This is a genomic window from Hymenobacter sp. M1-2, from assembly GCF_057808495.1.
In genome coordinates, this window is record NZ_JBTYZO010000007.1 from 56,550 (window position 1) to 114,220 (window position 57,671).

Below are 57,671 nucleotides of genomic sequence, written 5' to 3' on the forward strand. Positions count from 1 at the left end.
AATCCGTTGGAGCCGCCTCTTTAACACGATCACGGATTAGCACGGATTTTAGCGGATTTCACGGATTTTGTAGCTGGCGCGGACATCACCTTGCCTAATACAACACGACAAAGAAGGGTTTGCCAAATGGCAAGCCCTTCTGTTTTTCAATCGTCCACAAAATCCGTGAAATCCGCTAAAATCCGTGCTAATCCGTGATCCGTGCTTAATCCGTGACCTACCAAGTGATTGGTTCTAGACCTTGCTCCTGGAGGTAGGCGTTGGTTTTGCTGAAGGGGCGGGAGCCGAAGAAGCCTCGGTCGGCGGCGTAGGGCGAAGGGTGTGCCGATTTGATAATGAAGTGCTTGCTGGCGTCGATGAGCTCGGCTTTCTTCTGGGCGTAGGCGCCCCAGAGGATGAATACAACGTGCTCTTTCTGCTCCGATATTTTCTGGATAACTACGTCCGTAAACTCCTCCCAACCCTTTTTCTGGTGGCTGGCGGGCTCACTGGCGCGCACCGTGAGCGTGGCATTGAGCAGCAACACGCCTTGTTGCGCCCATCGGTCGAGGTTGCCGTTGGGAGCGGGTGGCGTGCCGGGAATGTCGTCTTGCAGCTCCTTGAAAATATTCTGGAGCGAAGGTGGTGTCCGGATGCCTTCGGCCACTGAAAAGCTCAGCCCGTGCGCCTGCCCCTTGCCGTGGTACGGGTCCTGCCCTAGAATCACCACCTTCACCTGATCGAACGGGCAGGCATCGAAGGCGTGAAAGATCTGCGGACCCGGCGGATACACCGTGGCGGTAGCATATTCGCCCTTCACGAAGGCAATAAGGTGCTGGAAATACGATTTTTCAAATTCCGGCTGCAATACCTTGCGCCAGCTCTCTTCTATCTTTACATTCATCCTTCGGAAAAATTATTTTGCGGTTTGGGCAGGCCTTACGGGTACCGGCTGCGTAAATAAACCAATTTCTGCCCACGTCTGTTAGTCTCTCCTACACCGCAAGCAGCTATGAACACGACCACCACGCAGGGCGTCACCGTGAGTGTCACGACGAACTACCTGCCCGATTATTCCAGTCCTGGACAGGAGCACTACGTATTTGCGTACAAGATTGATATTCGCAACAACGGCGAATACACCGTGAAGCTGCTGCGGCGCCACTGGTATATCTATGATGCCAACGGCGTGGTGCGCGAAGTGGAAGGCGAAGGCGTAGTAGGCCAGCAGCCCGTCCTGGAACCCGGCGACTCGCACCAGTACGTGTCGGGCTGCAACCTTAAGTCGGGGCTAGGCAAGATGCGCGGCTCCTACGAGATGGAGCGCCTAGCCGATGGCAGCACCTTCGCCGTGGAAATTCCCGAGTTCACGCTCGTCGTGCCCTACCGGTTGAATTGATTTTGATTGAATAGTTGAATGGCTGAATTGTTAAATGGTTGGTCGTTCAACGAATACTGAGGACGACCAACCATTTAACAATTCAGCCATTCAATCATCAAACCTTTGCTTTTCCAGGCGTTTAGTTACATCCGATTTTTGCTCCGCTCGGGGAATGCACACGGTCTGCATTCCCCGTTCGTTTTTGGGTTGTACACCCACGTTATCAACCACAACGGCGCCTTCGCGGCTTTTGCCGCCATTGAGCAGCGGCGGCAAGAGCTACTGCGCAACTCGGAAACTGTTCAGGTGCGCGACTTCGGAGCCGGTTCTCACACGGGTGCTGGCCGAGAACGGCAAATCAGTGACATTGCCCGCACAGCTGCCAAACCATCGAAACTGGCGCAGCTTCTGTTTCGGCTCGTCAACCACTTTCGGCCGCGCACTATTCTGGAGCTAGGTACCTCGCTTGGGCTCACCACGGCGTATCTGGCTGCTGCCGACTCGCGGGGCCGCGTGCTGACTTTTGAGGGCTGTCCAGCTACGGCAGCCGTAGCCCACGAAACATTCAGGAAGCTAGGATTGCAAAACGTAGAACTGGTAGAAGGCAACTTAGACGACACCCTCGCTCCTGCCCTAGCCGCACTTTCCGCCCCGCTCGACTTTGCTTTCTTCGACGGCAACCACCGCTACGAACCCACGCTACGCTACTTCGAGCTTTGCCTCGCCCACCGCACCGAGCGGAGCGTGTTTGTGCTAGATGACATTCATTGGTCGCGAGATATGGAACGCGCCTGGCACGCCATTCGGCAGCACCCGGAAGTGCGCCTCACCATCGACTTATTCTTTGTGGGCCTCGTGTTTTTTCGCCGCAACCAGCCCAAACAGCACTTCCGGCTGCGCTTCAACAACGCCGTGGACAAAGTGCTGGAACGCACACGTCGGCTGTCGGCTTAGGTTCGTTTTTCGTTGTTGGTTTCTCGTTTTTCGAAGTCTTTGTGAGGACCCCGAAAAACGAAAAACCAACAACGAAAAACGAGCAAGCTACTTCACGGCTTCCCGTACGCGGGTTAGCTTTATGAGCAAGTCTTCCAGCTTGTCCAAGGCCAGCATGTTCGCGCCGTCGGACTTGGCGGTGGCCGGAGTTGGGTGAGTTTCGATGAAGAGGCCATCGGCGCCGACGGCAATGGCGGCTTTGGCTATAGTTTCGATAAGAGCCGGCTGGCCGCCCGTAACGCCGCTGCTTTGATTGGGACGTTGCAAGGAGTGCGTCACGTCCATCACCACCGGCACGCCAAAATCGCGCATGGCGGGCAGATTGCGGAAGTCGACCACCAGATCAGAATAGCCAAACGAATTGCCCCGATCGGTCAGGATGACGTGGTTGTTGCCGGACTGGCGCACCTTATCCACGGCAAACTGCATGGCCTCGCCGTTGAGGAACTGGCCTTTCTTGATGTTCACAACTTTGCCCGTATTGGCCGCCGCAATCAGCAAATCGGTCTGCCGGCACAGGAAAGCCGGAATCTGGAGTACGTCCACGTACGCCGCCGCCAGCGCCGCTTCCTCCGATTCGTGAATATCGGTAACGGTGGGCACTCCCATTTCGCGGCCTACTTTCTGCAGAATGCGCAGCGCCGTTTCGTCGCCGATGCCGGTGAAGGAATCAAGGCGGCTGCGGTTGGCTTTGCGATACGAGCCTTTGAAGATGTAGGGAATCTGGAGCTTATCGGTGATGTGGCGCACTTTTTCAGCAATGCGTAGCGCCATGTCTTCGCCTTCTATTACGCAGGGCCCGGCCATCAGGAAAAACTGGCCGGAGTTGGTGTTGCGGAAATGCGGCAGGGCGTTAGCGAGAGTGTCGAGCATGGGATGAGGCTAAGCTTCGGGCGGCGCTAAGTGGCAACAGCCCTGGATAGCCGCAAAGGTAACGGATACCGCCGCTTCTGCTGGTTGGAGAGAATGAAGCGCGGGCTGAAGCTCAGGCTACATTTTCCGCTTCAAGCACATAAATAGCTCCCGCCCTTGCCGCGGCCGGAGCGAGTTGTAAGCGGTGTCGAAGTGCACGAAATCGAAATACGGCTCGAAGTAGGGCTGGTATTCTTCTCTTGTTCCACCGAAGGGCGGCTCTGTCACGGGGCCAAAATCGGTTTCGAACAGCAGGCCCACCAACGTACCACCGGGACGCAATAGGTGCGCGCACTGCTGGGCGTAAGCGGGGCGCTGGCTGGGATTTAGGGCACAAAAGAAAGTCTGCTCCACTATCAGATCATACGGTGGCGTGGCGGGCAGCGCGAAGAAATCTTGCAGCAACAGATGATCCGGCGGAAAGTCGGGGACGCGTTGCTGGAGAGCAGCCAATGCCTCGGGCGCAATGTCGACCACAAATACCTGAGAAAAACCCAATTCGTGTAAATACTCGGCTTCGTATGCCCGCCCAGCTCCCGGAATTAAGATGCGCCGAGCATCAAGCGGACCCAATTGCTGGAAATACTCGCGTAAAGGGGGCGTTATCGTGCCCGTATCCCAACCGGTGCGCCCAGTGGTATAACGGTCACGCCAATAGCTTTCATCAAATACCGCATTGGATTCCATGTAGCTTCAAACTTTTTTACTATTGTCGAATGACGGAAAAAAACAGTTTTGTTTTAATTTTTCGTTTGTTTGTGGACAAAGATAATGCACCTAGCCGACCTCCTGGTCTTCATTTAACCCCGTTCACAATGGAACAAAACGAAAGCGCCGAACCCCGGAACAACAGTCGTATCCTACTCATCGCCGCTCTTTTCTTGGTACTACTTGGTATCAATGGTGTGCTGTACTGGATGAACCGGGAGAAGAATGCGGAGAATGAACAGCTCACTTCTCAGGTGAAAGAAAAAGATGATTTGCTCAAGACGCAGATCACGGAGTACGAAAAGTTGAAGGCTGATTTCGAGCGCCAAAGCCAGGAGGTACAGGCCATGGGCCTCTCCAACGACTCGCTGGAAGCCAAAATCGCCTCCATCAATGCCGATCTGCTGAAGCTGCGTTCCTTCAAATCCAAGAGCTTCTCGGTGGCCGACCAGCAGCGCTTCAAACAACGGGCTCAGAACCTAGAAGCGCAGCTACGGAAGAAGGACGAAGAAATTGCCCAGCTCAAAGCCGACAACGAAGCGCTTTACACCGAAACTACCACCCTTAAAGAACGTCAAAACCGCCTCAGCGACACGATTACTACCATTGCGCGCACCAACCAAGAGCTGAGCGAGAAGGTGGCCGTAGCTTCGCGCCTGCAAGCGGAGAACATCCGGATAGGCGTGGTAAACTCCCGTAATAAGGAGAAAGACGACGACGACAACGAGTTCAAAGCCAAGCGTGTAGAAAAGGTGAAAGTTAGCTTCAACCTGGGCCGCAACGACGTATCGCCCAAGGAAACCAAGCAGATTATGCTGCGCCTAATCGAGCCCGATGGTGCTGCCTTGTACAACCTCAGCACCGGCGGCGGCACGTTTATGATTGATGGTTCGGAAGCTTTCTACACGGCCAAGCAGGACATCGTGTACGACAACACCCGCCAGCCCGTGCAGTTTTTGTACGCCAAAGGTGCCCCGTACAAAACTGGTCTGCACACAGTAGAACTCTACGAAGGAGGAGTGATGATTGGCAAAACGACGTTCACGCTCAAGTAGGATCACGGATTAGCGCGGATTTTAACGGATTTCACGGATTTTGTAGCTGGCGTGGATGTCGTTATACCGCCTGGCCTAATCCAACAAAACCAGAAGAGCTTGCCAAATGGCAAGCTCTTCTGGTTTTGAATCGTCCACAAAATCCGTGGAATCCGCTTAAATCCGCGCTAATCCGTGATCCGATTCGTAGTCGTCTAGTTTTTGGAGGGTGGCGCTGATGTTTTCGGTGAGCAGGACGATGACCGAGCCGGGCTGGGCGGTGGCTAGCACGTGGTCGATGGCGTCCATTTCGTTTTCGATGTAGGTGATGGGGACGTTGGGTGCGTCTAGGCGCAGGCCCCTGGTCATGAGTTCCTTGAGTTCCTGGGCTGTTTTGCCGCGCAGGTCCCGGTCCTGGCGCAGGATGATTTCGTCGAAGGTGCGGCCGGCCACGCGGGCGAAGCTGAGCGTGTCTTCTTCGCGCCGGTCGCCGAGGCCCGATACCACGCCTATTTTGCGCGTGGCTTCGGTGGCGTTCAGGAACTCCGCGAATTTCTCGATGCCATGCGTGTTGTGCGCGTAATCGACGATGACCTCGAAGTTGGGGAACTTGTACAGGTTCATACGGCCCGGCGACTTGGCCGCCGAAGGCACGAAAGTGCGCAAGGCCTGCCGGATGTCGTCCTTGTCGAAGCCGTAGCAATAGCAGGCCAGCGCCGCGGCCAGCGAGTTTTCGATGTTGAAGGTGGCACGGCCCCCAAACGTGACAGGAAACTCGGCGGCCCGGCCGATGCGCAGCTTGTAGCTGTTCTTGTAAATGGTAACGTAGCCGTCTTCGTACACGGCCACCAGCCCGCCATGCTCGGCGTGCTCCCGAATGCGGGGGCTGTGCTCGTTCATGCTGAACAGCGCGACGCAACACTCCAGCTTTTCGCGCATGGCGTACACCAGATCATCATCGGCGTTGAGCACAGCCCAGCCGGTTTTGCGCACCGTGCGGGGCAATACGCCCTTTACGGCCGCCATTTCTTCCACGGTGTAGATATCGCGCATGCCCAAGTGGTCGGCGGCTACGTTGGTCACCACGGCTACGTCGCAGGTGTGGAAGCCGAGGCCGGAGCGCAACATGCCCCCGCGGGCCGTTTCCAGCACCGCGAAGTTCACCGTCGGGTCTTTCAGCACAAACTCTGCGCTGACGCCGCCGGTACAGTCACCTTTTTCCAACTGCACGCCCTGAATGTAGATGCCATTGGTGGTGGTGTGGCCCACTTTATAGCCGAGGGAGGCTACGATATGCGCCAGCAGCAGCGTAGTAGTGGTTTTGCCGTTGGTGCCCGTCACGGCGAAGATGGGAATGCGGGCCGTACTGTCGCGCGGAAACAGCATGTCGATTACGGGGGCCGCTACGTTGCGGGGCAGGCCTTCGGTGGGCGAAATGTGCATGCGGAAGCCCGGCGCGGCATTCACCTCAATCACGGCACCCCGGGTTTCATTCAGCGGAATGGCAATGTCCGAAGTCAGCACGTCGATACCGCAGATATCGAGGCCCACGATGCCAGCTACCCGTTCGGCGAGCAGTAAGTTGTAGGGGTGCACGAGGTCGGTAACGTCGGTGGCGGTGCCGCCGGTGCTGATGTTGGCCGTGCTTTTCAGATACACTTCCTGCCCGGCCGGCAATACCGATTCCAAGCTAAGATCATGCGCCTTCAGCAACTCCAACGTATGCTGGTCGGCCGTGATGCTGGTGAGCTCCTTTTCGTGGCCGACGCCGCGGCGGGGGTCTTCGTTTACCTTGTCGATGAGTTGCTGAATGGTGCTGCTACCATTGCCCGTCACAGCGGCCGGAGTGCGCTTGGCGGCGGCAATGAGCTTGCCATTCACAACCAGTAGCCGGTAATCGTGGCCCTCAATAAACTGCTCGACAATAACGGCACGAGAATATTTCTGGGCGGCTTTCAGGCCTTCGGCGGCATCTTCCCAATTCATGATGCGAATGGTAGCGCCTTTGCCGTGGTTGCCATCGAGCGGCTTCGTCACGATGGGGAAGCCTAGCTCCTCTATTGCATCGCGCAGACCGGCTTCGGAGTACACCGTGGTACCGTTGGGCACGGGCACGCCCGAGTCGCGGAGCATGGCCTTGGTGCGGTTCTTATTGCCGGCCACTTCCACCCCGGCGTGCGAAGTGTAGCTGGTGGTAGTGGCCCAGATGCGCTTCTGATTTACGCCGTAGCCCAGCTGAATAATGTTGCTGTTCTTGAGCTGGATGTACGGAATGTTGCGCGAGGCCGCCTCCGATACGATGCTCCAGGTGCTGGGGCCAAAAAATTCGTCTTCCCGGATCTTGTGCAGCTTTTCAATAACGGGCTGCACATCCACTGCCCGGCCATGACATAGGTCGTCCACAAGCTCAACCGCCGCCTCGGCCGCCACTCGGCCTGCCCGCTCCTCCTGGTAGCAGAACACCACGAAATCTACGCCCTCCTGGTGAGCCGGGTATGATTTGCCCCAGTACACGGGCATGCCGGCCGTGCGCTGCAAGGCCAACGCCACGCACTGTATTACGTGGCTCAGCGGCTCGCCATCAATCAAATGCTCCCGCGTGAGGGGAGGATGCTTCGGGGCCGGCTTGCCGGATTCGGCCGGGTCCAAATGGCCCAGCTCTGGCAGTAGCGTCGGCAGTTGCTCGGCCAGCGCCGGCACACTACTCGACCAAGTTTCGGCCATATCCTGCATGTCCACCTTCATTACAATCAGCTTGTAATGCTTCACGGACCAGTAGCTAGGCCCGCGCATGGTGCGGAGGTCGATAATCTTCATACGTAAGGAGAGAGTGGAAACAAAATTGGGCTGCGTGTACGTCGGAGTTAAATGTAGGAATTTGAGGCTGCAAAGCCAGCGGCTACATTGCAGCGCCATCATCCGCCTCTGCTACTACGTGGAGCCGTTCAAATGTTTATTGTTCAGAATCCCTCTTTCCAGGGTCAGCGGAGCAATAGCCTACGATGTAGTACCAGTCTGGTACAGCGGCCGACGTCTTGCTTGAGCCGCTAGCGCCAAAAAAATTTGCCCTGGTTGGGGCTAATCAACCAGGGCACTCGGTAAGCTGAAAACAGGAAAACGAGCAGTTCTACTCGCCGGGCAAATATACTCTAAATCTATTCCCGTGAAAAAAGAAGCAGGCTGTCGATTTACATTGACTTTGCCCCTTGCGCTGGCCATAGCGCTGTATGGTTCCATACCTTCTCGCTCAGCCCCAAATCAACACCAGCGTGCCCGCCACGATGAGTCCGGCGCCCAGGCCCGTTTGCCAGGTAATGGTTTCGCCCAGAAACAGCACCGACAGCCCAATAGCCAGCGCCACGCTAAGCTTGTCTACCGGGGCCACCTGCGAAACTTTACCTAGCTGCAAGGCCCGGAAATAGAAAATCCACGACAAGCCCGTCGCCAGCCCCGACAAGGTCAGGAAAACCCAGTTGGTACGCGTGAGCGTGTTTACCTCGGCCAGTCCGCCCCGAAAGCACACGATGCCCCAGGCCAGCACGAGCACCACTACCGTCCGCACGGCCGTGGCCAGATTAGAGTCGACACCCTTGATGCCGATTTTGGCCAGCACGGCGGTTAGTGCCGCGAAAAGAGCTGCCAGCAACGCATAAATCCACCACATAACCGGAGACAGAAAAGTTTTTCAGCGCAACTGCCACATCATTCCAAGGCCCATGCCCCCGCCGGGCTGCCAGGTAGGCACGAAGCTCATGCCCTTCGGCAGCCGGGGCTTGCGGCCCCAGCGGTTACGGTGGGTAAGGTAGCCCACGTGCGCCGACAAGATACCAAACCCTGCTCCCGCTACCACGTCGCTCTGCCAGTGCTTGCTGTTGATCATGCGCAATGCCGCCACGCTCGTAGCAATAGTATACGCCCCGACTCCGTACCACTGGCTTTGGTCGCGCAGCTCGGTATGTACGATGCTGGCCGCCAGAAACGCCTGCGCCGTGTGCCCCGATGGAAACGACAGATTATCGGAACCATCGGGCCTGGTCTCGCGGGTGAGGTTCTTCACCGCGAATACCGTAGCCAGCATAAATAGCTCACTTTTGAGCACCACCAGCCCGGTATTTATCCGGTCGTCGCGCGACTCTACGCCGGCCAACGCCACGGCTCCGAGTTCCAGGTACGGCGCGAGAAGCAGCACGTTATCAAGCTTGGTGCGGTAAGTGGGAAATAGCTTGTGAATGTCGCGGTTGGCTTCCTGATTGGTATAGAATCCGCCGTCATTAAACGTGTAGGCCCCGTAGCCGATAAGCACTGCGGGTACGATGGTCGCCCGCACCAGCTTGCCCTTGTACCAGGGTTGCTTGTTTAGGGCCGGTATACCTCCTGGATTTTCAAACTTGTGCGTAGTGTCAGCGGGCACGGGCGCTACTTGCGCCTCGGCTTGAACAAAGACTGAAGCTGCCAGCGCCAGTGTCAGAATCACCTTATGCAGTGCCGATTTCATGCAAGACTGCTTTTGCTGAAAAATTAGATGTAATTGTAGCTCAGCATTTCAAAAATCAAAAGCCCCACCGTAAGCTATTAACTTTCAGCGGGGCTTTGAATACTAAAAGAGGTGACGAGCTTAAACGCCTTTGTCGGCATCGTCAATGTAGAGGGGAAGTTCTGGAATGGTCGTGAGCGAAGCTCATACACCGTCATAATTCAGCACGTAAAATTCACCGATGTTCAAGGGCACCTCTACTCCGCCAAGCGAGTGGCGAGAAGATGTTTCCGCGAAGAAAGACTTGTACTTCTTTTCAATCGCCCATGCCTCCTTCATAAAGGACTGCAACTTGTCGGCTATTCCATGACTGTACAAAGACTCATCTGTTGGATCCATGTTTATGGGGAAATGAGAATGTATAGAGGTCAGTCAGTAGGTAAGGGACCAAGATGGAAAAAGCCCCGACCTAATGGCTTGTCGTTACCCAAATCCTCGAAAGCGCCGACCAGTAGGTCGGCGCTTTTTTAATGCTCGTTTGGAGGCAGGTGGTTGGCCAGTTGTACGCCCTCGACGAGGTAGCGCAAGTGGACCATGCCCAACCAGAGCGTCTGCCAGCCCGGCGGCCCATCGCTGACACGTCCTAAGTGGCCACCCAACCCCGCCAGGGCATAGAATACGTCCCGCACGGTCTGGATAGGTCGGGCGCGCTGGCTGCGCAGTACCCGTAAATAAAGGGTGGATAAGCCCGCCGTTTCTGCGGGCCCACCGGGCTGCTGGCGGCTGTGTTCGCGCAGGTCCACCAAGGCCAGGGCTACCACGCTGAGCAGAGCCACGGCCGCAAACAGGCGCGAGGCCGTGTGCAGTTGCAGGCGTTCGGCCCCCAAACCGGTTTTGAGGGCCTTGTGAAAGTCCTCGATAAGCCAGCGACTGGCGTATTGCTGGGCCCGTTCCCGGGCTTGGGCATCGGTGGCCATGACGTCGTCGCAGAGCAGCAGCCATTCCAGCTTGCCGGCCGGCTCCCAAACCCGCACCACGCTGGCCGCCACCGGCGCACCCTTGCCCGCGCTGGCCCCGGGCCGTTGCGGGGCCCGCAAGGCCAGTAGTGGGCTGTAGCTCACCCGCAAGCAGGCCAAACGGGCGGCCTGGCCCGGCCGAGCACGCAAGGGCAACTCGATTTGCCCGGCACTGGGCTGGTCCCGGGCCACGGCAAAGAGCGTGGCTGCTGGTGCGCCGGCCGCCACCACCAGGCCCCGGTCTTGGGCCGCACGCACCACAAAGCCTAGCCCTTGCTGCCGGCACTGGCGCAGGTGCTCGTAGATGTCCGCCCCGCGGTCGGCGACCACCACCCAGCGCCCGCCCGCGGGCGGGGAGCCAACGGCCCGCAGGCTCTGGGCCCACAACGCGGACTCGCGGGCCCGCCCCTGCCGGGGCCGAATACCGCCGTGGGGGTGCGCCTTCTCGGCGGCGGAGCGTGCCTGGCGCACGTAAAATTGCTGGTCGAGCAGGCCCAGCAGCGGCAGCGGGGGGCGCGGCCCCTGCGCCGGGGCATGGTCGGCCGGCCAGTGGGCGGCCACCAGCGAGTGCAGCAACACGCCCTGCTCCCCGCTGGCCCCCGCCCCAACCGGCCCCAGGCCGGCCCGGCGAGCCGTGGCCGGGGCCCAGCGCAGCTGGGTCGTATCCTCCAGCAGCAAGTAGGTGCCCGCTGCCTGCAACTGCTGCTGAACCAATGCCCGGTGGGGGCCTTGCAACGTATCGGGGGTGGCCGACGCTCCGCCCAGCAACTGGTAGGCCGCTTTGCTGGCGTAAGCAGACCCCGCTCCGAGGCGGGGAATGCTGGCCCCGGGCTGGCGGGCCCAGCCGGCGGCCAGCGTGCACACGCGCCGGCGCACGTCACCGAGTTGCACGCTGCCAAAGTGCGTCTGCGCCCACTGGTGGGCATCACAGAAGTGCTGCGAAATGCTCATCCCTCAAGCTACGCGCAAAAAGCAAAAAAGCGCCGGCCTATCGGCCAGCGCTTTCGCAGTCAAGATTTGGGTAAGGACAAGCCTAGTGGTAAGGGCTTTTGGTTTAAGCTTCACTAGCAGCTAACGTGTCAGCAAATGGCACAAGCGGTTGGGCATCTGTTCGCTCTATTCTCTCAGCAACCTGGGTCACATCTTGCGAACCAATCACCTTAATCTGAGGATGTTCCCGCCAACTACGAAACTGCTTTATTTTCTCGGATTGCGCTGCAGCGGGTTCATCAGCTATTAAATAGAATGCATTCTCTTTTTCTTGGCGCTGGAACTTATGTATGAGTCTGTTAATAACATCCACATAATGCCCAAACTTTTTGTCAGTCGTAGTGGATGACTGTGAGAAGTCGATTGCAAAAGCCCCAACTAAAGCTCCATTAATTCCTATGCAATCCATCTCAAAAGGGAAGTGCAAGCTAGGCAGCACAAACTCTCGAACAGGAAGATTAACATTTACTTTGCTAGCAACCCTGTTCAATAAGCGCTTTTCCACTCTATCCTGAAATAGCTGAACTGCGATATCATTATTTGCATATACCGGTTCCTCGATGTGGGTTGACACAAAGGATTTATACAAAGTATCTAATACTTTGTCCGTTAGTTCAGTGGCAACAGGAGTCGGCGTACTGAACTGTAAGAGCCCGTTGTAATAACGGTGCATATAGTCTACCTCGCCAAATGAAAAAGCAAGTGGATCAAACGCATCACTATGCAGTGTGATTGATTGCTGCATCTGATGCTTCTGTAACTCTATCTTCTCGACTCTTTCATTCGCATCCTGAACTTTGCGTTGAAGCTGTTTCAAGGTGCTGTCCACCCAATGAGCTATATCTGAGTTGAAAAAATGGCGTGCTAGTCTGACCTTGAATGGAGATATACGCAGATGGAGCTTTGTGCCAGTATGAGCTAGAAGCCCTACCGTAATCACGTCGCTCCCTGAAGGGCCAGGTACTATGCGTACGAGCGTGTAAAACGGTTCCATATTAAGGAAGAAAGTGAGCAAAGTACTCGTTCAAAACTAACTGATTCCTCTGTCTATCGAACAGAAAATCAGCCATATTAGTTTGAAGCGCAGGAGTAAATCCAAGCTCTGAAGGTATTAACGCGCACATCGTAGGAAAGGCTGCTTGGCAAGCGTTGACCCTAAGATAAAAAGCGTTTGTAATTTCTGTGGTCCAGTTTGGAGCAAGGCGAGTCAACCGCTTCAGCCCAGCCATCATAGGTGTAAATAGAAGTGAGTCGTTAAATGACATGGATACACACCCATTCACCAATTGGTCATACGGCAAAGAGCTAAAACAGAAAGCATGATCAATAGCTGTCCACCTATAGCGGCGCTCGGAGGTAGGTACCAGTAGTAAATTAGGATTACTTGGTTTGCGGTCATCATTTTCAATCCAAATATCTAGCAGTGTAAGCAGCAACAGGTCGAAGAAATTCTCTGTACGCCGCCAGCTGCTACTTCGTGTGGTTTGTTGCAGAGGGCCAACCTCAACTGCATGTGATATAACACGAGACCCGAAGCATGGACGAGCAAAGTGAGATGTTATTTGTCTCCTAGAAAGTTTAGTGGGCTGGGCTACTTTGTAAGCATCAACATATGTAGCAGGTAGATCAATTACAGCTGCCTCTGGAGTCGGCAACCCCCAAACTTTCAGAAGAAAATGGCCTAGAAACTCACTTATCAGGAAACAAGGGGGTATATGTGACCCAGCGTTCTTAACAACATAAAACCGATCATCATCACACAAGACTTTCAATGGTGCATGGCCTCTGGTATCATATTCACCTTCTATGCTGATGACCGCAGGGCTCAATAGAGATTTGAATATAGGTGCTACCGGAGGAGCAAAACTTAAACCAGCCATTTGAATCGATCAAGATTACAGTCAATCTAGCTTTCATTAGGCGATGTTATACCTATGTTGTACTAAAAAGGAAAAACCCCACTGTAAGTAGTTGACGAACAGTGGGGTTTTTCTCCTTAAAAGAGGTGACGAGCGGATTCGAACCGCTGTAGGAGGTTTTGCAGACCTCTACCTAGCCACTCGGTCACGTCACCGTTGGTTTGGGGATGCAAACATACGCGTTAATCTGACTTTTGCCAATGCCAAGGCTTGGTTTTCGGCTGGCAGCAGGTAACTGACTGGCATTGTGTAGAAAATTTTCGGGGCCGATGAACCGTAGCTTCTTTTCGACGACGATGATAGCCGAGTACAACCACGCAAAAAAGGCCCCGACTTTCGCCGGGGCCTTGTCTGTTCCGAAGGCTACTAAGCTTACGCTTGCTCGTCTTCTTTCTTGTCAGCGTCGTTGCTGGTCAGGGCGTTTTTCACCGTGTCTACTACGTCGCCCGCTACTTCCTTGGCTTTCTCGAAAGCTTCCGTGTGGGTGGCAGCCTCTACGGCGTCGCCGACCACTTCTTTGGCTTTCTCGATGGCAGCCGAAGCGGCACCGGTTACGGCGGCTACGATACCACCGCCGGTAGCGGGAGCTTCGTCAGCATCAGCCGCCGGAGCAGCTTCTGCGGCGAGAGTTGGAGCGGCTTTGGTAGCCAGCTTCTGCTCGCCCGCCTGACGCTCGTTGCCCATCATCTTGTCGCGCAGGGCGCTCAGAGCATCCAAGTCGCCGAGGGTCGACTTCTCGGCCGTGGCCGGCTTCTTGAGGTCGCTCAGCTTGCCTTCGCCTTGGGCGGCAGCACCAGCGGCACCGCCAGCAGGCTTCTTCTTGGTGAACTTCGAAGCGCGGCCATCTTCTTCAGCTTGCTGGTTGTAAGCAGCCGTGTGCGAGAGCACGATGCGACGGTCATCTTTCGAGAACTCGGTTACGCGGAAGTCCAGCGACTCGCCGTTTTCGGCGGTGCTGCCATCTTCCTTCACCAGCGACTTCGGATAAGCGAAGCCTTCGATGCCGTAAGGTAGTTCGAGTACGGCGCCACGGTCGGTTTTCTCCGTGATGGTAGCCTTGTGTACCGAGCCGGGAGTAAATACCGTCTGGAACGTATCCCAGGGATTTTCTTCCAGCTGCTTGTGGCCCAGGGCCAGGCGGCGGTTAGCCACGTCCAGCTCCAGAACTACTACGTCCAGACGGTCGCCTACCTTCACAACTTCCGAAGGATGCTTCACCTTCTTGGTCCACGACAGGTCCGACACGTGCACGAGGCCATCAACACCTTCTTCCAGTTCAACGAACAGGCCGAAGTTGGTGAGGTTGCGCACCAGACCGTTGTGCTTGGTTCCTACGGCGTACTTGGCGCCGAAGTCGCCACGGGTCCACGGATCTTCGCTCAGTTGCTTGATGCCGAGGCTCATCTTGCGGTCTTCGCGGTCGAGCGTCAGAATCTGCGCTTCTACCACGTCGCCCTGCTTGATGAAGTCCTGCGGGTTACGCAGGTGCTGGCTCCAGCTCATTTCCGACACGTGGATGAGGCCTTCCACGCCGGGGATGATTTCCATGAACGCGCCATAGTCGGCTACGTTCACGATGCGGCCTTTCACTTTCGAGCCTACGCCCATGTCGGCGGGCAGCGAATCCCATGGGTGGGCAGTCAGCTGCTTCAGGCCGAGGCTGATCCGCTTCTTGGCTTCGTCGAAGTCCAGAACTACGATGTTCAGCTTTTGATCGAGCTGCAACACTTCGCTCGGGTGCGCGATGCGGCCCCACGAGATGTCGGTGATGTGCAGCAGGCCGTCTACGCCGCCAAGGTCGATGAACACGCCGAAGTTGGTCATGTTCTTGATAACGCCCTCGAGGATCTGGCCTTTTTCCAGGTTGTTGAGGATGGCTTCGCGCTGCTTCTCGAGGTCTTTCTCGATCAGGACTTTGTGCGAAACTACCACGTTGTCGAAAGCAGCGTTGATTTTCACCACCTTCACTTCCATGCGACGGCCCACGTAGATGTCGAAGTCACGGATAGGCTTCACGTCGATTTGTGAGCCGGGCAGGAAGGCTTCTACGCCATCCAGATCCATGATCAAACCACCTTTGGTCCGGCGCTTCACCACGCCTTCCAGCACGGTGTCGTTTTCCAAAGCGTCGTAGATAGCCTTCCACGCCTGCTTGATCTTCGCCTTCTTGCGCGACAGGATCAGTTGGCCATTGGCGTCTTCCTGGTCCTCAATGAACACCTCTACCTCGTCACCAACTTTGAGGTCGGTCAGGTCGCGGAATTCAGAGAGGGGCACCAGACCATCGGATTTGAAGCCGATGTTCAGAATTACGTCGCGGTCGGTGATACCAACTACAACGCCTTTAATTACTTCTTCTTCCTGGACAGTGGTCAGCGTGTCGCTGTACATCTGCTCCATCTCGGCGCGCTGCTCGGCGGTATAGTTACCCCCGAAGCTGTTGGCTCCGACATTGTCCCAGTCGAAGTTATCTACTACTTCTGCCATGATATGATGCAGTGGCCCTTCTGTACACGTCCGGCGCAGGGCCCGCCTCCGGAACGCGTTTTTGCTTGATACACAGCGCCGAAGCCCTGGCCCGCCACCCTGGCGGGGCGGCAAAGATACAGAGTTTGTTCTCAAGTAATTGAAATATGTTCCTAAGTTCACAAGCTGTCCCAATACTCCTGGTTCTGCTGGTTCATAGCAATGTCATCGTTATGAAAGTCAATGCGATCATGATAATCGTCTTGAAAATTGTAATTTGATTTTATTAATAATCGGCAATAAGAAGTGCATTGCTTGAAATTGGCCAGCAGCACATTAGTATCAAGAATTATTCTCACGAAGTCTCACGGCTAGAGGAACGCATTCTCTCCGTGAGCCACTGCTCCATTGTGGCGGCGGTCCAACCGTTCTGATCCCACAGCTCATCTACCATATTGGCTGCCTTCTCAGCATAGTATAGACCAATGATATGCTTTATTTCCGCTGCGTCGCTCGCTGGAACACGTAGATTCTCTGCTGGTGGCGTAGCCTCAATGAGACGGTTCGTTTCTGATAGCTTTTGCAACAGCATCTCTTGCAGTTCCTTTTCGCTTATCTCTACTGAATCTGGCAATTGCAGATGAACAACTACTTGTTTCATAGCAACAAAAATAGAAAAATCAGCAACAGAAAATCCTCCTAGCTCCGCCCCATTTGCCGCAGGAATGCCACGTGCGACACAACCGCGTAGCGCATCTTCGGATACTCGTTGTAGGGGATGTTGAACTCGGCACACGCCTGGCGCAGGATTTTGCTGATGGCCGGATAGTGGACGTGCGAGATTTTTGGGAACAGATGGTGCTCAATTTGGAAGTTGAGGCCGCCGACGAGCCAGCTGATGACGCGGTTTTCAGTGGCGAAATTGGCCGTGGTTTTTACCTGATGAATGGCCCACTCGTCTTCCAACTTACCGGTAGTTTCGTGGGGTACGGGGAAGGCCGTGGCTTCTACAGTGTGCGCCAATTGAAACACGAGGCTCAGCACCAGCCCGGCGAAGCAGGTGGTAACGGCAAAGCCGGCGAGCCAGCCGAGGAAACCAACGGTGTAAATGGGTAGTGCCACGTATAGAACTAAGTTCAAGACCTTAAAGCCCCAGAAGACCAGATGGTCGCTGGGGGCCATTTTCTTGAGCGGCATGTTCCCGATTTTGCGCGAGAAATACTTCTGGTAGTCCATCACGAAAATCCAGGAGATGTAGAGCATGCAGTACAGGAACCAGAAGTAGAGGTGCTGAAAGCGGTGCAGCTTGTAGCGCGGCTGGTCGGGCGTCATGCGCATGAAGGGCCGGATGTCGATGTCGTCGTCGTGGCCTTCAATGTTGGTGTAGGTGTGGTGCACGAGGTTGTGCTTGGCGTTCCACATGTAACTGCTGCCACCCAGTACGTTGAGGGTGAAAGCGGCGAAATGGTTGAGCCACTTGTAGCGGCTGAACGAACCGTGCGCGCCGTCGTGCATCACGTTGAAACCGATAGCGGCAATAGCGCCGCCTAGCAGCACACATTCTAACAGTGCCCAGGCAGTGGGTGGCGTGAAAAAAACGAGGTGCACATACAGACCCACGAAGCTGAGCGTGAGTAGTACAGCTTTGCTGAGCAAGCTAAAATTGCCAGTGGAAACGGTACCAGCTTCTTCAAAATACTCGTTGATGCGGCGTTTCAACTCAGAGTGGAAAGACCGCGGCGCGGCGAATTTGGGCAGGGACATAAGGAAGACCGATTTGTCGATTGTCGGATAACTCCGGGCAGCCAAGCGGCTCGAAGTATGCCGCAACTGCCTTGTGGCAGAAACGGCTAGCCTCGCACCTTGCGCAGCCATACGGTACTTGCAAAAACAGGCATCACGAACGGATATACATCTTATATAGATGCAACACATCCGCCCGCTACGCCTGACGAAGAAGACCTTGTAACGTGAGTTACGCTGATAAAGTGCAGCTCGCTTTGTCTATGCGCGGCCCAGAGTCCGCAAATGGGCCACGTGCGAAGCCACGGCGTAGCGCATTTTGGGGTATTCGTTGTACTCGATGCTAAACTCCTCACACACCTGCCGGATAATTTTATTCAGAGCCGGGTAGTGTACGTGCGAGATATTAGGGAACAGATGGTGCTCGACTTGGAAGTTGAGCCCCCCGACAAGCCAGCTGACAATCTTGTTATCGGTGGCGAAGTTGGCGGTGGTTTTGATCTGGTGAATGGCCCACTCGTCGTCAATCTTGTTGGTGGTGGCGTGGGGCACTACGAAGTTGGTGTGCTCCACGGTATGGGCCAATTGAAACACGATGCTGAGGCTGAAGCCTGCCACTGAGGCAAAAACCACAAAGCCAATCAACCAACCCCAGAAGCCTACTGTGTAGATGGGCAGTGCCATAAACAGGCCTAGGTGCAGCACCTTGAAGCCCCAGAATACTCCTTGGTCGGTGGCCGTCATTTTCTTGAGCGGCATCTCCCCTATTTTGCCCCGGAAATACTTCTGATAGTCCATGTAGAATATCCAGGCAATGAAGAGCAGGGCGTAGAAAAACCAGAAGTACAGGTGCTGAAACCGATGCAAGCGGCGGCGCGGCTGGGCGGCGCTGAGCCGCAGCCATGGCTGCGCGTCGAGGTCATCATCCACGCCTTCCACGTTGGTGTACATGTGGTGAATGAGGTTGTGCTTCATGTTCCACATGAAAGAGTTGCCACCCAGCACGTTCAGCGTGAAAGCCGCAAACTGATTCACCCACTTCGATTTGCTGAACGAGCCGTGGGCGCCATCGTGCATGACGTTGAAGCCAATAGCGGCCCCAATGCCACCGAGCAAGGCACATTCTAGCACGGCCAGCAGCGCTGGGGGCGTCCAGAACACGAGGTGCACATACACGGCGACGAACGAGGCCGTGAGAATAATGGCTTTAATAAAGAGGCTGGCATCGCCGGTGGTAGCCTTGCCAGCTTCCTGGAAATAGGCGTTGGTGCGGCGCTTCAGCTCCTGGTGGAAAGAGCGAGACGCGGCGAATTTGGGTGCTTGCATGTAAAAAGCTACGTGGTAATTCGGGTAAAGGTATCGTATCCAACGCTAGCCAACCCACGATTCACTCCCAGCAACCAGATTTTGCACATTTCCTGTTACGCTGGTCGATTGTTGGTTGCCTATCACATTGCTTCTGTCCATCGAATGCACGTGAGCTACAATAGCCAATCGAGCAAGAATTAAAGTTAATAAGCTCCGGCAGCTACTTGAAGCACATAAGATTGATACCCCAGTGCGATACGTGCAAAATAGTGTCTTGCCCCTATCTTTAGCTCAGCCAGCCGCGTATGCATAGCACAACAGTTCTTCTTCCACCAACCCAACTCTTCAGCGATGAGCTACATTAAAGTAGGCCAAGACGCCAATGGGCAAGACATCAGACTGCACTATACCGACATTGGGCAGGGTGCGCCGGTGGTGCTTATTCACGGTTGGCCCCAAAGCCACGAAACCTGGTCTTATCAAATCGGAGAGTTGCCTAAGCATGGCCTGCGCGTAGTAGCCTACACCCGTCGCGGTTTCGGCAACTCCAGCAAGCCCTGGACCGGCTACGACTACGACACCCTAGCCGACGACCTGAAAGCCGTACTCGACGAGCTGGATCTGCACGATGTAACGCTTGTCGGCTTCTCGATGGGTGGCGGCGAAGTGGCCCGCTACATGAGCCGCCACAGTGGTGCCCGCGTGGCAAAAGTGGCGTTTATAGCTGCTGTAACGCCCTACCTGCTCAAAACCGAAGACAACCCCGATGGCGTCGATAAATCGGCTTTCGACGGTATCCAAGCGGGTATTGCCGAAGACCGGTTCGACTTTCTGCAAACTTTTGGCAAGCTCTTTTATAACGTGGGAGTCCTGAGTAAGCCGGTTAGCCAAGCTACGCTCGATTGGTCGTTTGGCATGGCCTCGCTCGGCGCGCACCAAGCTACGGTCGGCTGCGCCCACGCCTTCGCCGCAACCGACTTCCGCCGCGACTTAGCCAGCATTACAGTCCCGACACTGGTCATTCACGGCGAGGACGACCAAACGGTGCCCATCAAAAACAGCGGGGCCCGCATGCAGGAACACATCAAGCACGCCACCTACGTGGTATACAAAGGTGCCCCGCACGGTCTGTTCATCACCGACAAAGACAAGCTGAATAAAGACCTAGTTGAGTTTGCAACCACCTCAGCCGTGCGCGCCAACCAATAGCATCAGCCCGACGAAGTAAGTCGGCGCCATAGACAAAAGCCCCAGCTCTCGAAAAGAGTTGGGGCTTTTGTCTGTAAAGACACCGTGACTTGTAAGCTCAATTTCTTGAGACAGATTGGATTTGTACTTCATCTCAACACGGGGCGAAACCACTCGGCGGCTAGGCCATAAAAAAAGCCGGCAAGCAATAGCTTCCGGCTTTAGTTGTTGAGATAGGCGTGCCAGTTCTGGTCTATGGTCCCAGCACTGAGTTTGAGAAAGCCCGAAAGCGTAGGCTTCTTGGGCTGCTGCCTTATCGTGAGGCCGGCTTCTTGCGGGGTGCGGTGGCCTTTGGCGTGGTTGCACCGCGCGCAAGCCGTGAGCAGATTGCTCCAACTACTATCGCCACCGCGGGAACGAGGCATTACGTGGTCGAGCGTCAGGTTTTTGGTGGAGCCGCAGTACTGGCACTCGAAATGGTCGCGCTTCATAATGTTGTGGCGGCTGAGGGCAATGCCTTTGTAGGGCACGCGCACATAACGCTGCAACCGAATGATACTGGGCTTGGGATACGCCGTGCTAACCGTGCGCAGAACGCCGTTTTCCGACCGGGCTATCATCTCGGCTTTGTCGAGAAATAGCAGGACGAAGGCCTTCTGCACGCTGCACAGCGTGATGGCGGTGTAATCGCCGTTGAGGACTAAGACTTTTTGATCCATACGCGCTTGAGGGTGGAATCATCGGGTTCAGCGAAAGCTAGATGATTCTAAGCGCATTAACAACAGCTCAGAAGTTTAGTTTCTGTTAGCTCAACGAAGTATTGCTTCAACAACCCCCAGCAATGGCCTGGCAGCAGTCTTAAGCTGACGGTAGTCGGCGAAGACTGCCAGCCACGGAGCTTGGCAAGTCTTCAGACTTGCGGTATTAGAAGTTGCGGTGTGTTTGCCGGTTGTCAGTCTGAAAAATCTTCAGAAGTTGCGGCGTGTTTGCCGGTTGTCAGTCTGAAGACTGACTGGGCTTCGTGGCTGGCAGTCACGCCGACTGCGTCGGCTTAAGACTGCCGCCAGTTCGCCCGCCAGTTCGCCGCTAGTTTGCTTCTACTCCGCCAGGATTCGTTTGATGAGGCGCAGTTTGTGGGTGTACTTCTGCCGGTCGCGGTTGAAGATGCCGTTGTGGTCGAGCGGGTCGATGCGGACTTCGCCGCTGGCGTGCAGAATCTGCTGGTCTTCCAGCAGCAGGCCCACGTGCACAATATTACCTTCGGCGTTGTCGAAGAAAGCCAGGTCGCCGGGTTGGGTTTGGGCTACGAAGTGCACGGTTTGGCCGAGTGCAATCTGCTGGCGGGCATCGCGTGGTAGTTGGACGCCCACCAGACCGTAGAGTTGCTGCATCAGGCCCGAGCAGTCGATGCCGAAGAGGCTTTTGCCGCCCCACAAGTAAGGCGCTTTGAGGTAGATGAGGGCCATTTTCTGGAGCAACCGCAGGCGCTGGTCGATGGGACCGTGCGGGCCGTGGCCGTTCTGCGGATTGGTAGCGGCCCCGTTGTAGAACATCTGCCGCTCCCCTATTCGCAGCGTCATGCCATCAAAAAATGGGAGCCGGGAGCCTAGCTGTACCGGAATGCGGATGTCGGTGCTGCTCACCATCTGCACCACATCGAGCGTGCGCGGATGGTCCTGGGCCTGCCAGGCGGCCAGGTAGTCGTTGCTCACGGGCGTGTGCTGCTTGAGGTCCATCCAGCCCACGTACTGGTCGGCGGCCGTCCGGACCTGAATCCACTGCCCTTGCGTGAGCAGAATAGAGTAGCACTCCCCAAAAATGAGCTGCGTAACTATTTCGGCCTTATCGGTAGGCTCGGTGCGCACCGGCACAATGCTCAGAGCGCAGATTCCGTGTTCCAAATCAGTGAGTGAATGAGTGGATGGGCGAATGAGTGAATAGCGGTAAACGTGGCTGGCACCTTATTCATCCTTGGTTCACAACAACGGCACGAAGCTCCCGCTTAAACCGCAACCGGCCAAACATCTGACAAAAATCTTCCCTCATTCCTCTATACACTCATTCACTCATTAATACTCGCGGGCGCGGTCCATTTCGCGCTTCTGGTCCTTGGCTTTGAGGTCGTCGCGCTTGTCGAAAAGCTTTTTGCCTTTGGCTAAGGCAATTTCCAGCTTGGCAAAGCCCCGCTCGCTCACGTACATGCGCAGCGGAATAATGGTGAGCCCCTGCTCCTGTCCCTTATTAGCTAACTGTTTCAATTCGCGCTTGTTGAGGAGCAGCTTGCGGGCGCGGGTGGGCTCGTGGTTGTTGTAGGTACCTTCGGTGTACTTGGCAATCGTGACGTTGTGCAGCCACAGGCTGCCGTCGGGATGGAAGGTGCAGAAGCCATCCTGTAATTGCACGCTGCCTTCGCGGATGCTTTTGATTTCGGTGCCTTGCAGCATGATGCCGGCGTCGTACTTCACCAGGAAAGCGTATTCGTGGCTGGCGCGGCGGTTTTGGATATTGATGCGCTTCGGCGCGTCGTCTTTTTTGGTAGCCATAAGTAGAGAAGCCGCTTGGGCAGCGGCGTAAGCAAGTTCGCAAATGCGGGCGGCAAGGTTGCGAATTATTTCGCGTGGAAAGCTGCTGGCTGGTTTGGGCTGGTGGTTGAGGCTGCAGCAAACCTGCACGTACTACAGCAGTTTCAAGCGGGGGTCGGAGCTGACGAGCTGGGTGGCAAAGTCGCCGGCCTCGTACTGAAACTGGGCCGTGATGGCCACCATGCCCGCATTGTCGGTGCAATATTGGAAAGCAGGAATGAACACCTGCCAGCCTTGAGCGGCAGCCTCATCTTGCAGGGCCTGGCGCAGACCAGAATTGGCGGCCACCCCGCCCGCCAGCGCAATCTGCGTCAGGCCTTTGTCCGCGGCGGCGCGGCGCAACTGGCGGAGCAGCGTTTGGATGATGGTGTACTGAATACTGGCGCAGAGGTCGGCTAGGTTTTCTTGTATGAAGTTGGGGTTTTGGGCGGTTTCTTTCTTCAGGAAATAGAGCACTGCCGTTTTCAAGCCGCTGAAGCTGAAATCGTAGCCGGGCATGGCCCCCACCGGGAACGGGAAGCGGGTGGGGTTTCCTTCGCGGGCCAGCTTATCCAAGTGCGGGCCGCCGGGATAGGGCAAGCCGAGCAGCTTGGCGGTTTTGTCGAAGGCTTCGCCGGCCGCATCGTCGATGGTTTGGCCAATGATTTCCATCTCCAACGCGCTCCGCACTACCACCAGTTGAGTATGGCCGCCACTGACGGTAAGGCACAGAAACGGAAACACTGGCCGCGGCTCCTCAATGAAGTGCGCCAGAATGTGGGCCCGCATGTGGTTTACGGCAATCAGCGGCTTGCCGAGAGCCAGAGCCAAGGTTTTAGCGAACATCCCGCCTACCAACAAAGACCCCAGCAAGCCCGGTCCTTGCGTGAATGCTACGGCGTCGAGGTCTTGTTTGGTGACGTCTGCTTTTTGTAGCGCCGCTTCCACCACTGGAATCAGGTGCTGCTGGTGGGCGCGGGAAGCTAGTTCGGGCACCACGCCGCCGTACTGCTCGTGCACTTGCTGCGTAGCCACCACGTTGGCGCGGATTTCACCGGCTACCAGCACGGCGGCCGAAGTGTCGTCGCAGGAAGATTCGATGGCGAGAATGGTGGGCTGAGGCATAGTATGTAGCGCGAAGCTCGGGCTGCGCGTATCGATGAACAACAATCGTTGAGATGGCACAGGTCTTGCGCAAAGCAAGGTGCTTCGCAGTACAGACAGACGGAACCGGTGCCAAAGTTCGTTAAAACTGCCAACCTGTAACCGCTGCCGTTCGTTGGTGCGGCAACCGAAACGCGGCCGGGCGCATCTGGCAGGCAAGCGGCAACCCTGTATCTTCGCTCCGATATCTTTTTCATTTCTTCGCGCTGTGCCCCGTTTCGTCTCCATTCTGCTCAAAGTACTGCTAGCACTGGTCCTGGTGCTGGTAGTGGCGACGGCGGGCGTGTTGGTGGCTTTGCGCATTCCGAGCGTGCAAACGCGGCTGGTGCAGGAAGCCGCCGCCATCCTTACCAACAAGCTCGGGCAGAAAGTAATAGTGGGGCGGGTGGATGTGCGGCCCTTCTCGCGGGTGTTGCTGGAAGGCGTGCGGGTGCTGGACCGCCAGGGTGGCGAACTGTTCAACATTGGTCGGGCCGATGCCGACATCAGTCTTTTCAGCCTCTTCGACCCGAGCCACTTGCACGTAGGCAAGCTCACGCTGGAGGAGCCGCGCTTCGCCCAGATCACCTACGCCAACCAGCCCGACTCCACCAACCTTTCGCAGTTTCTGGCCGCCGTACGGCGGCTCGTCGGCCCATCCGATACCACGAAGAAAACCACCAAGCCGTTCGACTTCAAAATCAACGCCATCAGCCTGCGCAACGGCCGCTTCGTGCTCGACAAGAAAAACCGGCCCAAGGAACCCTACTACGGCCGCTCGATGGACTACGCGCACATGCACATCGACAGCATCTACGCGGATTTTTCGCAGATCTGGCTGCGCGGCGACACGATTCATTCCCAAATTGATGGCTTGCGGGCCGTGGATTCGCCTTCCAACACCCGCTTGCACGAGCTGACGGCCAACATGACCTACGCCGGTAAGTTTTGGGAATTTTCGGGACTGAATCTGCGCGTTGGTAACAGCCAATTACTCAATTATCTGCGCTTTGAATACCAGCACTTCCTCAACTTCACCAACTTCAACGACTCCGTGCGGGTGGTGGCGCGGCTGGGCCCGTCTCGGATAACTTCCGACGATATCGCGCAGTTTGCGCCGCAGCCGTTTATGCGGAACCTGAAAGAATCGGTGCTGCTGGCGGGCGAGGCCAAGGGCTACGTGAAGAATTTCACTACCAAGAACCTCGACATCACCTACGGCCGCAACACGCACGTGGTGGGCAACATCAACGTGGAAGGGCTGCCCAACTTAAAGGAAAGCTTTGTGGAGATGCGCTTGCGGCCTTCCGTGATTGACGGGCGCGATATCCGCAAGTACATTCCGGCTTCCGGCTGGCCCTACGTGGAGCGGCTCGGCACGGTAAAGCTGAAAGGCCAATTCCTGGGGTTCTACAACGACTTTGTAGCGAATGGCTCTTTCCAGACGGCACTGGGTTCGGTGGTGTCCGACGTCAACCTAAAATTCAAGACCGACCCGCGTTTTTCTTCTTACGAAGGCGATGTGCGGACCACCGACTTTCAGTTGGGCAAGCTGCTGGGCAAGGAAAAAGTGGTGCGCGACGTGACCATGAACGGCCGCGTCGAAGGCGTAGGTTTTACCCCGGAACGGGCCAGCGTCACGGCTAATGCCACGGTGCAAAGTATCTGGCTCAATGGCTACCGCTACCGCAACATCAGCACCAACGGCCGTTTCAGCCGCGAATCGTTTACGGGCAAGCTGGCGGCCAACGACCCTAGTTTGCAATTCGACGCTGATGGCAGCATCAACCTCAATAAAAAGAGCCAAGCCTTTGACGTACGGGCCCGGATACGCCGCGCCGACCTGCGCGCGCTCGGCCTCACCAAGCAGAGCGTAACCGTGGCCACCACCGCCGACGTGCAGTTCAAGGGGTTACGTCTTGATGATTTGGTGGGCCACATTCTGCTGCGCAATTCCCGCGTGGGTTACGCTGGCCGCACGGTAGCTGTGGATTCGTTCGATGTGGTGAGTGAGCGGACTGCGGCCCAGCGCCGGCTGGCGGTGCGCTCGGAAGTGCTGAACCTGACGGCCACCGGCAACTTCGACTACACCGAAGTGATTCGTAACGCCCAGATTCTGCTGACCGAATACCAACTCAATTTCGAAAGCAACGAAGCCGCCATTGCCGACTATTACCGCCGCAAGCGGCAGCGCGTGATTCCGGAGTACGCCATCGACTTGGATTTGTACCTGAAAAAGGCTAACCCGGCGTTGCAGTTGTTCGTGCCGGGGCTGCAAGTGGCTAACTATTCGCGCATCGATGGCTCGTTCCGCAACGGGCAAACGTCTATTCTACAGCTTGGCGGCAGCTTCGATACGCTCATTGTGGATAGTGTCCGCACCTACCGCACGGCGTTTGAATTCAACACGTCCAAACTGCCCTACCAGCCGGAAGTGCTGGCGCAGGCCAACGTGACATCGGAACGGCAAGTGCTGCCAAGTTTAGGCCGCACCGAAGGCTTCTACGTGGAAGGCGTGTGGGACCAGAAGCGCATCAACTTCTCGACTTCGTTGGCCCAAACCAACACCACCAACAAGGCCCAGATCAACGGCGCCCTCTCCTTCCTGCCCGATGCCGTGCAAATCGTGTTCCGGCAGTCGGGCGTGAACCTGCTGGATAAGAACTGGACCATCGCGCAGGACAACTCGGTTATTATCTCGAATAAAGGCAAGGAGTTCGACATTCAGAACCTGAGTTTGAGCAACGGCCCGCAGAGCATAATGGCGCAAGGTTTCGTCTCGCAAGATGCCAGCAAGGAGCTGAAGCTCACGGTGAAAGATATGGAGCTGGCCACGCTCGCCTCCCTCACCAAACAAAACATGACGGGCCGGGTGAATGCGGAGGGCACCGTGAGCGGCGTGTACGGGGCGCTGGCCATCAACTCCACCCTCACCGTCGACTCGTTGCACTTCGATAAAGTGCTGATTGGCAACGTGGCGGGCCGCAGTTCCTGGGACAACCGCGCCCGCCAAGCTATACTGGATCTGGACGTGCTGCGCGATGGCCGGCGCGTGTTGCGACTGGCCGGTACCATTGCCCCGTCCCGCGAAAACGAGCAACTTAACCTAACCGGCGTGCTCGACAATGCGCCGGTGAAGCTGGCCGAGCCTTTTCTTAAAACGCTATTCCGGGACTTGGGCGGCACAGCCGTGGGCACTCTGCGCCTGGCCGGCCGCTTCAACCAACCGCACCTCACGGGTACCATCGACGTGAGCAACGGCCAACTCACGTTCATCTATCTGAGCACCACCTACACCTTCGCCGACCGAATTCAGTTCACCGAAGATCGTATTGCCCTGCGCGACATCCGGGTGAAGGACCCGCTGGGCAATGGCGGCGTCGTTTCGGGTGATATTTTTCATGATGGATTCCAGAACATGCGGCTGGCGCTGGAAGCTTCGTTCCGCCGGCTACTGGTGCTCAATACCACCCGCAAAGACAATCAGCTGTACTTCGGGACGGCCTACGCCACTGGCACGGCCCGCGTCAATGGGCCTTCCAGCAACTTGGTGGTGAACGTGCAGGCCCGTTCTGAGCCGGGCACGCGCCTTTCCCTGCCGCTCGACAACGCGGCCCGGGCCGAGAAGGCCAACTACATCCGCTTCGTCAACCGCAACCTCACCGACACGGCCCGTACGCCGGTGCCGGTGGGCGTGCAGGATAAAGTGGACTTGTCGGGTATCCGGCTGAATATGAACCTGGAAGTGACGCCCGATGCCTACGTGGAGATTCTGCTTGATGAGAGTACCGGCGACGTTATTCGGGGCTCGGCGGCCGGGCGGCTGCGTCTCAACATCGACACGCGCGGCGACTTCAATATGTTCGGGCAGCTTGAAATCGTGCGAGGGGCCTACAATTTTACCTTGCAGGGCCTTGTAAACAAGGAATTTGTGGTGCGGCCGGGCGGCACCATCTCCTGGAACGGCGACCCGCTGGCCGGCGAAATGAACGTGACGGCCGCCTACACCCAGCGCACCTCGCTGGCTCCGATCCTGGCCAGCAATAGCGCCGTGGTACCCGTCACGGCCGTGATGAACCTGACCGGCCCGCTACTGCTGCCCGTTATCAAGCTCAACCTGGAATTCAATGATATTCCATCGTCATTGGAAAGTGACTTGGTGCCGTTTCTGTCGTCGTTGCGCAACGATGAGCAGGAGCTGAGCCGGCAGGTGTTCAGTCTGGTGGTGTTCCGGCAGCTGGCGCCGGCTTCGTCGCTCTCCTCCATCAGTTCGTTTCAGGGGCAGAACAACGCGCTGGGCAACAGTCTGGGTCAGATTATTTCCACCCAGCTCGGCGCCCTCACCTCGCAGCTCGACCCGAACCTGGAAATCAGCTTCAACTTTAATGGTATTTCGGCGGAGCAGCTACAGGCGTTGCAAGTGCGGCTGAGCTACTCCTTCCTCAACGGGCGGCTGCGCGTAACGCGCGAAGGCGGCTTCAACAATGGCGTGGTGACGGACGCCAACACCGGCGTTACCACATCAACGACTGGCAATACGTCCCTCATCGGCGACTTGAGCCTGGAATACTACCTGCGCGCCGACGGTAAGTTCCGGGCCAAGCTGCGCTACGAAACCACCCCGCGCGACATCAGCGCTCTGAACACGCTGCAAAACCAGGCTCGGGCTGGCGTTTCGCTGCTGCACACCGAGCAGTTCGATTCGTTTACCGAACTATTCGCCCGCAAGCATCTGCGCCGCCGCGAAATAAATGCCCGCAAAGCCCGCGAAGTCCTCAACGTAGACGACGACCCGAGAACGAATCTGTAGTTGGATAATGGCTAAATGGTTGCATTGTTAAATGGTTGGTCGTTCAACGAGCCGTTAGCACGACCAACCATTTAACAATGCAACCATTTAGCCATTAAACCATCCAACAATTACCTTTGCCCTTCTATGCCCCAACCCCGCCCAACCCGTAAGAAAAAGCTAGGCAGCTACCCGCACACGATGGTCGTGTTTAGCATCACGCTGGCTTTGCTCGTGATTGGGTTGTTTGGGCTGCTGCTGATTCACGCGCACAAGCTCTCTAATCTGGTGAAGGAGAACATTGAGATGCAGGTGTATCTGGAGCGCGACTTGCCCGCGACGGAGCTGCTGCGCCTGCAACAGGACTTCTCGCGCAAGCCCTACATCGCGCAGCGCGACGGCAAAGCGCAGGTCCGGTTTTTGTCGAAGGAAGAAGGCGCCAAGCAGTTCATCGAGCAAACCGGTGAAGACTTCCAGCAATTCCTCGGCGACAACCCGCTCCGCGACGCGTACATCCTGAAAATCAACGCGGCGTATTCCGACTCTTTGCAGATGGGCCGCATTGAGCGGGAACTGAAGGCGGAGCCGGGCGTGCACGAGGTGCAATACGTGCAAAGTCTCATCAGCTCCATCAACGACAACGTGCGCAAGCTTGGCCTCGTGCTGCTAGGCTTCGCGGTGGTGCTCACGTTCGTCGTGACGGTGCTCATCAACAATACCATCAAGCTGGCCCTGTTCTCGCAGCGTTTCCTCATTCGAAGCATGCAACTCGTCGGGGCTACTTCGGTTTTCATTCAGCGCCCCTTCCTGAGCCGCGCCACCTGGCAGGGCTTGGCGAGCGGGATTCTGGCGGGCCTGCTGCTGCTAGCGTTACTCCAATATGCTTACCTGCAAGTCACCGACCTGCGCGTACTCCGCGACGACCAGCTGATTGGAGCCTTGCTGCTAGCAATGGTGGTGCTAGGCTGCGGCATCGGCTTCCTCAGCTCCTACCGCGCCGTGCGCAAGTACTTGGGTATGTCACTAGATGATTTGTATTAATTTGAATTGCTTAATTGATTAATGGTTGAGCAGGAAAGCAGCGAGCGGAAATTTTTGCGGTTGGCCGATCTTGAGTGCTACCGTATCAGCTTCGCGCTCAGCAATGTGGTATGGAATACCGTTTTACTTTGGGCACCTTTGGCGCAGCATACGGTTGGGGAGCAATTCATTCGGTCCGTCGATAGTGTTTCGGCTAACATTGCCGAAGGCTTTGGGCGCTATGGCAAGAAAGATAAAATCAAATTTTACAGAATTGCCCGTGGGTCTTTATTTGAAGCGCTGGACTGGAACGAAAAAGCTAAAGTCCGGCATCTTATTTCACCTGATAACTACTCTCATATTTTCGCCGAGTTACAGCGGCTTCCCAAAGCCATCAATTCGCTCATAAAATACACCAACGACCACCTAGCCATTTAACAATTAAGTCATTTGACCATGCAAGAAACTCCCCGCTTCGCCTTCGGGCCGCGCAACTACCGTCTGATGTTCATTGGCCTGGCTGTGCTGGCCGCCGGCTTCATTACCATGACGCTGGACTCGGCCGACTACGGCGAAGGATTTCTGGGCATCACGCTCGGCCCTATCTTGCTGGTTGTGGGCTTTCTGATTGAGTTCTGGGCCATCATGGCCAAGCCACAGGGCGGAGCCCCAATAGCGCAAGACACCATCACCCGCGACACGCTGGCTCAGCAGCCGACCCCGGCCGCGCCTTCGGCTCCTTCCTACAAGCGCCCCTAGCTGCTGTAGCGCGAAGCTCTGGCTTTGCGCATCGTTGCGGAGGTTGAACAACCGGCGTTAGGTAACAACGACATCGTTCAATGATGCGCGAGGCGGGAGCCTCGCGCTACTTTCTTATTTATGAACTACTGGTACGCGCTGCTGCTGGCTATCGTCGAAGGTCTGACGGAATTTCTGCCGGTTTCCAGCACCGGGCACATGGTTATCGTGGCTAACCTGCTCGGCATCGGGCAGCTGCCCTTCACCGAAACCTATATCACTTCCATTCAGCTGGGCGCCATCCTGTCGGTGGTGGCGCTGTACTGGCGGCGCTTCCTGCAAAGCTTCGATTTCTACGTGAAGCTGCTAGTGGCTTTTCTGCCGTTTGGGCTGCTCGGTTTTCTGCTCAAAGATGTCATTGAGGAGTTACTGAAAAGTGTGACGGTGGTAGCGGCGTCCCTGGTAGTAGGCGGCGTGGTGCTGCTGTTCGTGGACCGTTGGTTTGCGGGCCCGCGCAAAGAAGTGACGACGCCGAGCCTGCCGCAAGCCTTGCGCATCGGGCTGTTTCAATGCCTGGCGCTGATACCCGGCGTGTCGCGCTCGGCGGCTACCATCGTGGGCGGCTTGGCCCAGGGCTTCGACCGTCGTTCGGCGGCGGATTTCTCTTTTTTGCTGGCCGTGCCCACGATGTTCGTCATCACGGCCTACCAGCTGTACAAAACCTACAAAGTAGCCGCCCCTGGCGCCGACGACCTCAAGCTGCTGCTTTTCGGCAACGTGGTGGCTTTCGTGGTGGGGTTGCTGGCCGTCAAGACCTTCGTCAACTTTGTGGCGCGTTTTGGCTTCCGGGCCTTCGGTTTCTACCGCATCATCGTGGGCGTGTTCATCCTAGTGATGATTGCGCTGGGCATCGACCTGAAGCTGATTTAAGCTTAGCATGGACATTTCTTCTTTCGACTTCGAGGCCGGCGAAATCCTGCTGCTCGACAAGCCCCTGACCTGGACCTCGTTCGACGTGGTGCGCAAGGTCAAGAACACGCTGCGCATCAAGAAAATCGGCCACGCCGGCACCCTCGACCCGCTGGCTACCGGTTTGCTCATTCTCTGCACCGGCAAGAAAACCAAGCAGATCGACCAAATTCAGGCCCAGGAAAAAGAGTACACCGGCACCTTCCGCCTCGGTCAAACCACGCCCAGCTTCGACCTGGAAACGCCCGTGGATACGGAGCTGCCCTACGCTCACCTCACGGAAGCCGAAATTCAGGCTGCTACCACTGCTTTTGGAGGGCTGATTGAGCAAACACCACCGCTGTTTTCGGCCGTGAAAGTGAACGGTGAGCGGGCCTACGAAGTAGCTCGCCGCGGCGGAGAAGCCGAAATCAAGAGCAAGCAAGTCACAATCCGGGAGTTTGAAATTACCCGCGTGGCGCTGCCCGAAGTAGATTTTCGGGTGACCTGCTCCAAAGGCACCTACATCCGCAGCCTCGCCCGTGACTTTGGCCTGGCCCTAGGCTGCGGCACCCACCTCACCAAGCTGGTCCGCACCCGCATTGGCCAGTACCGCGTAGAAGAGGCGTTGACGATGGACCAGCTCATTGCCCTGCGCCCACCACGCCCGGAAGGAGAAGCCGAACGGCCTCCGCGCCGGCAGAAGCCGCCCCGCCCCGAGCGCCGCCCCGGCCTGGAGTACTTCAACGCCAACAATTCTGCTCCAGACCCCGCGCCGGCTTCGGAAAGCACCGCCGAATAGCTTTTGTAACATCCTCAACAGCCTGCTTACCGCTGTCAGCTTTTCTGCTAGCCGATGCTTAATCTACTAGCTACTAGCAACGCCTCACAAGCAGTTAGCGAAATACCCTAATCAGCGCAACCCAGCGATTCATGGAAATCATTCACGATCCGGCGCAGTTTCCGCACCTCGGCAATGCCGTAGTGACCAGCGGTACATTCGATGGCGTGCACCTCGGCCACCAGCAGATTCTGCGGCGGCTGCGGGAAGCGGCCGAGCAAAGCGGGGGCCCGGCCGTGGTGATTACCTACTGGCCACACCCGCGCCTGGTGCTCGACCCGCCGCCCAGCCACCCCGAGCCGCTGGATTTGCAGCTGCTCAACACCCTTGACGAGCGCACGCAGAAGCTGGCCGAGTTCGGCGTCGATTATTTGCTTATCGTGCCCTTCACTCGCGAATTTGCGGCCTGGACCTCAGAAGAATACATTCAGCAGATTCTGCTGCGCACCGTGGGCACCAGCAAGCTGGTGATTGGCTACGACCACCGCTTCGGGAAAAACCGGGAAGGCGGTTTCGAGTACCTCAGCCAAAACGCCGACCGCTATGGCATGAGCGTAGAGGAAATTCCGCGCGAAGACGTAGACGCCGTGGGCGTGAGCAGCACCCGTATCCGCCGCGCCCTCGAAAGCGGCGACGTGCTGACCGCCAACCGCTACCTCGGCTACGATTATCCCCTGACGGGCACCGTCGTGAAAGGTCGCCAGCTCGGCCGCACCATCGGCTGGCCCACCGCCAATATTGTGACCGACGAGCCGCTGAAGCTGATTCCGGCGCGGGGCGTCTACGCCGTTATGGCCACCACAGCGGCTGGCACTCATCACCCCGCCATGCTCAACATTGGTGTGCGCCCTACCGTGGGCGGCGACCTGGCCCAAACAGTAGAGGCTCACCTACTCGACTTCGAAGGCGACCTGTACGACCAGCAACTGCGCGTGGAATTCATCGCCCGCCTGCGCGACGAGCAAAAATTCGATGGTTTAGACGCGCTGAAAGCCCAATTAGCGCTGGACGCTGACGAAGCCCGCCGCCATTTGATTGGAGGGTGAAGTGAGAGGTGAGAAATTAGATAACCCAAGTTGCGGACTACAGCTAAGACTAGTTCCCCTCCTTGGAAAGGAGGGGCTAGGGGTGGTTGATTCACGCCAGAACGATTTGTAGAACTAGCTCTAGTATCGTTCAACGCCTGATCAACCACCCCTAGCCCCTCCTTTCCAAGGAGGGGAACTAGTTTTAACGCTAGTCATTAATTGTCTGCAACTTGGGTTAGATATCAGAAGTGAGAGTTGAGACTACCTGCTAGTGATAAATCCAACACGTAAAGTCTCACTTCCCATGTCTCACAGTCTCATATCTATTCTACCTTGCGCCTCTCAACCATCCCACCCTCTTTATGATCAGCAAAGTAGTACCCGACGCCCAAACGGCGCTGCATGGCCTCACCGACGGCATGACGCTCATGCTGGGTGGCTTTGGCCTGTGCGGCATCCCGGAAAATTCCATTCAGGAGATTCTGCGTCTGGGCGTGAAGAACCTCACCTGCATCAGCAACAACGCCGGCGTCGATGACTTTGGCATTGGGCTGCTACTGCAAACCAAGCAGGTGCGCAAGATGATTTCCAGCTACGTGGGCGAGAATGCCGAGTTTGAGCGGCAGTTGCTGAGCGGGGAGTTGGAAGTGGAATTGATTCCGCAAGGCACGCTGGCCGAGCGGTGCCGGGCGGGTGGCGCGGGCATTCCGGCTTTCTACACGCCGGCCGGCTACGGCACCGAAGTGGGCGAAGGCAAAGAAAGCCGCGAGTTCAACGGCAAGATGTACCTGCTGGAAACCGCTCTGCACGCCGATTACGCCTTCGTGAAAGCCTGGAAGGGCGACACGGCCGGCAACCTCATCTATAAAGGCACGGCCCGTAATTTCAACCCCATGATGGCCACGGCCGGTAAAATCACGGTGGCGGAAGTGGAAGAGCTGGTACCCGCCGGCGAGCTGGACCCCAACCAGATTCACACGCCCGGCATTTTCGTGCAGCGCATCTACCAGGGCCAGCACTACGAAAAGCGCATCGAGCAACGGACGACTCGTTGATGTGTCGATTGTTTGATATGCTGATGTGCTAATTGCCTTCTGCCATCAATTCATCAAACGACGGTTGCCAATCAACACATCAGCATATTAGCACATCAAAGAATCATGTTAGACAAACACGGCATCGCCAAGCGCATTGCGCAAGAAGTAAAGAACAATTCCTACGTCAACCTCGGCATTGGTATTCCGACGCTGGTGGCCAACTACATTCCGGCTGGCATCAACGTGGAGTTGCAAAGCGAAAACGGGCTGCTCGGCATGGGACCCTTCCCGACGGAAGACCAAGTAGACCCCGACCTCATCAACGCCGGCAAGCAAACCGTAACCACCCTGCCCGGCTCCAGCATCTTCTCCTCCGCCGACTCATTTGGCATGATCCGCGGCGAGCACGTGGACCTGACCATTCTAGGAGCCATGGAAGTATCGGAAAACGGCGACATCGCCAACTGGAAAATCCCGGGCAAAATGGTGAAAGGCATGGGCGGCGCCATGGACCTCGTGGCCTCGGCCAAGAACATCATCGTCGCTATGCAGCACGTGGCCAAGGACGGTTCGAGCAAGCTGCTGCCGCAGTGCACCTTGCCCATTACCGGCCTGCGCTGCGTGAAGAAAATAGTAACCGAATTAGCCGTACTCGACATAACCCCAAATGGCTTCGTGCTGCGCGAACGGGCACCCGGAGTATCAGTAGAGCAGATTCGGGCTGCCACGGCGGGTAAGCTGGTGGTGCCCGATGAAGTACCGGAGATGCAAGGCGTATAGCTGTCATTCCGAGCGACGCGCGGAATCAGGAGAAGGATATCAGAAGGGGGAGGGGGGACTTCGGAAGTACCCCCTCCCCCTTCCGATATGCGGCCCCGGACCATTTTAGCGGGAGGTCGGTATTTTTTGGTCCGGCTTCCCGCCAAAAAATAGCGAGGCCGGACCAGATTGGCAGGACGCCGGTATTTTTTGATGGCAGCTCGGTATTCTTTGATGGCAGCTCGGACCAGAATGGCAGGAGGCCGGTATTTTTTGGCGGCAGCTCGAACCAGAATGGCGGGAGGTCGCATGAAATTCATCCGGCGGCGCGTAAGGCTAGCTCCCCCAAGTTGCAGACAATTAATGACTAGCGTTAAAACTAGTTCCCCTCCTTGGAAAGGAGGGGCTAGGGGTGGTTGATCAGGCGTTGAACGATACTAGAGCTAGTTCTACAAATCGTTCTGGCGTGAATCAACCACCCCTAGCCCCTCCTTTCCAAGGAGGGGAACTAGCTCCTAACTCTAGTCCGCAACTTAGGCCAGTTAAGGCCAGCTGCTAGCGGTACCTCGCGCCAAATGCTGCAAGCGACTCTTGCTGCTTCAGCATCCGGCCGCTTCCGGGCGCCGGGCGCTTCGCCTGTAATGGTGGCTGCTAACCTCCTCAGATTCCTCGCGCTGCTCGGAATAACAGACAGTTAACGGGTTCGGAGGTAAGCCTGAGCCAGAATACGCTCCGCGGCTTCTTCGGTGAAATGAGAGAAATAGCGCAACAGCTGGGCCAGGGCGGCGGCGGGCGTGAGGCCGCCAGACCGCACGGCTTCGGCCAGATGGTCGGCTAGCGTATCGGGGTGGCTGGTGAGGGCCGGAAACTCGTGGTGCGTTTTGTAGCGGGCCAGAATATCAACCCGCAACTGCGCGGGCGCGCCGGGCACCTGCGTGAGCAGGCGCTCCATCACCAGTTGTACTTCGTCCATGAACAAGGTGCGCACCAAGCCGGGCGGCGTGGGTATGGCCTGCCCGGCGGCGGACACGAGCAGTACGGCCGCCGGCATATCCGGCTGCCAACGAGCTACGTCGGGCGGGGCGCAGAGCCAGGCCGTGGGCGGAAAGCCAGCGGGCTGAGTCAGCAGCCGGCCCAAGGTCTGAAGACGACGTTCTTCGGGCGGAAGCATAGTGCAAGGTACGACGGCTGGACCGGATGCGTTAGGACGATGCCCCGTAGCGCGAAGCTCCGGCTTCGCGCCTCGTTGAGCGATTGAAACCGCGCCGGAGCAACGACCTCGTTCAACCTCAGCAACGATGCGCGAAGCCGGAGCTTCGCGCTACTGGGCTACGGGTTCCACGCCCCACAGCCAGCACTGGCTATTTAGGCGATTCTACCTCTGAATGAGCCTTTTTACCATCCAATTTGTTGTAGCGCCGTAAGACAAGCGCCGTACCCGGCTAGCAGGACGGTATCTTTGTGTCTCTTCCACGACATTCTCCTTCTTCTTTATATGGCAACGAGTTCAAACGGCAAGGCCGGTGGCGGCCACGCCAAAAAGCAAACTTTACCCGGCATGCCCCAGGTAGCCGAACGGCTCACGCCCACGGCTGTTCCGGCCCACAAGCTGGTACTGCGCACCCTGCGCCGCTCCGACTTCAAAGCCGTGAAGGAAATCATGGACAAGGTGTACTCCAACATGGAGGGCTCCTGGTCATCGGACGAGTTTAGTGCCCTGCTCCGTAAGTTTCCCGAGGGCCAGATTGGCATCGAAGACAATGGCCGGCTGGTGGCCGCGGCTCTGGCTATTATCGTGCAGTATTCCGATTTCGGCGACCGGCACACCTACGCCAAAATCACGGGCAACGGCAAGTTCAACACTCACAACCCGGATGGCGACACGCTCTACGGCGTGGACGTGTTCGTGGACCCGGAATACCGCTCCCTGCGCCTGGGGCGCCGCCTCTACGATGCTCGCAAGGAACTATGCGAAAACCTGAACCTGCGCGCCATGGTGGCGGGTGGGCGCATACCGGGCTATGCGGCCTACGCCAATGAAATGACGCCGGCCAAGTACGTAGAGATGGTGCGCAACAAGGAAATCACGGACCCCATCCTCACTTTCCAGCTCGCCAACGAATTCCACGTTCGCAAAATCATCCGTGGCTACCTGCCTTATGATTCCGAATCGAAGGCCTACGCCACGCTGCTGGAATGGCTGAACGTTTACTACGAGGAAGAGGAAAAGCTCATTGGCAACCAGAAAAGCAACGTCCGCATCGGCATCGTGCAGTGGCAGATGCGGGCCACGCGCAGCCTGGAGGACTTGTTGCAGCAGATCGAGTTCTTCGTTGATACTGTGTCGGGCTATAAGTCGGACTGCGTGATGTTCCCGGAGTTCTTCAACGCCCCGCTCATGGCCCTCACCAATGAGGAGTCGCCGTCGGTGGCTATCCGCTCGATGGCGGCTTTCACGGAGCCTATCAAAGCCAAGATGATGGAGCTGGCCGTGAGCTACAACATCAACATTATTGCCGGCTCCATGCCGGTGTATGAGGATGGCAAGCTGCACAACGTGGCCTACCTCTGCCGCCGCGACGGTACCGTGGACGAACAGTACAAGCTGCACGTAACGCCCGACGAGGCCAGCTACTGGGGCATGCGCGGCGGCGACAAACTCAAGTGCTTCGACACTGATTTCGGCAAAATCGGCATTCTGATTTGCTATGATGTGGAGTTCCCGGAACTGGCGCGCATGTTGTCCGACGAGGGCGTGAAAATCCTGTTCGTGCCTTTCTGGACCGACACCAAAAACGCCTACCAGCGGGTGCGCATCTGCGCCCAGGCCCGGGCTATCGAGAACGAGTGCTACGTAGCTATTACCGGCTCGGTGGGCAACCTACCGCGCGTAGAGAACATGGACATTCAGTATTCGCAAAGTGCCGTGTTCAGCCCCTCGGATTTCGCCTTCCCCCACGACGCCATCGTGGCCGAGGCGACGCCAAACACCGAGATGACCCTCATTGCCGACCTCGACCTCGACCTGCTCAAGGATCTGAATACGAGCGGCGCCGTGCGCAACCTGCGCGACCGGCGCCGGGATCTGTATTCGCTAGGCTGGACGGTGAAAAAGACCGAGCGCGACGACGAACTGTTATCTCATGGTTCGGAAGAGCGTCTGCCGCGCACGAGTCGGCGCAAGGCTATTGCGGCCGGCTAAAGGCTGTTTGTTGGCTATAATCCACATTTTAATGCCGGTTGTGCTACTCTACTCGTAGCGCAGCCGGCATTATTTTATTGATAAAAATATTCTAATGCTCTTGTTAAGAACTCAACTTTACCCATCTTACAGCTCCCTTACACACACAACCAACTTTTTTAATGCGCATGGAACCATCTACTACCTCTTCTACCTCATCTTTCAACATTGGCCAGCCTACTACGGGCGCATTGGCAGAAGCGCCCAAGATTAAGCGTTTCGTCAACTACATAATCGACATCATCATCATTGGTGTTGTTGCCAACATTATCATGTATGTGCTGATAATGGTAGGTCTGAGCGGGATTATTGCTTCACTGCTTTCCCTTGTCATCAACCTTGTTGTATCTTACTTCTATTACACCACGCTGGAAGGTAGCTCAGGCCAGACTATCGGCAAACGTGTGACAGGCACCAAGGCGGTGATGGCCGATGGTTCGCCACTTCTGCCCGACGCGCTTCGGACGCGTACTCTGTGGCGTTTGATCCCCCTAGTAGACGCCATAACCTTCTTGCTCGACGGTCCCGGCTGGCACGACCGTTTCTCGGAAACGCGCGTGGTGGAAGTAAAGAGCTAAGCAGCTCTCTTCCCAAGAAATAGCAGCAAACGCCAGTGGTTTTCGAACCACTGGCGTTTGTTTTTTGACGAGCTTCCAAACCCCTCCCCAACTTGCGAGTTTGAAAGAAATGTTTGGAGACTACGCCGCCATATCTTCGAGCCATTAATCGCTCTTCACTCTCTCCTTTTCAAGCCGAACACATGAAACGCGTTCTTATTACCGGGACCAACCGGGGCCTGGGACTCGACCTCACCCGCCAGTCGCTGGAGCGCGGCGACACCGTATTTGCCACCTGCCGCCGCCCCGATGCGGCCACCGACCTGCACGAGCTAGCCGCCCAACACAAGGGTCGCCTCACGCTCGTGCCGCTCGATGTCACGGACGAAGCCAGCATTCAAGCGGCTCTCGCAGTGGTAAAAGCCGCTGCGGATGGCCTCGATCTGCTCATCAACAACGCGGGCGTTTACCCCGGCGCCGGCCCCGAAGACCCCGAAAACCAGCGCTTGGGCCAGTTCACGGCCGATAGTGCCCTGAACGTGCTGCGCGTGAATGCCGTGGGGCCGTTGCTGGTAGCGCAGGCATTTCTTGATTTGCTGCGGGCAGGCACCAAAGCCCGGATCCTGAGTCTATCGTCGGGGCAGGGCTCTTTGACGTGGAAGGCCTCCGGCGACCCCTACCATTACAGCGCCAGCAAAGCCGCCCTCAATATGTACATGCGAGCATTGGCGGCCGAGATTGGGCAGTACGGCGTGCTATCAGTATTGGTAGATCCGGGCTGGGTGCGCACGGGCATGGGCGGCGGTTCGGCCGCGCAAGACCCGGCGGTAGCCGCTAAAGGCATCCTGCGCCTCGCCGACCAACTGCACGCCGAGGAAAACGGCAGCTTCGTAACCTGGCAAAATGAGCATGTGCCGTGGTAAGGCGCTAGATCTTGCTGTATCTGTTGATGGCTGCTTCTACTTATAGAGGCAGCTAGAGGCAGCCATTTTGTTTGTCGCCTTTGTCAAACAAGTCTCCGTCCCCAAACAAAATTGGGCAGCGGGCAAAGACGAGATTAAAGTTGAATTAAATCGTGTGAAGTCAAAATCCATAGCCGAAGCCCAGCCGTATGCTTCTCTGTCTGCCCACTAGTAGGCAAGGCGTATTATTTCTCATCCTCTTCCTTCCTTTCAATGAACAGCAACTTTACTCGTTGGACGGCGGCCTGCAAAGGCGCGGCCCTCACTGCTCTTTTCGCTGGCGCCGTGGCGCTGCCGGCCACCGCTCAAACTATTTACGGCCTCTCCTCGGTGAGCGGCACTCCTGGCAATGCCTTGGTCTCGTTTAGTGCTACGGCGCCCGGCACCATCACGGCCACAGTGCCTATTACGGGTATTGCCAGCGGCCAAACGGTGGTAGGGCTGGACTCGCGCCCGGCCACCGGGCAGCTGTTTGCCCTCGGCTATGATGCCACCGCCCAAACCGGCCAGCTCTATATCATCAATGCAACAACCGGCCTGGCTACCGGCGTAGGTGCCGGCCCCATTGCCATGCCCCTGGGCGGCGCTACGGCCCGCATCGGCTTCGACTTCAACCCCACCGTAGACCGGATTCGGGTGGTGAGCAGCCTCAACCAGGCTAATCTGCGCCTCAACCCCGTAACGGGCGGCTTGGCGGCTACTGACGGTAACCTTGCTTACGCAACCAGCGACGCCAACGCTGGGCAGACCCCAGCCGTGGGAGCCGTAGCGTATACCAACTCCTACCTTGGCGCCACCGGCACCACGCTCTACGATATCGACGAGGCCGCCAGCCGCCTGCTCACCCAGAATCCGCCAAATAATGGCACGGTCAACACCGTGGGTACGCTGAGCACCGCCACATCCGGCCAAGGCCAATCGGCTGACTTCGATATCTACTTCAATTCCACTACCAGCACCAACACGGCTTACCTGACCATCACTACCTCGGGTACCACCGGTACAAGCACGGCGCTCTACACGCTTAACTTAACCACGGCGGCTACCACTTCGGTAGGCGCTATTGGCAACGGCTTGGTCAGCGTCACGGATATTGCCGTGCAGATTACGCGGCCCACGCTGCCTGCCCTCACTGGTCAGTTAGTGTATGCGCTAGGTGCAGGTACTACCACCAACCTGCTCACGTTCGACTCGGCCAACCCGGGCCTTATTCGTTCCGCGGTGAGCATAACGGGCGTCGATGCCACGCAGACGCTGGTGGGTCTGGATGTACGTCCGGTTACTAACTCGCTGTACGCGCTGGGCTACAACTCAACAGCGCAGACAGCCACTGTTTATACCATAAACGCCGCCACGGGCGCGGCGCGGGCCATTAATGCTACGCCGGTAGCTCTGGCGCTGGGCGCGGGCAGCGTATCGTTTGACTTCAACCCGACCGTAGACCGGATTCGGGTGGTGGGCGCCAACCGCGCCAACTTCCGCCTCAATCCTAACGACGGCACCGTAGCCGCTACTGACGGCCAGATCAGCTTCGCCACGGGTGATGTCAACGCGGCTGCCACGCCCTCTATTGGCGCGGTGGCTTACACTAACAGCGTAGTGGGTACTACCGAAACGCAGCTCTTCGACTACGATGCTGCCCTCAACGTGCTGGCTCTGCAAAACCCACCAAACGCTGGCACGCTGACCACCATAGGCGCCAGCGGCCTCGCCGGCGATGCTACCCGCGACATTGACATGGATATCTACACCAGCGGCACCACCAACTCAGCCTACCTGGTTGCCAATGCTGCCGCTAACGGCAACAGCACTTTCTACACGCTCAATACCACCACCGGCGCTACCACCGCAGTGGGCCTTATCGGCAATGGCAGCGCCATCCGCGACATTGCCGTGGCCGGCGCTGCCGGTGTGACGGCCGTACGGCCCGCCGAGTTGGCTACCAACCTGTCGCTTTATCCTAATCCATTGCGCAACGAAGCGCAAGTAACCTTCGGCCTGCCCCGCGCTGCCCGCGTGACAATGACCGTGACTGACGCTCTGGGCCGCACCGTAGACACTATGGATGCTGGCGTGCGTGCTGCTGGTCCGCAGACGGTACGCTGGAACGGTCGGGGCCACGCTGCCGGCACTTACTTCTTCCGCCTCAGCTTCGATGGCCAGCCAGCTGGTACCCGCCAGGGCGTATTGCTCGACTAAGGTTATCTTTTAGCTTATAAAAAAGCCGTTCCGCAATGCGGAACGGCTTTTTTATTGTGCTTAGATTCTGCTCTGCTACCCTTGCACCGCTGCTAAGTGCGCATGGTCGCGGAGGACGGTGCGGAGGAAGGCTTCGTCGGGGAGCTGGGTTTGGATACCAGTGAGCGACTTCACTTTATTGGCCACCTCGTTGAGTAGCTCGTAGTTTTCGTGCTCCAGCCCTTTGAACAGCAACTGGCGGATGGTAGCTACATCGTGGTCCTGTAGTTGGGCGGCTTGCGGGAATACCACCACGTAATCGGAAGCGGTGAAGGCCGGGGCCAGCGGGCCGGTGCTCTGGCGCGGCCGGGTGCTCACGACGGCCGTGCCGGCCGCCAGGTCGCCGAGGCGCTGGCCGCGGCCATTGGCCAGAATCACGACTATGGCAATGAGGCCGCTGAACAAGCCAGTATCCACGATGCGCAGAATCCAGCGGAGCAGATAGTCGCCGAGGCCGGGGCGGGTGCCATCGAGGCGGATGACTTTGATGTGGCGGGCCTTTTTGCCGATGCTTTGGCCATTGAAGAAAACTTCGCAGGCCAAGTGGTAGAACACGTACGGCACACCCGCCAACACCACCACCAGAATTCCCATCAACTCATCAGTTACTCCCGCAGCCGAAAACAGCAGCAACCAAGCCACTCCCCACGCCACTAGGATAATATTGTCGATGATGGCGGCAACGATTCGCTCGCCTACGCTGGCGACTTCGTATTCGAGCGTAACATTCTGGGTGGTCTGGACGCGGATGGTACTCATGGCAGAGGCGCGGCTGGCAAGCGGAATCGCTTAATTTAGGTAACGGAAAATAGAGACGAGGTCGGAAAAATTAGCAATCTTCGCAGAACCTGACAAGGCTGCAAATTACGGGTTCTACCCGCATTTCAGTCATTGCAGCCGCCCATCCTATCCGTTATTTGTTGCCATTTTTTCCTCTGCTAGATTCGTGTATGCGTGAAGCGGTATTTCTCCGGCTCAATGAAGCCAAGTGGCAGCAGTACGAAAGCCAACCCCCAGCCGATCCCGATGAGCTGGCGGCTCGTTTCGTGGAACTTACCGACGACTTGGCTTACGCCCAGACGTTCTACCCCGGCTCGCCCACTACGCGCTACCTCAACGACCTGACGGCACGCCAGCACCAAGCCATTTACAAAAACAAAACCGAATCTACGGGCCGGTTTGGGCAGTTTTGGCGGCAGGAGCTACCGTTGCTGGTGGCTCAGCACCACCAGACGCTGGCCGTGTCGCTCATCCTGTTCACGGTCTTCACGCTGGTCGGCGCACTTTCGGCCGCCTACGACGACAGTTTTGTGCGAGTAGTGCTCGGCGATGCCTACGTGAATAAAACCCTCGAAAACATTGAGCGCGGCGACCCCATGGCCGTGTACAAGGGCATGAGCGAGGCTCCCATGTTTCTTTTTATTACTCTGAATAACATCTATGTGTCGTTGGTGGCGTACGCGCTGGGCGCCACGCTGGGCATGGGCACGGTGTGGGCGCTGTTTCGCAACGGTATGATGCTGGGCTCGTTTCAGTACTTCTTCTACCAAAAAGGTGTGCTGCTGCCTTCCCTACTCACCATCTGGATTCATGGCACGCTGGAAATATCAGCTGTTGTGCTGGCTGGCGGAGCGGGCTTCGTGATGGCGCGGGGCCTGCTGTTTCCGGGTACCTACTCCCGCACCGACTCCTTCCGCCAAGCCGCCCGCGACGGCCTCAAGTTGGCCATCGGGCTGGTGCCTATTTTCATCGTGGCTGGTTTCTTGGAGGGCTTCGTTACGCGCCACACCGAAATGCCCGTGTGGCTGAGTCTGGCCATTATTGGCTCGTCGGGGGCCTTCATCATCTGGTATTTCATTCTTTACCCCCGGCAACTCCAGCGTCGCCTTCTGTCTGCCTAACCACACCAGCTCATGCAAGCAAAATTCACCCACGCGTCTGAATTCCGCCAGGAGCGAGATTTCGGGGCCAAAATTGGAGCCACGTTCGAGTTTCTAGGTGCGCACTGGCGGCCGTTGGGCAAGTGCCTGCTTTACTTCGTGCTGCCCGTCACGCTGATTATGGGCGTCGGGTTAGGAGTCGTGACCAACGGTATGTGGAACATGATGGGGGCAGCCAAGGACAATCCCAACACCGTTGATCCTTCATCGATGTTTGGCGCCTCTTATTTCGCGGGCTTCGGAGTAGCCATGCTGGGTGGAGTGCTATCCTTCATCATGCTTATGAGCACAGTGTATGCTTACGTGCAGCTGCTCATTGCAGAGCCGGTTGAGTTGCCAACGCCGGCCGAAGTCTGGGTGGGAGTAAAGCAAACCCTCGGCCGAATACTACTGGCGTTTGCGTTGCTGTTCGGCATCTACCTGCTCGTAGCCCTGGTATTTGGGGTGGTAGTGGCGGGAATGGGCCCTTTCGCGTTCTTGCTATTATTCCTCCTTATTCCCGCGCTGGTGTACGTGGCGGTGCCGCTTGCTCTCTATTTTCCGGTTCTTATTCTGGAAGAAAGCAACGTGACGACGGCGCTCCAGCGCTGCTTCTACCTGGCGCGCAATAACTGGTGGTCTACGCTCGGACTAGTATTCGTGGCCGGCCTCATTCAGAGCATGCTCACCATTCTGTTTGTTTTGCCCCAGTACGCCGTGATGTTCGGTAAGCTGCTTAAGATACCCGGACTACAATCGGACGCGCTGGGCATGGCGGCGCAGTGCATTTACGCGGCCGGCACCGTGCTTACGTACCCGGTGTCGTTGCTGGCGCTGGTGTTCCAGTATTTCCACCTCGTGGAGCAGAAGGAAGGCCTGGGCATGCGCAGCCTTATCGACCGTCTAGGGGCCGGCCCGGCACCCGTGGCCTACAACCAAACCTACCGCCCCGACGATGACGGCGAGTACTAGGTGAAGGGCATTCTGAGCACAGGTTTTAGCGGTGCGCGTTCCGCGGGGAATCTGACTGGTTCGAGATTTATCTCTTGAGTTTATTATGAAGCAATTGAAGTTTACCCGCAAATCTGAATTCCGCCAGGAGCGGGATTTTGGGGCCAAGATTGGAGCTACGTTTGAGTTTCTAGGTGCGCACTGGCGGCCGTTGGGCAAGTGCTTGCTCTACTTCGTGCTACCGCCGGCATTGCTGATGGGCGTGGCGTTGGGAGTGTTCCAAACCAGATCCCTCGACATCATTGGCCAAAGCTCCGACAACTCATTCAAGCACGTGTTTGACCTCTACAACGCTGGAGGGCAAATGTACTGGCTGGGCATATTAGCCTCGCTGGCTTCCTATGTGATGCTAGGGGCCACCGTAAACGGTTACGTGCTGATACGGCTGGCGCTACCACCAGAGCAGGCCGTGACGCCCGAGTTGGTGTGGAACCAAGTACGCCCTCTAGCGCCACAGTTGCTATTGATGTCAATTGTTGTGCTCCCTCTTGTCTTAGTGGGATATGTGCTCTTGCTGGTGCCAGGCTTATACCTAAGCATTGCGCTGAGCCTAGTGTGGGTGGTGCAGGCATTTGAGCAGCAGGGCATAATTGCAGCCATTAAGCGCAACCTATGGCTGATCCGCAGCAAGTGGTGGTCTACCTTCGGCCTGATTGTAGTGATGTCGCTGCTGGTGGCTGTAGTGGGCATTATTTTTCAGCTGCCTCTCTACGCCGCCACATTTGGTAAGATGTTGCATTGGTCATGGCTGGAATCGGATGTGCTGGTTGTATTTTCCACCATCCTGGCCTCTGTTGGCCGCATGATTCTGTACACCCCCGTTTTTGTGGCGCTGCTGTTTCAGTACTTCAACCTCGTGGAGCGCAAAGAAGGAGTGGGATTGCGCAGCCTCGTCGACAGCCTGGGTGCTAACCCAGCGCCCGTTGCTTACAACCACACCTACCGTCCCGATGATGACGGCGAGTATTAAACGGGGCAACTTTTCGCCTATATTTCCCCACTTTTCTGCCCGCCTGTACTGCGCTTCTTAGTGTATTTTTTCTCTTGTTTCCGCCGTGGCTGCCATGTGGCGCTGCTGCTTTTGCTGCTCCTTCCCCTGGCCGCCGTCCCGGTTGCCGCACAGCGTACCCGCGATGCTGCCGCTACCTACGCACTTCCCCCCGACCGCGCCGCGCCCGTGCCGTTACGGCGGCCCGCGCCCGAGCGAATGCGGGCATTTCGGCAGCAGCGGGAATTTCAGTACGTGGAAGTGAAGAGCGAGCAAAGTGGCTGGGATTTGCTCAAGCTCCGCTTTTGGCGCTGGATTTCCGATTTGCTCGAAACCCGGCCCGGCAAAATTTTGTGGGAATACGGCATCTACGCCGGGCTGATAGTGGCCCTGGTGTTTGTGGTGCTGAAGCTTATGCAAATTGACTTCACCCGTGCCTTCGGCCGCAATCCGCGCCCGGCCGCGCTGGCCTACGATGTACAAGACGAAGACATCCACGGACTGGACTTCGATAAGCTGCTGGCCACGGCCGAAACGGCGGGCAACTACCGCCTGGCCGTGCGTCTGGGTTATTTGCACGTGCTCAAACAGCTCACCGACCAGGGCCTGATTCGGTGGCAGCCCGATAAAACCAACCACGACTACCTCTTCGAACTGCCCAATGGCCCACTGCCAGCGGCCTTCCGAGAGCTAACCCGGCAGTTCGACTACGTGTGGTACGGCGAGCACGACGACCTCACGCCCGCCCACTACGCTCAGGCGCGCGCCACGCGAGTCGCGTTTCAGCAACTGCTCCAACCCAACCGCCGCGCTGCCTGATCCACTCCGCCATGACGACTTTCCGCTGGTATTTGTTGGGGTTAGCGCTGCTTTTCGGGGCTTATGTGGCCGTGGAATATTATCGACCCAAACCCCTGGACTGGACGCCCACTTTTCAAAACAAAGACAAGATTCCCTACGGCACCTACGTGCTTTACGACGTGCTGCCCGAAATAATGGGCGTGGAGAAGCGTGAGGTGAAAGCCGTGCGCGTGCCCATCTACAGCCAGATTGAAGGAGCCGAAGAGTTAGACGAGGAATACACTGTTACCGCCGATACAGTATCGGAAGAATACGAGGAAGACTACTCAGATTCAACTGCAACCGACTCGGCTGCCCAAGCTACTACTACGGATGCCACTGCCGATTCGACGGTTTCTGCTTCTGCCGATACTACGGAATTTGAGGAAGCTACCTTTCTCGGTGACCCCGCCGAAGCTACTGCCGCTGGGGAGCCGGATACCACGGAAGCTGCCGACTACATGGCCGGCCTAGCCGAATCTGGCTTTGCGAAGGCCACCTATGTTTTCGTGGATGATGCCTTTGAGCTGAGTGCTTCGGACTGCCGCTCCCTGCTGCGGCACGTGGCTCGCGGCAACGACGTGTTCATTGTTGCCGAGCAGTTTGACAGGCATTTTGCGGATACGCTAGGTTTCCGCACCGCACCTTTCGTTAGCCGGCCCCACTTGCAAGACGCCTCGCCCGATGCCTTGCTCAAAGACTCGGCGCTGTTTCGGCTGAGTAATGCGGGGCTCAACCGCCAAATAGGCCGCAATGGCTTCCGCCTGCCCGCGCTGGGTTCTTCCTACCGCCTGCTCCCCGATAGTGGCATGCGCGCCACCCAGCTCGCTGCCGATACTGCCGGACGCGCCGTGCTGGTGCGCGTGCCGCACGGCCAGGGCCACATCTACCTCTGCACGTTGCCCCTGGCGTTCACCAATTATTTCGTACTCCAGCCCGCTACGGCCAATTTCGCTTTCGCAGCCCTTTCTTATCTGCCCACGGGCCGGCCAGTGTGGTGGGATGAATACCAGAAGCAGGGCCGCCAAGAAGAACAGTCGTTGTTGCGGGTACTGCTGGCTCACGATGCCCTGCGCTGGGCACTGTATCTCACGCTGCTCGGAGCGCTGCTATTCGTGGTATTTGAAGCCCGGCGGCGGCAGCGCATCATTCCTATCCTCAAACCGCTGCCCAACACCACGCTCCTTTTCACGCGCACGGTCGCCAGCCTCTACCGCCAAGGCACCAGCCACGTGCCCATTGCCGAGAAAAAGATTGGGCTGTTTCTGGAGCATCTGCGCACCCGCTTCCACGAGCCAAGCCTGGACCTGAACGACGAAGCCGCCCGCGAACGGCTGGCCCAGAAAGCCGGCATTCCGCGCGCAGAAATCGACGCGCTGGTGCGCCGCATCAACTACTTGCTCACTGCTCCACGAGTAACCGATGCCGATTTGCTGGGGCTGAATAAGGCAATAAACGAGTTTCGTAAAGCCGCTTCCTAGAAAGTTGTACTATGCCTCAAACTGACTTATACCGTTTAGGATTATTCCTAATAAGAGCCTCATAACCTTATAGCAAGCATTTGAAGAATACATCTGTTTAATAAAATTTAATTATTCCACGCCACCTTTTCGCTTCTCTCTGCTTTCGATTTTCTACATGGAAAATAACCTGAACCCCGATTCAACCGCACCGCAACAGCCCGACAACACGCCAGCCGTCACGCCTGAATTGAGCACGACTCCAGACTCCACGGTTTCGCTGGAGTCGGACCCGGTTTCCAATAGCGCTGCCTTGGCGGCGGATGCTGACGATACCTCAGCTGCTCCTTTCGCCACTCGCACTGATTTGAGCAACTTGGGCCGCCACGCCGATGCCATTAGAAGTGAGCTGAGCAAGGTGATAGTAGGCCAGCAAGCCTTAGCTGAGCTGCTACTCACGGCTATCCTGGCCGATGGGCACGTGCTGCTCGAAGGCGTACCGGGCGTAGCTAAAACGCTTACGGCTAAGCTCCTGGCTCGCACTCTGGAAGTGCCCTTCAGCCGCCTGCAGTTCACCCCCGACCTGATGCCGTCCGATGTACTAGGCACCTCGGTTTTTCGGCCCAATAAAGCAGAGTTCGAGTTTCGGGCCGGCCCTATCTTCGCCAGCATCGTGCTGATTGATGAAATCAACCGCGCCCCCGCCAAAACGCAGTCGGCGCTGTTTGAGGTGATGGAGGAGCGGCAGGTTACGCAGGATGGCACCCGTTACGCCGTGCCGGAGCCCTTCATGGTGCTGGCCACCCAGAACCCCATCGAGCAGGAGGGTACCTACCGTCTGCCTGAAGCCCAGCTCGACCGATTCTTGTTCAAGCTGAACGTGGGCTACCCAACCGTGGAAGAGGAAGTAGCCATTTTGCAAGGCCACCACGCTGGTTTCGGGGGCACGCCGCTGGAAGCAGTACGCGCCGTATTAACCGCCGAAGACCTGCGCGGCCTGCGTGAGCAGGTGCGTCGCCAGCACGTAGAGCCCAAACTGCTCGAATACATTGCCCGTGTAGTGGGCCAGACCCGCGCCCACAAAGGCCTGTACCTAGGCGCATCTCCCCGTGCCTCCCTGGCATTGCTCAACGGCGCCAAAGCCCTGGCCGCCCTTCGCGGCCGTGACTTCGTAACGCCCGAAGACGTGCAATACCTGGCCTCCCCCGTGCTGCGCCACCGCATCCAGCTCACCCCCGAGCGCGAAATGGAAGGCAGCACCGCCGATGATATCGTGAAGCAAATTCTACAGCAAATCGAAGTACCCCGGTAACTTCTGTCATTGCGAGCAGCGCGAAGCAATCCTTCCTCTCTTGGAGACAAGCCCACTGAAGCAACAAGTTTTCTGTCGCTAGTATGCTATTCAAATTTCTTTTGATAAACCTCGACAATGCACGAGCACAACTACCATATCTATATCCTCACCAACACCAACCACACTGTGCTCTATGTCGGAATTACGAACGATTTACGCCGCCGCGTAGCTGAGCACAAAGCTGGTCAACAGAGAGGCTTTACGCAGAAATATAATTTGAATAAGCTAGTGTATTTCGAGCACTACCAGGATGTAAATGCCGCTATTGCGCGGGAGAAGCAGTTGAAAGCCGGCTCCAGACAGAAGAAACTTGATTTGATAAATGCTACGAATAGTGCGTGGCAAGATCTGTTTGCAACAATTTGATAGCACACTAGCGACAGAAAGCTTGTCGCGCAGGGAAGTTTTGAGCGCTTAGAGGAAGGATTGCTTCGCTTCGCTCGCAATGACAGCACGGCTCATCACAACTCATATGAAATCTTTTTTTCTCACTCGTCGGTTTTTTCTACTGCTCACGGCCGTCATTCTGGGCTTGGTGGTAGCGTTTTTTCTGCCGGGTTGGCTGGCTGCGGTGCAACTGGCGCTGGGAGTATTAGTGGCGCTGGCGGTGTTGGATGTGGTGCTGCTTTATGCGCCCGCCCGCAATGGAGCAGGGCAAGTATTCGGGCGGCGGGTGCTAGGCGACAAGCTTGCCAACGGCTCCGACAACGACATCAGCATTTACCTCGAAAACCACTACCGTTTTCAGGTGAGCACCGAAACCATCGATGAGATTCCGCATCAGTTTCAACGCCGCAACGTGTCGTTCCGGGCGGATATCGCAGCGGGTGAGACGCAAGTGATTCGGTACCAGTTGCGGCCTGTGAAGCGTGGGGAGTATGAGTTTGGGGCCGTGAATGTGTACGTGGCGTCGCCGCTGGGCTTGGTGCGGCGACGGTTCCGGTTTGACGGGCAACGCGTGGTGCCGGTGTATCCGTCGTTTTTGCAGATGCGGCAGTACGAATTGCTGGCCATCAGCAACCGGCTGACAGAAGTGGGCGTGAAGCGCATTCGGCGAGTAGGACACAGCTTGGAGTTTGAGCAAGTGCGCCCCTACGTGCCCGGCGACGATCCGCGCGCCATCAACTGGAAAGCCACGGCACGCCGCGCCACCACCGGTCACGCCGCCGAAGCCTTAGTAGTGAATCATTACCAGGACGAGCGCGCCCAGCAAGTGTACTGCCTCATCGACAAAGGCCGGGTGATGCGCATGCCCTTCGAAGGTCTGAGCCTACTTGATTACGCCATCAACGCCACGCTGGTGGTGAGCAACATTGCCATCCTCAAGCACGATAAAGCAGGGCTGCTCACTTTCTCGCACCAGCCCGGCACCCTGCTGCCCGCCGACCGTCGTGGTGGGCATATGCGCAAGCTGCTGGAGGTGCTTTACCGGCAACGCACCAAGTACCTCGAAACTGACTACGAGCGCCTCTACATCAGCATCAAGAACAACATCCGGCAGCGTAGCCTGCTTATTTTGTTCACCAACTTCGAAACGCTGAGCGGCATGCAGCGCCAGCTGCCCTATCTGCGCCGCCTCGCCAAAGACCATCTGCTCCTAGTAGTCTTCTTCGAAAACACCGAGCTACGCACCTTCCTCGACGCCCCCGCCGCCACTACCCAGGACGTCTACAATCAAACCATTGCCGAGAAATTCGCCCAGGAGAAGCGTCAAATCGTGCGCGAGTTGAACCGGTACGGCATTCACGCCCTCCTCACCGCCCCCCAAAATCTAACCGTAAACACCATCAATAAATACCTGGAGTTCAAGTCGCGGGGTCTGATATGAATCACGGATCACGGATGAGCACGGATTTTAACGGATTGCACGGATTTTGTGGACGATTGAAACCTAGAAGGACTTGCCAGATAGCAAGTCCTTTTTTGTCGTACTGTATTAGGCAAGGTGATGTCCGCGCCAGCTACAAAATCCGTGCAATCCGCTAAAATCCGTGCTCATCCGTGATCCGTGCTAATCAGTGATCGAAGGATTCTACCTTGGCGTTGTCGAGGAGGAGGTGGGCGGTGGAGCCCTGGTAGAGGAAGGTGATGGAAACGTTGTCGAAACCTTCTTTGGGGGGGCGCATGTCGAAGTGTAGCTCCCGGGGCCAGTTGGCTTCGTTGAGGGCTAGCTGGAGACGCACCGTCCGCTCCTTCACGATTTCGGTGCCGCGCCGGAAGCGCACCACGTACTGCGTCATCCGGTCCGCATTCCATTCCACTTGGTCGGCGCGGGCTTGCGCGTAGGCCCGCACCCATTCAAACTGGCCAGGACGGGCCGGAATCACCCATTCGGCACTACGCGGGTGGGCGGCATCTAGCATAAGGGAGCAGTTGCCTTGCAGCGCGGGCGTGCCGCAGAATCCCGGCGCCGGCTGCTCGAAATCTTGCTGCCAGAGCACCCGCGTATTGTGGGGCGTGCCCGTAAATTCTGAGTTGCTATCGAGCAGCAGCATGGTTTCGGGCGGCACCTCGTAGCGAAATAAGATGCGCCAGAGGTAAGTACGGTTCATTTGGCCGGCGGCCAGCAACCCTTTGCCGCCAGGTATAGCCATCTGCGTCAGCCAAAAACCGTAGGCACATCCCAGCACTGCCACCACGCCGTAAGCCGCCGCCCAGAGTGGCCGGGCCAGCAGCCAGCGCAAGGCGGCGGCCATAGGCCAAGCCAGCACGGCATAGCTCTCAATCATGGCCCGAATGCCCAGGCCGCCGCCATAGGTCCACTCGTCCCAAGCAAAAGTGACGTAGATAAAGAGCACGGTGAATAATAGCATGGCCCAGAACGCCTCCGGCTGTTGGCGGCGCAGCGGCCCGAAACCAACCAAGGCCGTCAGGAGCAGCGGCGAGTACATAAGCCAGCCGGTCTGGAAGCCGAATATGCCATACCATAAGTGCGGTTTCAGCCAACTAAAGCCTTGTTCCTGGTAACTATACACGACCCAATCGCCGGAGACGTAGTGCCAGTAGAGGGGCTGAATGCTGAGCAGTGTGCCGCCGGCTAGCGCGGCAGCGAGCAGCAGTGGCCAATGCTGCCGCCAGAAGGCCAGACGAGCGTGCAAACTGGCTCTCGTTGGAGCCAGCCCCCACAGCAGTACCAGCACCAAGGCCAGAATTTCGGTGGGGCGCGTCAGCGTCATCAGCCCTACTATAGCCCCAATACCAACGGCCTTTCCCGCGCTAGGGCGCGCGTAGAAGGCCGGCGTGAGCAGCAACAGCGCCGCGTACCAAAAAAACAGCCAGCAATGCGTCATGCCGCCGTGCCCGGCCCCGCTGTACGTAATGTAGTTGGTGCCTAGCAGCAGTATGAGCAGCGTGAGGGCGGTGGGCCACTCCCCAAACCGCGGCAACAGCGCCCGGCGCAGCAGCCAGAAGCTCAAGATTGAAACCAGCAGACTAGCCAGCTTGATGGCCAGCTGGTAGGGCGGAGAAAAACCGTCGGCGGGGTAGCCGAGGGGCTTGGCCAGGGCGTGAGCCGCTAGGAAAAACAGCAATTCCTGCACAGCCAGCCCAGCCGGATACTTCATCACGAAGTGGCCGCTGCCCTGGTGCCGAAATGCCTGGTAGAAATCGGGCGTGGGGGCGTACTCTTTGAGCAGCTGCTCGCGGAAATTCAGTTCGCGCAGGTCGTGGTGGATGAAGGCGGCGGGCAGGTAGAGGTAGTAGCCGGAAGCATCCCAGTTGAGCACCGGCGACGCGGGGCCAGTTTGCGGCGGCGGGTAGTACCACCACGCCATTGCCACCAACAAAACGGTGCAGAACCAACTAGCCAGCCGGGAAGGAGAACGCATAGATGCAAGAAAACAGATAAACCTTGGCCGGTACGGAAAAGCAGACAGCGCGCAAATTGCGGAAAAGTAAGCGCCGCGCCAACCCGGCCAAGGGCCGGGTTGGCGCGGCGCAAGGTTTACTCGCGGCGCCTCGGCCCAGGTTCTGCTGGTGCTTGAGCGGTGGAGCCAAAGCCCGCGTTGCCCGCACCCGGCACGAATGCTGCAACAGCTAGCCCATGATGCGGCGGCTCCCGTATCTTTCGCCTCCACCCGGAACCCGTGTTATCTATGTTGCTCCGTTTTCTTGCGGCTCTCCTGCTCCTTATCCTGCCTACCACTGCGCCACTGCTGGCTCAAATGCCTCCGGCCGATACCCGCAATTTGCTGCCCGTTCCTTCTTCGTTGCGCTGGGGCACGGGGCGCTACGCCCTCGACCGTACCCACAGCCCGGCCCGCTTCAGCATCGAAACGCCGCAGCGCGATACAGCCCTGAACCGCGCGGTGCTGCGCATCATCCGGCGCCTCGACCAGAAGCTGAGCGGCCTGGCGCCTAAAACAAAAGCCACCAACTCTGCCGCTAGTGCGCCCAACCTCACCATCCGCTACGGCAAAGTGGGCCGCCCCGAAGCTTTCGACGAGGAGCGGTACAGCTTGCGCGTAACGCCCATGGGCCTGGCCCTCGACGCGCCCACCAGCCTGGGCGTGTTGCGCGGGCTGGCCACGCTCGAACAGCTGCTCAGTCAGGATAAAAAAGGCTTCTACTTCCCGGAGGTCGATATACAGGACCAGCCGCGCTTTCCGTGGCGGGGGCTGCTCATCGATGCGGCCCGCCACTTCATGCCCGTCTCCGTCATTAAGCGCAACCTCGATGGCATGGCGGCCGTGAAGCTGAACGTGTTGCACTGGCACCTCGCCGACGACCAGGGCTTCCGGGTGGAGAGCCGCACGTTTTCGCGCCTGCACGAAGTGAGCGGGCAGTACTACACCCAGGACCAAGTGCGCGAGGTGCTGCGCTACGCCGCTGCGCGCGGTATTCGGGTGGTGCCGGAATTCGACGTGCCCGGCCACACCATCGCCTGGATTGCGGCCTACCCGCAGCTGGCTTCCAACGATTCGGTGTACAGTGTGTACCAGAGCTGGCGCACCGCTAACGTGGCCCTCGACCCCACCAAGGAAACTACCTACGAGCTGCTCGATAAGCTATTCGGGGAAATGACGGCCCTTTTCCCCGACCCGTACTTCCACATTGGCGGCGACGAAAACGACGGGCGGCAGTGGCGACGCAGTGCGCGCATCATGCAGTTCGCGCACGATAAAGGCATGCTCAAGCCCGATGGCAAAACCCTCGACAAGCATCAGCTTCAGACCTTCTTCAACCGCCGCGTGTTGGCCATCGTCACGAAGTACAACAAGAAGATGGTGGGCTGGGACGAAATTCTGGGGCCGGGTCTGCCCCAAAACACCGTCATTCAAAGCTGGCGCGGCAAGAAAGGCTTGTACGATGCCGCCAAAGCCGGCAACCCCGCCCTGCTTTCCAACGGCTACTACCTCGATCTGTACTTCCCCGCTTCTTCCTACTACGCTCCCGATCCGCTGCCCGCCGACGCGCCCCTCACCCCGGAGCAACAGAAACTAATTCTGGGCGGTGAGGCCACCATGTGGGCCGAGTTTGCGGATAGCGTCATTATCGACTCTCGTATCTGGCCCCGGGGCGCGGCCGTGGCCGAGCGGTTATGGTCGGCGGGCACCGTGACCGACGTGCCGGATATGTACCGGCGGCTGGCGGTGGTGTCGCGGCAGTTGGAAGGGCTGGGCTTGCAGCACCGGCGGGCCCCGGCGCAACTCTTGCAGCAGATGGCCGACCCCGCCGACGTAGCGCCGCTTCGCACGCTGGCGGAAGTGGTAGAGCCCGTGAAAGAGTACAAGCGGCATTTTCAGGGTTTCACTTATACGCCGCAAACGCCGCTCACCCGCCTCGTAGACGCCGCCCCCGCCGAATCGGACGTGGCGCGGACGTTTAGCTGGCGCGTGGATTCGCTGCTGGCCGCGCGCCCCGCCAAGCCCGGCCCGCTGCCCAAGACGGCCGCTACTCGCACTACCCTGGCCACCTTGCGCGAGCAGCTCAAGCGGTGGCAAGCCAACGATGCCAAGCTGCAACCAGTGCTTAGCGCCTCCCCTCCCCTCACTGAGTACGCCCCGCTTTCCACGCAGCTGCGCCTGCTGGCCGCGCTGGGCCTGGAGCGCCTCACGCAGCTCGAAAGCGGCACCGCCCCCTCGGCCGCTTGGCTGGCTGCCGCCCAGAAGCAGCTCGAAGCCGCCAAAGCCCCGGCCGGACAGGCGGAGCTGGCGGTGGTAGCCGGGTTTCGGAAGCTGTTGCAGTAGACGTACAACCCAAGTCGCGGACAACTAGAAACTAGAGCTAGGAGCTAGTTCCCCTCCTTTTTTAAGGAGGGGCTAGGGGTGGTTGACCGTCGTTGAACAGGTTCTAGAGCTAGTTCTAAAAACCGTTCTAGCGTAAATCAACCACCCCTAGCCCCTCCTTTCCAAGGAGGGGAACTAGTTTTAGCTTTAGTCCGCAACTTGGGTTAACTACCTTAATAGCCTAGTGTTGACGTATGAGATTTCGACTGCTCTGCTTACTGATGGTACTTGGCGCTTGCCAGCCGGATACTCCCGACAAAACGGCGGCGACAACCAACCCTCCCGGTTCTTCTTCACGGGCCCTGGCCCAACGCTTTCACCCGCTTATTACGGGGGCCTGGGTGAAAGCCGGCTACCTCGATGCCCTTGCCCAGGAGCCTTCGCCCCTGGCGGCGCAGCCGGAAGCCAGCGGCATCAACTCCCTGTTCATCGATCCGGCCAAGCAAAAGGGCGACAGTCTGGAAATTCCGTTCAACCTCAACAACCACGAAGGCGGGAGCTTGGTGCTGCTTTACCAGCCGGGACAGGATGCCCAGGCACTGGCTATCCGGCAAGGCTACTACGACCCGCCGGGCAGTTTTCTGGAGCTGAGCTACCGCCTCTCAGACACGGACACGACCTTGTTTCTCAACAAATACGACCAAAATCGACATCTGCTTACCGCCACGCTGTTTCGCCGGGTGCTACGCCACCCGCCTTTCGGGGATGACGTAGGGGTGGCCGTTCAATATGCCGTCAACAGGCTCCTGTTCACGGGCACCTTCGCGGGTACCGATTCTACCGGCCGCCCCGCGCGAGTGGAGTTCACCTCCGATGGCAAGGTCCAGGGCCTGCTCAATGCCCGCACCTACTACGCGAATACCGACTTTGTGGTGCAGCTGGAAAACAACCTCGACAACTTGATCCTTGATCTGTACACCAAGCGCCAGCGCCTGCTCACCTACGCGTTTCGCAACGATACGCTCCTGCTCTACCGGGCCAGCATCACTGATACCACCGCCACGCAAGGTCCCCCGCTGTTGCAGAACGCCCGGCTGCTGTATCGCCTCACGCGGCTCCCTAAGTCTTAAACTATCATCAACTACCTCTCCACGCCTGGATACGCGTTGCAGAGGTCGGTTACCCGTTGCAATGCTCAGTCACGCGTTGCAATGCTCGGGTACCCGTTGCAGAGGTCGGTTTGGTCTCGGGAATGACGTGCACGGGTCCGGAAACCGAAAACACGCCTCCGGAAGCAAAAAATACGCGTCCGGAAGCGAGTAACATGCCTTGCAAAGCGAAAAACATGCGTCCGGAGCTACCGTGTACGGCTTGCAGCGCGTCGGTTGGGCGTCGGGAGCGGGAAATAGGGGTCCGCACGCGCCGCGCATGGCTTGCAACGGTTGGTGCAGCCCTTCGGATACTTGTTACAGTAGAGTTTACTTGTATATTACGCCACACTTATTTTTTCTTCTGGTATGCAAAATGATTTGATTGAAGCGCGCCTGCGGCGCGACACTACCCTAAGCGCCTTTTTGGCCGCCGCCACCGCCCGCTACGAAGACGTAGAAGACGATGTGGCCCCGCTTCGCACGGAGCTGGCTGCCAACCTCCAGCAGAGCCAGGCGCTGGCCCAGCAGGTACTCGGTGCCGATGAGGACCAAAACCCGGAGCGCAAGCGCGGCCTAAGCAGCCAGCTTACATCCTTGCTGCTGCGCCTCGGCCGGGGCCTCACGGCGCACGCGAAAAGCACCAAAGACCTTGACCTAGCCGCCCGCGTACCCCGCCGCCTTTCCGACCTGACGCGGCTCAACGAAACCGACTTCACCGAATACGCCCGGCGTCTCCTCGACCTGGGCCAGCCCTACGCCAGGGCCTTGGTGAAGCGCCGCTACGCCGCCACCCAAAACACCCAGGCCG

At 57.5% G+C, this 57,671-nt stretch carries 50 protein-coding genes and 1 tRNA gene (2 of these 51 cut by a window edge); 29 read left to right on the plus strand and 22 right to left on the minus strand.

Translation table 11 applies throughout. From position 1 onward, the window contains the following. Nucleotides 1-40 carry the 3' end of a signal peptidase I gene (gene lepB / locus ACYSMN_RS08545; protein ID WP_488923445.1) on the plus strand. It extends 1,145 nt beyond the left edge of the window, so 40 of the gene's 1,185 nt are visible here — the last part of the coding sequence; its start codon lies beyond the left edge, outside the window; it ends in the stop codon at nucleotides 38-40. A gap of 177 nt (nucleotides 41-217) precedes the next feature. On the opposite strand, the gene ACYSMN_RS08550 is transcribed toward lepB, so the two are convergent. Further along, complete coding sequence (locus tag ACYSMN_RS08550; RefSeq protein ID WP_488923446.1) at nucleotides 218-883, minus strand: uracil-DNA glycosylase; 666 nt, start codon at nucleotides 881-883, stop codon at nucleotides 218-220. 108 nt (nucleotides 884-991) lie between these two features. Here ACYSMN_RS08550 and apaG point away from each other — a divergent pair, with 108 nt between their 5' ends. After that, nucleotides 992-1,378, plus strand: coding sequence for a Co2+/Mg2+ efflux protein ApaG (gene apaG / locus ACYSMN_RS08555; RefSeq protein WP_488923447.1), 387 nt, complete (start codon nucleotides 992-994; stop codon nucleotides 1,376-1,378). A gap of 189 nt (nucleotides 1,379-1,567) precedes the next feature. Beyond that, complete coding sequence (locus tag ACYSMN_RS08560) at nucleotides 1,568-2,314, plus strand: O-methyltransferase (RefSeq protein ID WP_488923448.1); 747 nt, start codon at nucleotides 1,568-1,570, stop codon at nucleotides 2,312-2,314. Between the two features lie 87 nt (nucleotides 2,315-2,401). Here ACYSMN_RS08560 and kdsA read toward each other — a convergent pair whose 3' ends face one another. Together kdsA and ACYSMN_RS08570 are read right to left on the minus strand one after the other, a co-directional pair. Further along, nucleotides 2,402-3,226, minus strand: a complete 825-nt coding sequence (kdsA, locus tag ACYSMN_RS08565; protein ID WP_488923449.1) for a 3-deoxy-8-phosphooctulonate synthase — start codon at nucleotides 3,224-3,226, stop codon at nucleotides 2,402-2,404. Nucleotides 3,227-3,343: 117 nt separating this feature from the next. Beyond that, the gene (locus tag ACYSMN_RS08570; RefSeq protein ID WP_488923450.1) at nucleotides 3,344-3,952 is read right to left on the minus strand and encodes a methyltransferase domain-containing protein; all 609 of its coding nucleotides are present in this window, start codon (nucleotides 3,950-3,952) and stop codon (nucleotides 3,344-3,346) included. A gap of 128 nt (nucleotides 3,953-4,080) precedes the next feature. Here ACYSMN_RS08570 and ACYSMN_RS08575 point away from each other — a divergent pair, with 128 nt between their 5' ends. Continuing rightward, complete coding sequence (locus tag ACYSMN_RS08575) at nucleotides 4,081-5,028, plus strand: hypothetical protein (protein ID WP_488923451.1); 948 nt, start codon at nucleotides 4,081-4,083, stop codon at nucleotides 5,026-5,028. A 156-nt stretch (nucleotides 5,029-5,184) separates the two neighbouring features. Here the strand turns inward: ACYSMN_RS08575 and cphA are convergent, their stop codons facing one another. The 12 genes from cphA to ACYSMN_RS08635 all read right to left on the minus strand — a co-directional run bounded on the left by cphA (nucleotide 5,185) and on the right by ACYSMN_RS08635 (nucleotide 18,941). Continuing rightward, a complete protein-coding gene (gene cphA / locus ACYSMN_RS08580) occupies nucleotides 5,185-7,824 on the minus strand; it encodes a cyanophycin synthetase (RefSeq protein WP_488923452.1) in 2,640 nt (879 codons plus the stop codon). Between the two features lie 430 nt (nucleotides 7,825-8,254). Next, a complete protein-coding gene (locus tag ACYSMN_RS08585; protein ID WP_488923453.1) occupies nucleotides 8,255-8,671 on the minus strand; it encodes an EamA family transporter in 417 nt (138 codons plus the stop codon). Between the two features lie 21 nt (nucleotides 8,672-8,692). Next, a complete protein-coding gene (locus tag ACYSMN_RS08590) occupies nucleotides 8,693-9,502 on the minus strand; it encodes a phosphatase PAP2 family protein (protein WP_488923454.1) in 810 nt (269 codons plus the stop codon). A 183-nt stretch (nucleotides 9,503-9,685) separates the two neighbouring features. Continuing rightward, a complete protein-coding gene (locus tag ACYSMN_RS08595) occupies nucleotides 9,686-9,880 on the minus strand; it encodes a hypothetical protein (protein ID WP_488923455.1) in 195 nt (64 codons plus the stop codon). A 128-nt stretch (nucleotides 9,881-10,008) separates the two neighbouring features. Continuing rightward, nucleotides 10,009-11,448 carry an IS4 family transposase gene (locus tag ACYSMN_RS08600; protein WP_488923456.1) on the minus strand — a complete coding sequence of 480 codons (1,440 nt, stop codon included), beginning with the start codon at nucleotides 11,446-11,448 and terminating at the stop codon, nucleotides 10,009-10,011. A gap of 103 nt (nucleotides 11,449-11,551) precedes the next feature. Next, nucleotides 11,552-12,481, minus strand: a complete 930-nt coding sequence (locus tag ACYSMN_RS08605; protein ID WP_488923457.1) for a hypothetical protein — start codon at nucleotides 12,479-12,481, stop codon at nucleotides 11,552-11,554. Nucleotide 12,482: 1 nt separating this feature from the next. Continuing rightward, nucleotides 12,483-13,367 carry a HipA family kinase gene (locus ACYSMN_RS08610; protein ID WP_488923458.1) on the minus strand — a complete coding sequence of 295 codons (885 nt, stop codon included), beginning with the start codon at nucleotides 13,365-13,367 and terminating at the stop codon, nucleotides 12,483-12,485. A gap of 123 nt (nucleotides 13,368-13,490) precedes the next feature. Beyond that, a tRNA-Cys gene (locus tag ACYSMN_RS08615) sits at nucleotides 13,491-13,561 on the minus strand. 217 nt (nucleotides 13,562-13,778) lie between these two features. Beyond that, nucleotides 13,779-15,893 carry a 30S ribosomal protein S1 gene (gene rpsA, locus ACYSMN_RS08620; protein ID WP_488923459.1) on the minus strand — a complete coding sequence of 705 codons (2,115 nt, stop codon included), beginning with the start codon at nucleotides 15,891-15,893 and terminating at the stop codon, nucleotides 13,779-13,781. A 334-nt stretch (nucleotides 15,894-16,227) separates the two neighbouring features. Next, a complete protein-coding gene (locus ACYSMN_RS08625; protein ID WP_488923460.1) occupies nucleotides 16,228-16,533 on the minus strand; it encodes a hypothetical protein in 306 nt (101 codons plus the stop codon). A 38-nt stretch (nucleotides 16,534-16,571) separates the two neighbouring features. Beyond that, nucleotides 16,572-17,636, minus strand: coding sequence for a fatty acid desaturase family protein (locus tag ACYSMN_RS08630; protein WP_488923461.1), 1,065 nt, complete (start codon nucleotides 17,634-17,636; stop codon nucleotides 16,572-16,574). 240 nt (nucleotides 17,637-17,876) lie between these two features. After that, nucleotides 17,877-18,941 (minus strand): fatty acid desaturase family protein, encoded by a 1,065-nt coding sequence (locus ACYSMN_RS08635; protein ID WP_488923462.1) that lies wholly within the window; start codon nucleotides 18,939-18,941, stop codon nucleotides 17,877-17,879. Nucleotides 18,942-19,274: 333 nt separating this feature from the next. Between ACYSMN_RS08635 and ACYSMN_RS08640 the strand changes: the two genes are divergently transcribed. Then, a complete protein-coding gene (locus ACYSMN_RS08640) occupies nucleotides 19,275-20,132 on the plus strand; it encodes an alpha/beta fold hydrolase (protein ID WP_488923463.1) in 858 nt (285 codons plus the stop codon). Nucleotides 20,133-20,332: 200 nt separating this feature from the next. On the opposite strand, the gene ACYSMN_RS08645 is transcribed toward ACYSMN_RS08640, so the two are convergent. The 4 genes from ACYSMN_RS08645 to tsaD form a co-directional block, all read right to left on the minus strand. Next, nucleotides 20,333-20,830, minus strand: a complete 498-nt coding sequence (locus ACYSMN_RS08645; RefSeq protein ID WP_488923464.1) for an HNH endonuclease — start codon at nucleotides 20,828-20,830, stop codon at nucleotides 20,333-20,335. Between the two features lie 378 nt (nucleotides 20,831-21,208). Continuing rightward, nucleotides 21,209-22,012, minus strand: a complete 804-nt coding sequence (locus ACYSMN_RS08650) for a C40 family peptidase (protein ID WP_488923465.1) — start codon at nucleotides 22,010-22,012, stop codon at nucleotides 21,209-21,211. Nucleotides 22,013-22,180: 168 nt separating this feature from the next. After that, nucleotides 22,181-22,654, minus strand: coding sequence for an SsrA-binding protein SmpB (gene smpB, locus ACYSMN_RS08655; RefSeq protein ID WP_488923466.1), 474 nt, complete (start codon nucleotides 22,652-22,654; stop codon nucleotides 22,181-22,183). Between the two features lie 132 nt (nucleotides 22,655-22,786). Then, nucleotides 22,787-23,797: a tRNA (adenosine(37)-N6)-threonylcarbamoyltransferase complex transferase subunit TsaD gene (tsaD, locus tag ACYSMN_RS08660; RefSeq protein ID WP_488923586.1), complete on the minus strand. Its 1,011-nt coding sequence runs from the start codon at nucleotides 23,795-23,797 to the stop codon at nucleotides 22,787-22,789. Nucleotides 23,798-24,044: 247 nt separating this feature from the next. Here tsaD and ACYSMN_RS08665 point away from each other — a divergent pair, with 247 nt between their 5' ends. The 9 genes from ACYSMN_RS08665 to ACYSMN_RS08705 all read left to right on the plus strand — a co-directional run bounded on the left by ACYSMN_RS08665 (nucleotide 24,045) and on the right by ACYSMN_RS08705 (nucleotide 34,996). Beyond that, nucleotides 24,045-28,625, plus strand: coding sequence for a translocation/assembly module TamB domain-containing protein (locus tag ACYSMN_RS08665; RefSeq protein ID WP_488923467.1), 4,581 nt, complete (start codon nucleotides 24,045-24,047; stop codon nucleotides 28,623-28,625). Nucleotides 28,626-28,751: 126 nt separating this feature from the next. After that, nucleotides 28,752-29,645 carry a cell division protein FtsX gene (locus tag ACYSMN_RS08670; protein ID WP_488923468.1) on the plus strand — a complete coding sequence of 298 codons (894 nt, stop codon included), beginning with the start codon at nucleotides 28,752-28,754 and terminating at the stop codon, nucleotides 29,643-29,645. Nucleotides 29,646-29,666: 21 nt separating this feature from the next. Next, on the plus strand, nucleotides 29,667-30,062 hold the full coding sequence (locus ACYSMN_RS08675) for a four helix bundle protein (RefSeq protein ID WP_488923469.1): 396 nt from the start codon (nucleotides 29,667-29,669) through the stop codon (nucleotides 30,060-30,062). Between the two features lie 18 nt (nucleotides 30,063-30,080). After that, a complete protein-coding gene (locus ACYSMN_RS08680; protein WP_488923470.1) occupies nucleotides 30,081-30,383 on the plus strand; it encodes a DUF3098 domain-containing protein in 303 nt (100 codons plus the stop codon). 120 nt (nucleotides 30,384-30,503) lie between these two features. Continuing rightward, on the plus strand, nucleotides 30,504-31,292 hold the full coding sequence (locus tag ACYSMN_RS08685; RefSeq protein WP_488923471.1) for an undecaprenyl-diphosphate phosphatase: 789 nt from the start codon (nucleotides 30,504-30,506) through the stop codon (nucleotides 31,290-31,292). A 7-nt stretch (nucleotides 31,293-31,299) separates the two neighbouring features. Then, the gene (gene truB, locus ACYSMN_RS08690; RefSeq protein ID WP_488923472.1) at nucleotides 31,300-32,112 is read left to right on the plus strand and encodes a tRNA pseudouridine(55) synthase TruB; all 813 of its coding nucleotides are present in this window, start codon (nucleotides 31,300-31,302) and stop codon (nucleotides 32,110-32,112) included. A 131-nt stretch (nucleotides 32,113-32,243) separates the two neighbouring features. After that, nucleotides 32,244-33,197: a bifunctional riboflavin kinase/FAD synthetase gene (locus ACYSMN_RS08695; protein WP_488923473.1), complete on the plus strand. Its 954-nt coding sequence runs from the start codon at nucleotides 32,244-32,246 to the stop codon at nucleotides 33,195-33,197. A gap of 344 nt (nucleotides 33,198-33,541) precedes the next feature. Further along, nucleotides 33,542-34,234, plus strand: coding sequence for a CoA transferase subunit A (locus tag ACYSMN_RS08700; protein WP_488923474.1), 693 nt, complete (start codon nucleotides 33,542-33,544; stop codon nucleotides 34,232-34,234). 105 nt (nucleotides 34,235-34,339) lie between these two features. After that, a complete protein-coding gene (locus ACYSMN_RS08705; protein ID WP_488923475.1) occupies nucleotides 34,340-34,996 on the plus strand; it encodes a CoA transferase subunit B in 657 nt (218 codons plus the stop codon). A 673-nt stretch (nucleotides 34,997-35,669) separates the two neighbouring features. Here the strand turns inward: ACYSMN_RS08705 and ACYSMN_RS08710 are convergent. Continuing rightward, nucleotides 35,670-36,146 carry a hypothetical protein gene (locus ACYSMN_RS08710; RefSeq protein WP_488923476.1) on the minus strand — a complete coding sequence of 159 codons (477 nt, stop codon included), beginning with the start codon at nucleotides 36,144-36,146 and terminating at the stop codon, nucleotides 35,670-35,672. 387 nt (nucleotides 36,147-36,533) lie between these two features. Here ACYSMN_RS08710 and ACYSMN_RS08715 point away from each other — a divergent pair, with 387 nt between their 5' ends. The 4 genes from ACYSMN_RS08715 to ACYSMN_RS08730 all read left to right on the plus strand — a co-directional run bounded on the left by ACYSMN_RS08715 (nucleotide 36,534) and on the right by ACYSMN_RS08730 (nucleotide 41,934). Further along, nucleotides 36,534-38,177, plus strand: coding sequence for a GNAT family N-acetyltransferase (locus tag ACYSMN_RS08715; RefSeq protein ID WP_488923587.1), 1,644 nt, complete (start codon nucleotides 36,534-36,536; stop codon nucleotides 38,175-38,177). 167 nt (nucleotides 38,178-38,344) lie between these two features. Beyond that, nucleotides 38,345-38,794 (plus strand): RDD family protein, encoded by a 450-nt coding sequence (locus ACYSMN_RS08720; RefSeq protein WP_488923477.1) that lies wholly within the window; start codon nucleotides 38,345-38,347, stop codon nucleotides 38,792-38,794. 182 nt (nucleotides 38,795-38,976) lie between these two features. Next, nucleotides 38,977-39,696: an SDR family oxidoreductase gene (locus tag ACYSMN_RS08725; RefSeq protein WP_488923478.1), complete on the plus strand. Its 720-nt coding sequence runs from the start codon at nucleotides 38,977-38,979 to the stop codon at nucleotides 39,694-39,696. Nucleotides 39,697-39,948: 252 nt separating this feature from the next. Continuing rightward, complete coding sequence (locus ACYSMN_RS08730) at nucleotides 39,949-41,934, plus strand: DUF4394 domain-containing protein (protein WP_488923479.1); 1,986 nt, start codon at nucleotides 39,949-39,951, stop codon at nucleotides 41,932-41,934. 75 nt (nucleotides 41,935-42,009) lie between these two features. Here ACYSMN_RS08730 and ACYSMN_RS08735 read toward each other — a convergent pair whose 3' ends face one another. Continuing rightward, a complete protein-coding gene (locus tag ACYSMN_RS08735) occupies nucleotides 42,010-42,732 on the minus strand; it encodes an RDD family protein (protein WP_488923480.1) in 723 nt (240 codons plus the stop codon). Between the two features lie 191 nt (nucleotides 42,733-42,923). Between ACYSMN_RS08735 and ACYSMN_RS08740 the strand changes: the two genes are divergently transcribed. The 8 genes from ACYSMN_RS08740 to ACYSMN_RS08775 all read left to right on the plus strand — a co-directional run bounded on the left by ACYSMN_RS08740 (nucleotide 42,924) and on the right by ACYSMN_RS08775 (nucleotide 51,373). Continuing rightward, nucleotides 42,924-43,874: a stage II sporulation protein M gene (locus ACYSMN_RS08740; protein ID WP_488923481.1), complete on the plus strand. Its 951-nt coding sequence runs from the start codon at nucleotides 42,924-42,926 to the stop codon at nucleotides 43,872-43,874. A 12-nt stretch (nucleotides 43,875-43,886) separates the two neighbouring features. Next, nucleotides 43,887-44,864, plus strand: coding sequence for a hypothetical protein (locus ACYSMN_RS08745; RefSeq protein ID WP_488923482.1), 978 nt, complete (start codon nucleotides 43,887-43,889; stop codon nucleotides 44,862-44,864). Nucleotides 44,865-44,949: 85 nt separating this feature from the next. Then, nucleotides 44,950-45,873: a hypothetical protein gene (locus ACYSMN_RS08750; RefSeq protein ID WP_488923483.1), complete on the plus strand. Its 924-nt coding sequence runs from the start codon at nucleotides 44,950-44,952 to the stop codon at nucleotides 45,871-45,873. A gap of 96 nt (nucleotides 45,874-45,969) precedes the next feature. Then, complete coding sequence (locus ACYSMN_RS08755) at nucleotides 45,970-46,710, plus strand: DUF4129 domain-containing protein (RefSeq protein ID WP_488923484.1); 741 nt, start codon at nucleotides 45,970-45,972, stop codon at nucleotides 46,708-46,710. Nucleotides 46,711-46,721: 11 nt separating this feature from the next. Further along, a complete protein-coding gene (locus ACYSMN_RS08760) occupies nucleotides 46,722-48,212 on the plus strand; it encodes a DUF4350 domain-containing protein (RefSeq protein WP_488923485.1) in 1,491 nt (496 codons plus the stop codon). Nucleotides 48,213-48,369: 157 nt separating this feature from the next. Continuing rightward, nucleotides 48,370-49,503, plus strand: coding sequence for an AAA family ATPase (locus ACYSMN_RS08765; RefSeq protein ID WP_488923486.1), 1,134 nt, complete (start codon nucleotides 48,370-48,372; stop codon nucleotides 49,501-49,503). 117 nt (nucleotides 49,504-49,620) lie between these two features. Then, a complete protein-coding gene (locus ACYSMN_RS08770) occupies nucleotides 49,621-49,911 on the plus strand; it encodes a GIY-YIG nuclease family protein (protein WP_488923487.1) in 291 nt (96 codons plus the stop codon). A 106-nt stretch (nucleotides 49,912-50,017) separates the two neighbouring features. Next, nucleotides 50,018-51,373, plus strand: coding sequence for a DUF58 domain-containing protein (locus ACYSMN_RS08775; RefSeq protein WP_488923488.1), 1,356 nt, complete (start codon nucleotides 50,018-50,020; stop codon nucleotides 51,371-51,373). Nucleotides 51,374-51,560: 187 nt separating this feature from the next. On the opposite strand, the gene ACYSMN_RS08780 is transcribed toward ACYSMN_RS08775, so the two are convergent. After that, nucleotides 51,561-53,372, minus strand: a complete 1,812-nt coding sequence (locus ACYSMN_RS08780; protein WP_488923489.1) for a hypothetical protein — start codon at nucleotides 53,370-53,372, stop codon at nucleotides 51,561-51,563. A 267-nt stretch (nucleotides 53,373-53,639) separates the two neighbouring features. Here ACYSMN_RS08780 and ACYSMN_RS08785 point away from each other — a divergent pair, with 267 nt between their 5' ends. The 3 genes from ACYSMN_RS08785 to ACYSMN_RS08795 all read left to right on the plus strand — a co-directional run. After that, a complete protein-coding gene (locus tag ACYSMN_RS08785) occupies nucleotides 53,640-55,733 on the plus strand; it encodes a beta-N-acetylhexosaminidase (RefSeq protein ID WP_488923490.1) in 2,094 nt (697 codons plus the stop codon). 233 nt (nucleotides 55,734-55,966) lie between these two features. After that, complete coding sequence (locus ACYSMN_RS08790) at nucleotides 55,967-56,842, plus strand: hypothetical protein (RefSeq protein ID WP_488923491.1); 876 nt, start codon at nucleotides 55,967-55,969, stop codon at nucleotides 56,840-56,842. Between the two features lie 387 nt (nucleotides 56,843-57,229). Beyond that, nucleotides 57,230-57,671, plus strand: the 5' portion of a protein-coding gene (locus ACYSMN_RS08795) for a hypothetical protein (protein WP_488923492.1). It continues 245 nt past the right edge of the window; the window shows 442 of its 687 coding nt (coding positions 1-442); its start codon is at nucleotides 57,230-57,232; the stop codon falls past the right edge of the window.

Coding starts and splice junctions, on each gene's coding strand:
- ACYSMN_RS08550 (WP_488923446.1), bottom strand. CDS start 883: ATGAATGTAAAGATAGAAGAGAGCTGGCGCAAGGTATTGCAGCCGGAA.
- apaG (WP_488923447.1), top strand. CDS start 992: ATGAACACGACCACCACGCAGGGCGTCACCGTGAGTGTCACGACGAAC.
- kdsA (WP_488923449.1), bottom strand. CDS start 3,226: ATGCTCGACACTCTCGCTAACGCCCTGCCGCATTTCCGCAACACCAAC.
- ACYSMN_RS08570 (WP_488923450.1), bottom strand. CDS start 3,952: ATGGAATCCAATGCGGTATTTGATGAAAGCTATTGGCGTGACCGTTAT.
- ACYSMN_RS08575 (WP_488923451.1), top strand. CDS start 4,081: ATGGAACAAAACGAAAGCGCCGAACCCCGGAACAACAGTCGTATCCTA.
- cphA (WP_488923452.1), bottom strand. CDS start 7,824: ATGAAGATTATCGACCTCCGCACCATGCGCGGGCCTAGCTACTGGTCC.
- ACYSMN_RS08585 (WP_488923453.1), bottom strand. CDS start 8,671: ATGTGGTGGATTTATGCGTTGCTGGCAGCTCTTTTCGCGGCACTAACC.
- ACYSMN_RS08590 (WP_488923454.1), bottom strand. CDS start 9,502: ATGAAATCGGCACTGCATAAGGTGATTCTGACACTGGCGCTGGCAGCT.
- ACYSMN_RS08595 (WP_488923455.1), bottom strand. CDS start 9,880: ATGGATCCAACAGATGAGTCTTTGTACAGTCATGGAATAGCCGACAAG.
- ACYSMN_RS08600 (WP_488923456.1), bottom strand. CDS start 11,448: ATGAGCATTTCGCAGCACTTCTGTGATGCCCACCAGTGGGCGCAGACG.
- ACYSMN_RS08605 (WP_488923457.1), bottom strand. CDS start 12,481: ATGGAACCGTTTTACACGCTCGTACGCATAGTACCTGGCCCTTCAGGG.
- ACYSMN_RS08610 (WP_488923458.1), bottom strand. CDS start 13,367: ATGGCTGGTTTAAGTTTTGCTCCTCCGGTAGCACCTATATTCAAATCT.
- rpsA (WP_488923459.1), bottom strand. CDS start 15,893: ATGGCAGAAGTAGTAGATAACTTCGACTGGGACAATGTCGGAGCCAAC.
- ACYSMN_RS08625 (WP_488923460.1), bottom strand. CDS start 16,533: ATGAAACAAGTAGTTGTTCATCTGCAATTGCCAGATTCAGTAGAGATA.
- ACYSMN_RS08630 (WP_488923461.1), bottom strand. CDS start 17,636: ATGTCCCTGCCCAAATTCGCCGCGCCGCGGTCTTTCCACTCTGAGTTG.
- ACYSMN_RS08635 (WP_488923462.1), bottom strand. CDS start 18,941: ATGCAAGCACCCAAATTCGCCGCGTCTCGCTCTTTCCACCAGGAGCTG.
- ACYSMN_RS08640 (WP_488923463.1), top strand. CDS start 19,275: ATGAGCTACATTAAAGTAGGCCAAGACGCCAATGGGCAAGACATCAGA.
- ACYSMN_RS08645 (WP_488923464.1), bottom strand. CDS start 20,830: ATGGATCAAAAAGTCTTAGTCCTCAACGGCGATTACACCGCCATCACG.
- smpB (WP_488923466.1), bottom strand. CDS start 22,654: ATGGCTACCAAAAAAGACGACGCGCCGAAGCGCATCAATATCCAAAAC.
- tsaD (WP_488923586.1), bottom strand. CDS start 23,797: ATGCCTCAGCCCACCATTCTCGCCATCGAATCTTCCTGCGACGACACT.
- ACYSMN_RS08670 (WP_488923468.1), top strand. CDS start 28,752: ATGCCCCAACCCCGCCCAACCCGTAAGAAAAAGCTAGGCAGCTACCCG.
- ACYSMN_RS08675 (WP_488923469.1), top strand. CDS start 29,667: ATGGTTGAGCAGGAAAGCAGCGAGCGGAAATTTTTGCGGTTGGCCGAT.
- ACYSMN_RS08680 (WP_488923470.1), top strand. CDS start 30,081: ATGCAAGAAACTCCCCGCTTCGCCTTCGGGCCGCGCAACTACCGTCTG.
- ACYSMN_RS08685 (WP_488923471.1), top strand. CDS start 30,504: ATGAACTACTGGTACGCGCTGCTGCTGGCTATCGTCGAAGGTCTGACG.
- truB (WP_488923472.1), top strand. CDS start 31,300: ATGGACATTTCTTCTTTCGACTTCGAGGCCGGCGAAATCCTGCTGCTC.
- ACYSMN_RS08695 (WP_488923473.1), top strand. CDS start 32,244: ATGGAAATCATTCACGATCCGGCGCAGTTTCCGCACCTCGGCAATGCC.
- ACYSMN_RS08700 (WP_488923474.1), top strand. CDS start 33,542: ATGATCAGCAAAGTAGTACCCGACGCCCAAACGGCGCTGCATGGCCTC.
- ACYSMN_RS08705 (WP_488923475.1), top strand. CDS start 34,340: ATGTTAGACAAACACGGCATCGCCAAGCGCATTGCGCAAGAAGTAAAG.
- ACYSMN_RS08710 (WP_488923476.1), bottom strand. CDS start 36,146: ATGCTTCCGCCCGAAGAACGTCGTCTTCAGACCTTGGGCCGGCTGCTG.
- ACYSMN_RS08715 (WP_488923587.1), top strand. CDS start 36,534: ATGCCCCAGGTAGCCGAACGGCTCACGCCCACGGCTGTTCCGGCCCAC.
- ACYSMN_RS08720 (WP_488923477.1), top strand. CDS start 38,345: ATGGAACCATCTACTACCTCTTCTACCTCATCTTTCAACATTGGCCAG.
- ACYSMN_RS08725 (WP_488923478.1), top strand. CDS start 38,977: ATGAAACGCGTTCTTATTACCGGGACCAACCGGGGCCTGGGACTCGAC.
- ACYSMN_RS08730 (WP_488923479.1), top strand. CDS start 39,949: ATGAACAGCAACTTTACTCGTTGGACGGCGGCCTGCAAAGGCGCGGCC.
- ACYSMN_RS08735 (WP_488923480.1), bottom strand. CDS start 42,732: ATGAGTACCATCCGCGTCCAGACCACCCAGAATGTTACGCTCGAATAC.
- ACYSMN_RS08740 (WP_488923481.1), top strand. CDS start 42,924: ATGCGTGAAGCGGTATTTCTCCGGCTCAATGAAGCCAAGTGGCAGCAG.
- ACYSMN_RS08745 (WP_488923482.1), top strand. CDS start 43,887: ATGCAAGCAAAATTCACCCACGCGTCTGAATTCCGCCAGGAGCGAGAT.
- ACYSMN_RS08750 (WP_488923483.1), top strand. CDS start 44,950: ATGAAGCAATTGAAGTTTACCCGCAAATCTGAATTCCGCCAGGAGCGG.
- ACYSMN_RS08760 (WP_488923485.1), top strand. CDS start 46,722: ATGACGACTTTCCGCTGGTATTTGTTGGGGTTAGCGCTGCTTTTCGGG.
- ACYSMN_RS08765 (WP_488923486.1), top strand. CDS start 48,370: ATGGAAAATAACCTGAACCCCGATTCAACCGCACCGCAACAGCCCGAC.
- ACYSMN_RS08770 (WP_488923487.1), top strand. CDS start 49,621: ATGCACGAGCACAACTACCATATCTATATCCTCACCAACACCAACCAC.
- ACYSMN_RS08775 (WP_488923488.1), top strand. CDS start 50,018: ATGAAATCTTTTTTTCTCACTCGTCGGTTTTTTCTACTGCTCACGGCC.
- ACYSMN_RS08780 (WP_488923489.1), bottom strand. CDS start 53,372: ATGCGTTCTCCTTCCCGGCTGGCTAGTTGGTTCTGCACCGTTTTGTTG.
- ACYSMN_RS08785 (WP_488923490.1), top strand. CDS start 53,640: ATGTTGCTCCGTTTTCTTGCGGCTCTCCTGCTCCTTATCCTGCCTACC.
- ACYSMN_RS08790 (WP_488923491.1), top strand. CDS start 55,967: ATGAGATTTCGACTGCTCTGCTTACTGATGGTACTTGGCGCTTGCCAG.